Source organism: Micromonospora rhizosphaerae, assembly GCF_900091465.1.
In the GTDB taxonomy this organism is placed as follows: domain Bacteria; phylum Actinomycetota; class Actinomycetes; order Mycobacteriales; family Micromonosporaceae; genus Micromonospora; species Micromonospora rhizosphaerae.
This window is the reverse complement of sequence record NZ_FMHV01000002.1, coordinates 3151313-3206765: the sequence shown is the minus strand read 5'-3', so window position 1 is coordinate 3206765 and position 55453 is coordinate 3151313. Positions and strand designations below refer to the sequence as shown.

The window sequence follows — 55453 nt, the reverse complement described above, 5'->3', positions numbered from 1 at the left end:
CTGAGGCCCGCCGAGACCACCGCGAGGGTGCGCCGGGTCATCGGGCGCCCTCCGCCTCGGCCAGGCCCGCCGCCACGTCGCGGGCCGCGACCAGCGAGGCATGGGTGGGCGCCTCGGGTACGTGCGCGGGGCGCAGCGAGTCGAACTCCTTACGCAGCACCGGGACGACCTCCTCGCCGAGGATGTCGAGCTGCTCGAGCACGGTCTTCAGCGGCAGCCCGGCGTGATCGATGAGGAAGAGCTGCCGCTGGTAGTCGCCGACGTACTCGCGGAAGCCGAGGGTCCGGTCGATGACCTGCTGCGGGCTGCCGACGGTCAGCGGCGTCTGCGCGGTGAACTCCTCCAGCGACGGCCCGTGCCCGTAGACCGGGGCGTTGTCGAAGTACGGCCGGAACTCGCGGACCGCGTCCTGCGAGTTCTTCCGGATGAACACCTGCCCGCCGAGCCCGACGATCGCCTGCTCCGGCGAGCCGTGCCCGTAGTGGGCGAAGCGCTGCCGGTAGAGCCCGACCATCCGCTGGGTGTGCTCCTTCGGCCAGAAGATGTGGTTGGCGAAGAAGCCGTCGCCGTAGTACGCGGCCTGCTCGGCGATCTCCGGGCTGCGGATGGAGCCGTGCCACACGAACGGCGGCACGCCGTCCAGGGGGCGCGGGGTCGAGGTGAACGACTGCAGCGGGGTGCGGAACCGGCCCGTCCAGTCGACCACGTCCTCCCGCCACAGCCGGCGCAGCAGGTCGTAGTTCTCGATGGCGAGCGGGATGCCGTTCCGGATGTCCTGGCCGAACCACGGGTAGACCGGCCCGGTGTTGCCCCGGCCCATCATCAGGTCGACCCGGCCGTCGGCCAGGTGCTGGAGCATCGCGTAGTCCTCGGCGATCTTCACCGGGTCGTTTGTGGTGATCAGCGTGGTCGAGGTGGAGAGCAGCAGCCGCTCGGTGCGGGCGGCGATGTAGCCGAGCATGGTGGTCGGCGACGACGGCACGAACGGCGGGTTGTGGTGCTCACCGGTGGCGAAGACGTCGAGTCCGACCTCCTCGGCCTTGAGCGCGATGGCGACCATTGCCTTGATCCGCTCACGCTCGGACGGCAGCCGCCCGTTGGTCGGGTCGACCGTGACGTCGCCGACGGTGAAGACTCCGAACTGCATGACCAGCTCCTCGCGTGACCACCGGACCGGTGCGGCCCGGATCGCACCGCACAACATATTTGACGAATCAACTATTCCGCCGCCACGCCCTCCCAGCCACCACCACGGGACTCCCTTTGAAGCTGCCCCACCTGCGCGCCCGGGCCCTCACCGGCGGTCACCCCCCGCAGCGCAACGACCATCGGGAAACCCCGACCGCAGCCGGGCTCTGCGCGTCGACAACCGCCCCGTTCTAGCGGGCAGCTCCAAAGTCGCCCGCCGCACCTTCCCGGCGGCTACTGCTCGGGGCATGAGGGGCTGGGAACCGACCGGCGGGTACGCCTGGCTCGCGCCCGATCCGTCAGCCGCCGGCCACCGAGGGGAGCACCTGCACCTCGGCGCCGTAGCCGACCGGGGTGTCCAGCCCGCCGACGTGCCGGCAGTCCTCGCCGTCGACGTAGACGTTGACGTAGCGGCGCAGGTCGCCCCGCTCGTCCCGGATCCGGCGGGCCAGCCGCGGCCAGGACCCGGCCAGCTCGTCGAGGACGGTCCGAAGCGTGCCCGTGGCCGTGACGGTCAGCCGGCTCGCGCCGCCCGCCTCGCCGGGCAACGGGCCGGGCAGCAGCACGGTGACCACTCAGACCGCCGCGGCGCGGACGCAGAGCACGTCGGGCAGGTGGGCGGCGACCAGCGCCCAGGAGTCGCCCTCGTCCCGGCTGGCGTAGACCTCGCCGGAGCGGGTGCCGAAGTAGACCCCGGCCGGGTCGGCGTCGTCGGCGCACATCGCCGCGTGGGCGGCGGTCGATGCGGTCAGCGGCGGGAGCGGGGCACGTGCCGCCGGTAGGCGCTCACCGTCGGGTCGCCGGCGATCCAGAACCGCCACGGCACGTCGTGCGCGCCCGTAACCCCGACCCGGGGGCCGGCCTCGATCATCGCCTCCGGCACCGGCGCGACGGCCGGGCCCAGCCGCACCGGCCCCTCGCCGAGCAGGTCGAGGCCGTAGACCGAGCGATCGATGCCGAGCGCCGCGCAGAGCCGGGCAGGTCCGCGGGCCAGGTCCACGTCCCGGCGTACGGCGGGGCGGCGGGCCCGGGCGGCGTCGAGGCCGTCGACCACCCCGCCGGCCCGGAGCAGCACCGCCGAGGCCTCGCCGTCCGGGCCGGTGACCACGTTCATGCACCAGTGCATGCCGTAGGTGAAGTAGACGTAGGCGTGGCCGGCCGGGCCGAACATCACCGAGTTGCGCGGGGTGCGGCCCCGGTGGGCGTGCGACGCCGGATCGCCGGCGGTGCCGGCGTACGCCTCGACCTCGGTGATCCGGACGGTGATCCCGTTGGCGGAGAGCCGGCAGCCGAGCAGCCCACGCGCGGCTGGCACCACCGGGCCGGCGAGCAGGTCGGCCAGGCCGGCCAGGTCGACGCCGGTCATGGGATGAGCAGGGGGTACGCCATGGCCCGACCCTATCCGGCGCACGATCCCACCGCGAGGCAGTTTTCAACAAGGTGTTGACAAAAGAGTGTTGATGAGCGTCTGATGGAGCACATGGTCACGCTGGACAACGATCCGTTCACCGCTCCGGATGCTGCCCAGGCCCGGGCGCACCGCAACTACGCGGCTCTGGTGCGGATCGCCGAGCGGCATGCGGGCACCGACGCCCGCCGCTGGCGGTACGCACACCCGGACATCCCGGACGCGTACGAGGCGGCGACGCTGGTGATGGCCCTGGCCGGCGGCGCCGAGTTGGAGCCCGGCGAGGAGCCGGTCGATCAGTCGGACCTGATGGCCGCACTCACCCTGATCCCGCACGTCCGCGCCGAGGTGGACACGCTGGAGGCGGGGCTGTTGCAGGTGGCCCGCGGCCGCGGACTGACCTGGCAGGCGATCGCGTTCGGGCTCGGGCTGGGCAGCGCGCAGGCGGCCCGCCAGCGCTACGAGCGGCTCGCCGTGCGGACCGGCACCGCCGACTGACCGGCCGCTACCGGGCCCGGTCCAGCGGGCGTGGCCGCAGGGGCTGGTGGAGACTGTCCCGGAAGGAGCGACCGGCGGAGGGGTGTATGGATCGGGCCGAGCTGACCGCGTACTGCCTGGCGAAGCCGGGTGCCTGGCTGGACCAGCCGTGGGAGGGCGACGTGGTGGTCAAGGTGGGCAGCCGCATCTTCGCCTTCCTCGGGGCGGAGAACGGCGACCAGCGGGTCGGGGTGAAGTGTGGCCCGACCCGGGAGGTGGCCGACGAGTGGCTGCACCGGTATCCGGACGACGCCCGCCCTTCCCCCTACATCGGACGCTCGGGGTGGAACACCCTGCGGGCCGGCGGCGCGATCCCCGACGACGAACTGCTGGAGGCCGTCGACGCGTCGTACGACGCGGTGGTGGCGAAGCTGCCGAAGCGGGAGCGGCCGACGGCCTGACCTGGTCGGCGCGGCGTGCGCCGAGCCGACCCGGGAGGGCTCAGCGGGGAACGACCCGCTCGGCGGCCCAGTCCCGCCAGCCGGCCAGCTTGTCCGCCGCGGCCGCGAGCTGCTCGGCGACCGGGCCGGGGCCGGTCGAGCCGGGGGTGGTCCGCGCCGCGAGGGCGGAACGGACCGAGAGCACGTCGCGCACCGACGGGTCGAGATGCTCGCTGACCGCGGCCAGATCGGCGTCGGAGACCTCGTCCAGGGCGCAGTCCCGGGCCACGCAGAGCGCGACCAGCTTGCCGGTGATCTCGTGCGCGTCGCGGAACGGCACGCCCTTGCGGACCAGCCAGTCGGCAACCTCGGTGGCCAACGAGAAGCCGACCGGCGCGGCGGCGACCAGCCGGTCGACGCGTACCGTCATCGTGGAGATCATCCCCGCGAGGGCCGGCAGCAGCAGTTCCAGGGTGTCGACCGCGTCGAAGGCGGGCTCCTTGTCCTCCTGCATGTCCCGGTCGTACGTCATCGGCAGGCCCTTGAGCATGGTGAGCACGCTCATCAGCCCGCCGACCAGCCGGCCGGACTTGCCCCGGGCCAGCTCGGCGATGTCCGCGTTCTTCTTCTGCGGCATGATCGACGACCCGGTGGCAAAGGCGTCGTCCAGGTCCACCCAGCCGAACTCCTGCGAGGTCCAGAGCACCACCTCCTCGCCGAGCCGGGACAGGTGCACCCCGATCATCGCGGTGACGAAGAGGAACTCGGCGACGAAGTCCCGGTCGGCGACGGCGTCCATCGAGTTGGCGAAGGACGTGCGGAAGCCCAGTTCCTTGGAGACGGCCACCGGGTCCAGCGGCAGACCCGAGCCGGCCAGCGCGCCCGCGCCGAGCGGGCTGATGGCCGCGCGGTGGTCCCAGTCGCGCAGCCGTTCCAGGTCCCGCAGCAGCGGCTGCACGTGGGCGAGCAGCCAGTGCCCGAAGGTGACCGGCTGGGCGTGCTGCAGGTGCGTCATGCCGGGCGCGGCGGTGTCCACGTGCCGCTCGGCCTGCTCCACCAGGGCCTCGGCCAGCTCGACCAGCCGGCTGGCCACGCCCCGCGCGTGGTCACGCAGGTAGAGCCGCAGGTCGGTGGCGACCTGGTCGTTGCGGGACCGGCCGGCGCGCAGCTTGCCGCCGAGGCTGCCGAGCCGCTCCAGCAGGCCGCGTTCCAGCGCGGTGTGCACGTCCTCGTCGTCGACGGTCGGCCGGAACTGCCCGGATGCGCAGGCCGCCTCCAGGTCGTCTAGCGCGGCCAGGATCCGGCCCAGCTCCTCGGGGTCGAGCAGGCCGGCGCCGGCGAGGACCCGGGCGTGCGCCCGGGAGCCGGCGATGTCGTACGGGGCGAGGCGCCAGTCGAACTGCACGCTCACCGACAGCCGCGCGAGGGCCTCCGCGGGGCCGCCGGCGAAGCGCCCTCCCCACAGGCTCGTCCGGTTGGTGGCGGCGCTGTTCTCGGTCAGGCTCTTGTCGTCCACCCCGCCCATTGTGGTACGCACGATCAGACGCCACCCAGCCGGGCGTCCCGCGCGGCGGCCATCCTGCTGGGCAGGCCCCACAGCTGCACGAAGCCCTTGGCGAGGGACTGATCGAAGGTGTCGCCGGTGTCGTAGGTGGCCATGCCGAAGTCGTAGAGGCTGGCCTCGGAGCGACGCCCGGTGACCACCGCCCGGCCGCCGTGCAAGGTGAGCCGCACCTCGCCGGAGACCTGCCGCTGGGCGTCGTCGATGAACGCGTCGAGGGCCTTCTTCAGCGGCGAGAACCACAGGCCGTCGTAGACCAGCTCGCCCCAGCGCTGATCGACGCCCTTCTTGAACCGAGCCAGGTCCCGCTCGACGGTGACCGCCTCCAGCTCCTGGTGGGCGGTGATCAGCGCGATCGCGCCAGGGGCCTCGTAGACCTCGCGGCTCTTGATGCCGACGAGGCGGTCCTCGACCATGTCGAGCCGGCCGACGCCCTGGGCGCCGGCGCGCCGGTTGAGCTCCAGGATCGCCTGGTACGGGGTGACGGTCTCGCCGTCGATGGCGACCGGGATGCCGGCGTCGAAGGTGATCACGAGCTCGTCGGCGTCCCGCGGCTCGGCCGGGTCGGCGGTGTAGGAGTACAGGTCCTCGATCGGGCCGTTCCAGATGTCCTCCAGGAAGCCGGTCTCCACCGCGCGGCCCCACAGGTTCTGGTCGATGGAGTACGGCGACTTCGCCGACACGTCGATCGGCAGCCCCTTCTCCTCGGCGAAGGCGATCGCCTTGTCCCGGGTCCAGGCGAAGTCCCGGGCCGGGGCGATGATCTTCAGCTCGGGGGCGAGCGCGCCCAGGCCGACCTCGAAGCGGACCTGGTCGTTGCCCTTGCCGGTGCAGCCGTGCGACACGATGGTGCCGCCGTGCTTGCGGGCCGCCGCCACCAGGTGCTTGACGATCAGCGGCCGGGACAGCGCGGAGACCAGCGGGTAGCGGTCCATGTAGAGCGCGTTGGCGCGCATCGCCGGCAGGCAGTACTCGGCGGCGAACTCCTCGCGCGCGTCGACCACCTCCGCCTCGACGGCGCCACAGTCCAGCGCGCGCTGCCGGATGGCGTTCAGGTCCTCGCCGCCCTGCCCGACGTCGACCGCGACCGCGATCACCTCGGCGCCGGTCTGCTCGGCCAGGTAGGGAATGGCGACGGAGGTGTCCAGCCCTCCGGAGTACGCCAGGACGACCCGCTCGGTCATGGTGTGGTGCTCCCTTCAACGGTCTCTTCCCGGCGGGCCCACGCGGCGAGCTTGTCGCCCAGCGCGGCGCCGCCGACGGCCTCGCGGGCCACGACGAGGATGGTGTCGTCGCCGGCGATGGTGCCGACGATCTCGGGCAGGCCCGCTCGGTCCAACGCGCTGGCCAGGTAGTGCGCCGCGCCGGGCGGGGTGCGCAGCACGGCGATGTTGCCGCTGGAGTCGACCCCGTTGAGCAGCTCGCGCAGCAGCCGCACCAGCCGGGCCGGGGCGGCCTCGGCCTCGCGCAGCGGCCGGAGGCCGTCCTCGGGGATCAGGTAGACGGCCCGCCCGTCCCCACCGCGCGCGGTGACCGCACCCAGTTCCTTGAGGTCCCGGGAGAGGGTGGCCTGGGTGACCTGGATGCCGTCGCCGGCGAGCAGGTCGGCCAGCTCGGTCTGCGAGTGGATCGCCTTCTCGCGGATCAGCTCGACGATGCGGGCGTGCCGGGCAGCACGGGTCAGCGGGGCGGTCATGATATGGATGCCTCCAGGAGAAAAGTCAGCAGCGCCTTCTGGGCGTGCAGGCGATTCTCCGCCTGGTCGAAGACCGCGCTCCGTGGGCCGTCGAGCACCTCGTCGGTGATCTCCTCGCCGCGGTGGGCGGGCAGGCAGTGCAGCACGATCGCGTCCGGCGCGGCCGCCGCGAGCAGCTCCGCGTTGACCTGGTACGGCAGGAACGGGGTGATCCGGTCCAGCCCGTCGTCCTCCTGGCCCATCGAGGTCCAGGTGTCGGTGGCCAGCACGTCGGCGCCGCGTACCGCCTCGACGGGGTCGGTGAGCACGCGAACGGACCCGCCGGTGCCGGCGGCGATCTTCTCGGCCCGGCTCACGACCTCGCGGTCGGGCTGGAAGCCGACCGGGCCGGCGATCCGCACGTGCATCCCGGCGGTCGCCCCGGCGAGCAGGTACGAGTGCGCCATGTTGTTCGCCGCGTCGCCGACGTACGCCAGGGTGCGTCCGGCGGTGGCGCCGAACCGCTCGCGGACGGTCAGCAGGTCGGCGAGGAGCTGGCACGGGTGGTAGTCGTCGGTGAGCGCGTTGACCACCGGGACGGTGGCGTGCTCGGCGACCTCGGCGATCCGGTCGTCGCCGTGGGTGCGCAGCACGATCGCGGCGACGTACCGGGAGAGCACCCGAGCGGCGTCGGCCAGGGTCTCGCCCCGGCCGAAGTGGGTGACCTGGGTGTCCACCACCAGCGGGTGGCCGCCCAGCTCGGCGATGCCGGCGTCGAAGGAGATCCGGGTGCGCAGGCTCTGCTTGTCGAAGAGCACGGCCACCGACCGCGGCCCGGCCAGCGGCTGGTACGCGAACCGGTCCGCCTTCATCCGGGCGGCCAGGTCGAGCACGGCGGACTGCTCGGCGGGCGAGAGGTCGTCGTCCCGCAGGAAGTGCCGGATCATGCGGGAACCTCCGATCCGGTGGCGGCGACGTCCAGGGCCGCCGGGAGGGCGGCGAGGAAGGCGTCGGCCTGGGCGGCGGTGAGGATCAGCGGCGGGGCGAGCCGGACCACGCCGGGCTGCACCGGGTTGACCAGGAAGCCGGCGTCGCGCAGCGCGTTCGCCACCGCACCGGAGACTGGTTCGGTGAGCACGACGCCGAGCAGCAGGCCCGCGCCGCGGACCTCGGCGACCAGCGGATGGCCGAGCGCCTCGACCCCCCGCCGTAGCAGCTCACCGACTCGCTTGACGTGATCCAGCAGCCCCTCGTTGGCGATGGTGGCGACCACGGCGAGGGCGGCCGCGCAGCTGATCGGGTTGCCGCCGAAGGTGGTGCCGTGCGAGCCGGGGCGGAGCAGCTCGGCGGCCCGGCCGAAGGCCAGGCAGGCGCCGATGGGCAGCCCGCCGCCGAGGCCCTTGGCCAGGGTGACGATGTCCGGTTCGACGCCCTCGGCCTGGTGGGCGAACCAGTGCCCGGTCCGGCCGATGCCGGTCTGCACCTCGTCGAGCACCAGCAGGGCGCCGTGCCGGGCGGTGATCCGGCGGGCCTCGGCAAGGTAGCCGGCCGGCGGGACGACGATGCCGTTCTCGCCCTGGATCGGCTCCAGGATCACCATCGCGGTGGCGTCGGTGACGGCCGCCTCGAGGGCGGTCGTGTCGCCGTACTCGACGTGGGTGACGTCGCCGGGCAGCGGGCGGAACGGGTCGACCTTGGCCGGCTGCCCGGTGAGCGCGAGGGCACCCATGGTCCGGCCGTGGAAGCCGCCCCGGGCGGCGACCACGTGCGACCGGCCGGTGAGCCGGGAGAGCTTGAAGGCGGCCTCGTTGGCCTCGGCGCCGGAGTTGGCGAAGAAGATCCGGCCGGGCCGGCCGGCCAGGGCCAGCAGCAGTTCCGCCAGGGCCACCGGCGGCTCGGCGACGAAGAGGTTGGAGACGTGGCCGAGGGTGGCGACCTGCCTGGAGACGGCGGCCACCACGGCCGGGTGGGCGTGGCCCAGGGCGTTGACCGCGATGCCGCCGAGCAGATCGACGTACTCCCGACCGGCCTCGTCGACCACGACGGCGCCCGAGCCGGAGACCAGCGCCAGCGGCGGGGTGCCGTAGTTGTCCATCATGGACTGCCGCCAGCGCTTCAGCAGCTCGCTCATCCGGCGATCACCATCGTTCCGAATCCTTCCGAGGTGAAGACCTCGAGCAGCGTGGAGTGGGCGACCCGGCCGTCGACGACGTGTGCGGCGGGGACTCCCCCGCGCACCGCCCGCAGGCAGGCCTCCATCTTCGGGACCATCCCCGACTGGAGGGACGGCAGCAGCTTGGCCAGGTCGTCGGTGGTGACCTCGCTGACCAGGCTGCCGGTGTCCGGCCAATCGGCGTAGAGGCCGGGGACGTCGGTGAGCACGACCAGCTTCCGGGCCTCCAGTGCGACCGCCAGGGCCGCGGCGGCGGTGTCGGCGTTGAGGTTGTGCAGCACCCCGTCGGCGTCCGGCGCGACGGTGGAGATCACCGGGATCCGCCCGGCCGTGATCAGGTCCGCCACCGCAGACACGTGCACCGACTCGACGTCGCCGACCTGGCCGACGTCGACCGGCTCGCCGTCGACGTACGCGGGGCGCCGGACCGCGGTGAACAGCCCGGCGTCCTCGCCGGAGAGGCCGACGGCGAACGGACCGTGCACGTTGATCAGCCCGACCAGCTCCCGGCCGACCTGCCCGACCAGCACCATCCGGACGACGTCCATCGCCTCGGCAGTGGTGACCCGCAGGCCGCCCTTGAACTCGCTTTCGATGCCGAGCCGGCCGAGCATGGCGGAGATCTGCGGCCCGCCGCCGTGCACCACGACCGGCTTGAGGCCGGCGTAGCGCAGGAAGACCATGTCGGCGGCGAAGGCGCGCTGCAGCTCCGGGTCGACCATGGCGTTGCCGCCGTACTTGACCACGACGGTGGCCCCGGAGAAGCGGGCCAGCCAGGGCAGGGCCTCGATCAGCGTCTCGGCCTTGGCCTGGGCCCGGCTGAGGTCCGTGGTGAGGCTCATGACCGCGCCAGCTTTCCGTTCGCGACTGCGGGACTCCGCTCCGCTGCGTTCCTCGCGCTCACGACGAGTACGCCGAGTTCTCGTGCACGTACGCGTGCGACAGGTCGTTGGTCCAGATCGTTGCGGCGGAGTAGCCGGCGTGCAGGTCGATCCGGATGGTGACGTCCCGCCCGGAGAGGTCGACCTTCGAGCGGTCCTCGGCGGCGGCGCCGGAGCGGCACACCCAGACCTCGTTGACCGCGACGTCCACGCCGTCCGGCTCGAAGGCGGCGGTGGTGGTGCCGACCGCGGCCAGGATCCGCCCCCAGTTCGGGTCGTTGCCGAAGAGCGCGGTCTTGACCAGGTTGTTCCGAGCCACCGAGCGGCCGACCTCGACGGCGTCGTCCTCGCTGGCTGCGCCGACCACGTCGATGGCGATCTGCTTGGTGGCGCCCTCGGCGTCGGCGATGAGCTGCTGGGCCAGGTCGTGGCAGGCGGCGGTGACCGCGGCGGTCAGCTCCGCCTCGGTCGGCTGGATGCCCGAGGCGCCGCTGGCCAGCAGCAGCACGGTGTCGTTGGTGGACATGCAGCCGTCGGAGTCGATCCGGTCGAAGGTGACCCGGGTGGCGGCCAGCAGCGCGGCGTCCAGCGCCTCCGGCCCGGCCACCGCGTCGGTGGTCAGCACGCAGAGCATGGTGGCCATGGCCGGGGCGAGCATCCCCGCGCCCTTCGCCATGCCACCGACGGTCCAGCCGCTGCCGTTGACGGCGGTGGTCTTCGGCCGGGTGTCCGTGGTCATGATCGCCTCGGCGGCGGCGGCGCCGCCGTCCCGGGCGAGCCCCCGGACGGCCGTCCGGACCCCGGGAAGCAGCCGCTCCATCGGCAGCCGCTCCCCGATCAGCCCGGTGGAGCAGACAGCGACCTCCCCGGCGCCCAGCATCAGCCGCGGGCTGCTCGAGGTGAGCACGGCCGCGGTGTGCTCTGCGGTGGCGTGGGTGTCCTGGAAGCCGGCCGGGCCGGTGCAGGCGTTCGCGCCCCCGGAGTTGAGTACCACGGCACGGACCACGCCGCCCCGGACGACCTGCTGGGTCCAGAGCACCGGCGCGGCCTTGACCCGGTTGGCGGTGAACACCCCGGCGATCCCGGCGTCCGGACCGTCGTTGACGACGAGGGCGAGGTCGCTGGCGCCGCTGGCCTTGAGCCCGGCGGCGACGCCGGCCGCCCGGAAGCCCCGGGGCGCGGTGACGCTCATGGCGCTACTCCGAAGACGGAGAGGCCGGAGGTCTCGGGGAGGCCGAGCATGAGGTTGGCGCACTGCACGGCCTGGCCGGCGGCGCCCTTGCCGAGGTTGTCGATCGCGCTGAGCACGATCACCCGGCCGGAGTCGACGTCGACGGTGGCCTGGAGCTGGCAGGAGTTCGAGCCGGCCGTGGCGGCGGTGTGCGGCCAGGCGCCCTGCGGCAGCACGTGCACGAACGGGCTGTCCGCGTACGCCTCGGTGAGGACCGCGCGCGGGTCGGCGTCGCCGGTCGGTACCGCGGTGACGGTGGCGAGGATGCCGCGCGGCATCGGCGCGAGCACCGGGGTGAAGGCGAGGCTGGCCGCCCCGGTGGCCTGCTTGATCTCCGGCACGTGCTGGTGGGCGCCGACCTTGTAGGGCGACAGGTCGCCCATCACCTCGCTGCCGAGCAGGTGGGCCTTGGCGGCCCGGCCGGCGCCGGAGGTGCCGGAGGCGGCGACCACCACCACGTCGGTCGGGGCGACCGCACCGGCCGCGATCAGCGGGGCCAGCGCAAGAGTGGTGGCCACCGCGTAGCAGCCGGTGTTGGCGACCCGGCTCGCGGCGGCGATCGCGGCCCGCTGGCCGGGCAGCTCGGGCAGGCCGTAGGTCCAGGCGCCGGCGTGCGGGCCGCCGTAGTAGCGGGACCAGGCGGCGGTGTCGGCCAGCCGGTGGTCGGCGCCGAGGTCGACCACCTTGACCGTCTCGGGCAGGGCGGCGGCCAGGGCGGCCGACTCGCCGTGCGGCAGGGCCAGGAAAACCAGGTCCGCGTCGGCCAGGGTGGTCGGGTCGGTCGCGGCGAACGCGAGGTCGAGCCCGGCCAACTGCGGGTGTACGGCGGAGACCGGCTGGCCGGCCTGGCTGTGCGCGGTAGCGGCCACCAGGTCGAACTCCGGGTGCCCGGCGACCAGGCGAAGCAGTTCGCCCCCGGCGTACCCGCTGGCCCCGGCGACCGCGACCCGAATGCCCATACCTACCTCCGCATGACTATGCAACGAAGGCTAGCAAGTCCGAGACTGCGTTGCAAGTTCATGCCGTCTGCTGCATGAAAATAGAGACGCTGCCCGGCGCTCGCAGTTGCGGCCGGACAGGTTTAGAAAGGGCGCCGCCTGGAATCCTGCGGCGGTCCAGGGCACCTGACCCATGTCTCCGAGCCTGGGGGCCGCATGGCATCTCCGCCCGCCGCGAGCCGGACTGCGTCCGCCCCGGGATCCTTCCTCAAGGTGGTGGGGTCGAGCCTGGTCGGCACCACGATCGAGTGGTACGACTTCTTTCTCTACGGCTCGGCCGCCGCGCTGGTGTTCAACAAGCTCTTCTTCCCCGGGTTCGAGCCGCTGGTCGGCACGCTCCTCGCCTTCGCCACCTACGCCGTCGGATTCGTGGCACGGCCGCTCGGTGGGCTGGTGTTCGGCCACTTCGGCGACAAGGTCGGACGCAAGAAGATGCTCGTGCTCAGCCTGCTGATCATGGGAATAGCGACGTTTGCGGTCGGCCTCCTGCCGACCTACTCGGCGGTGGGCCTCCTGGCGCCGATACTGCTCGTCATCTTCCGCCTGTTGCAGGGGTTCGCCGTCGGCGGAGAGTGGGGAGGCGCCATTCTCATCGTCGCCGAGCACGGCGGCGCCAAGCGGCGTGGCTTCTGGTCGAGTTGGCCGCAGGCGGGAGTGCCGGCCGGCAACCTGCTTGCGGTGGGCGTCCTCTTCCTCTTCGCCGCCACCTTGAGCGACGCGGCGTTCGAGGCCTGGGGTTGGCGCGTACCGTTCCTGCTGAGCGCCGTGCTCGTCGTCGTCGGGCTCTACATCCGCGTGTCGGTCAGTGAGTCGCCGGTCTTCCAGCGGGCGCAGGCGGAGATGCAGCGGTCGCGGGTCAGGCGGAAGGCCCCCGTTCTCCAGGTGCTGACCCGCTACCGTCGCGAGGTTCTCGTCGCGATGGGCGCCCGCTTCGCCGAAAACGTCGCGTACTACCTCTTCACGGTTTTCGTGTTGACGTACGTGACCAGACAGGTGGGATTGCCGCGAAGTACCGCGCTGAACGCCGTACTCATCGCCTCGGCCGTCCAACTCGTCGCGATCCCGCTGCTGGGCGCGCTGTCCGACCGGATCGGCCGGCGACCGCTCTATCTCGCCGGGGCGGTCGGCGTCGGCCTCTGGGGGTTCGCGTTCTTCGCACTGATCGACACCGGGTCGTTCGCCGCGATCACCCTCGCCGTCACCGGCGGCCTTGTCCTGCACGCGATGATGTACGCGCCCCAGGCCGCCTACTTCGCCGAACTGTTCGGCACCAGCGTGCGCTACAGCGGCGCCTCGATCGGTTACCAGCTCGCGTCCGTCATCGCGGGCAGCCTGGCACCGATCATCGCGGTCGCCCTGCTCGCCCGCTACGGCTCGGGCACGCCGATCTCGATCTACCTGGCCGGCTCGGCGATCGTCACGATCGTCGCGGTGCTGCTGTCCCGCGAGACCAGACAGCGCGAGCTGTCCGCAGACATCGGCGTCGACCGCGTCGGGGCGCGCGGCGCGGGAGCCTGACGGGAGGGCCAGGAAAACCAGGTCCGCGTCGGCCAGTGCCGCCGGGTCGGTCGCCCCGAACGCCAAATCGAGCCCGGCCAACTGCGGGTGCACGGCGGAGACCTGAAGTCAACGGGGCTGCCGTGCGTCGTGACGTGCGGGGGCGACGGCGTCCATCCGCCCCCAGCGCCCGGGGATGTCCAGCAGTTCGACCCGCCCGAACCGCGCGGGCAACGCCGGCGCCACGACCAGGTCGTCCCCGTACGGCTCCAGGCCGAGCATGGCCCGCAGCAGCAGCAGGGGCGCCCCGGTGGACCACGCCTGCGGACTGTTCGCGGCGGGGTACGGGACGGGGTGTCGCGTCAACTCCCGGTGGTAACCGCCGAAGGCCTCCGGCAGTCGGCCCTGGAAGTACCGGGCCACGTCGATGATGCCCTCGGCGATCCGCCCGGCCTCCTCCGTCAAGCCGTAGCGACGAAGTCCCCAGGCAATGAGGGAGTTGTCGAAGGGCCAGACGGTGCCGACGTGGTACCCGAGCGGGTTGTACCGCCCCTCCCCCATGGCCAGCGTGCGCACGCCCCAGCCCGAGAAGAGTCGTGGGCCGAGCAGGTGCTCGGCAACCTTCTTCGCGCGGGACTCCGGCACGATGCCGCTCCACAGCAGGTGGCCGATGTTGGACGAGAGCGCGTCGACCTGGTTCCCGTCCGGGTCGAGGGCGAGCGCGTAGTATTCGCCGTCCGCCACCCAGAAGTCCCGGTTGAACCGTTCCTTGAGCTCTGCGGCCTCCCGTTCCAGCCGGTCGGCGTACGCCGGGTCGTTCCAGAACTGTCGGGCCAGCCGAGCGCCACGGATCTTCGCGTCGTACGCGTAGCCCTGCAGCTCACAGGTGGCCCGGGGCAGCCCAGGCAGCCGCCCGTCCCGGAAGGAGATCGAGTTCCGCGATTCCTTCCAGCACTGGTTCACCAGCCCGCTCCGCTCGTTACGGCGCTGGTACCAGACGTACCCGTTGCCCATGACGTCGCCGTACTCGTCGATCCAGTGCAGCGCCGCCCGTGCCTCCTCCTCGAACTCCCGTACCAGGGCGACGTTCCCGGTCCAGCGTTCGTACTCGTCCAGCAGGATCACGTAGAGCGGGGTGAGGTCTGCCGCGCCGTAGTACGGGGACTGCGGCATCTCCTCGAACGCGGTCCGTTCGCCGTAGCGAAACTCGCGCAGGATCTTCCCGGGTTCCTCGTCGCGGAAATCGTCCAGCACCGCGCCCTGGTCGATCCCGAGCATGCGCAACGTCGCGCCGGCGAGATCCGGTACGAACGGTAGCGACTGCAGGCTGGTGAAAATGCTGTCCCGGCCGATGAGGGCGATGGCCCAGGGCAGGCCCCCGGCCGGCATCGCCTCGTCGGGGAGCGTCAGCGGCGAAAACCGCAGCGCGGCGAGATCGACGAGGCTGCGTTGGTACGTCGTCGCCATCGCCTCCCAGTCGCACGTCAGCTTCGGCGCCGCCGCCAGCCACCGGTGGAGGTCGCGCTCGAGCTGCGGCCCGGTGCGCCTGCGGCGGCGGTCCAGGTGCTCCCGGACGTCCTCCCCGTCCGGGCGCAACACCAGCCCTTGGACGTGCAGCGTCGTGGTCCATCGTTCGTGCGGCCCGACTCGGATGTGATACGTGAACCCGCCCTCGTCAATCTGGGCCGGCTCGGTGGTCGAGATGAGCGTCTCGCGCCAGAACCTCTCCCGCACGTAGCCGAGGCGCAGGCGCCGGTCCTCGACACGCTGATAGATCCGGCCGACCGGCTCGCGTCGCTCTCGAACGGTGCCACGCGGGGAGAAGTCGCTGCCCGCATCCACGCGTACGGTGAATTCGGCGGGCTCCTGGTGGTGGTTGAGGATGGTCAGCCGCTCCTCGAAGCTGCCCGCCACCGACCGTTCCCGGATCACGGACACCTTGGCGTCCACGTAGTGGGTCGGCTCGCCGGGCACCAGGAAGAAACGGACGCTGAAGTACTGCGGATCGTCGATGGCCAGCGCGTGCAGCCGCTCCCCGTTGACACTCAGTCGCCAGCGGGAGAGGAACCGGGTATCGAACGAGAAGTACCCGACCGGCACCGACGGCGCGGCTTCGATGTCGCCGTTGTCCTCACTCAACACGAAGATGTTGCCGTCGAGGATTCGGATCAGGTCCGATGCCATCCATGCCCCCTACCAGACACACCACCACCTCCCCGAATCGGCGAACAAGAGGCAGCGTTACTCGCATCGTGGTCTAGTGGCATCACCCGCAAAGGGTGAACCTGTGATCGGAGCACCGTCAGCGCGGATTCGGAGGAGTCTGATGTCCGATCCTACGGCCGAGTTCTTCGCCCGACTCGGCCGTCGCGGCCACGAACCCCTGCTCGAGGAGGTAACCGGCACCATCCGCTTCGACCTGGCGCACGAGCACGGAATCGACCGGTGGTTCCTGGAGATCAGTCAGGGCGATCTACGCGTCTCGCGGGAGGAACGCGAGGTCGACTGCGTCATTCGCACCAGCCGGGACCTTTTCGACCGCCTCGCCAAGGGACAGGAGGACCAGTACGCGGCGTGGGTGCGGAATGAGATAAGAGCTGAGGGCGAGGCGCGCCTGGCCTACCTCCTCCAGCGGGTCCTGCCGGGACCGCCCGGCGCGCACCACCCGCGCGCATTCGCCCCCGAGCGGAGAGGGCCGGCATGAAGGAGAAGCTCGTCCGGCAACTGGACGGCAACACCTTCGTGCTCAGCGAGAGGAGCGGCGACATCGACGCTTCTCCCACCATCCCCACCGGGCTCTTCTCGTTCGACACCCGGTTCCTGTCGAAATGGATCCTGAGCGTCGACGGCCAGCGCCTCAGCCCCCTCACCGTCGACGACATCGAATACTTCGAAACCCGGTTCTTTCTCATCCCCGGCACTCCCACCCCCTTCGTCGAAACCAGCATTTCGGTCATCCGCGAACGGGCGATCGCCGGCAGCTTCCACGAACGCCTGACGGTGGTCAACCACGAAGCGGCGCCGATCGACGTGCAGGTCCGACTCGAGGTCGGCAGCGACTTCGCCGACCTGTTCGAGATCAAGGACGTGCGGCACAAGAAGGGCACGCGTTACACCCGGGTCGAGAACGGGTGCCTGCGTCTCGGCTACCAGCGGAAGACGTTCCGGCGGGAGACCCTCGTCTCCACCACCGTCCCGGCCCGGGTCGACGAGCTCGGGCTGACGTACGACGTCCGGATCGGGCCACAGGGCCATTGGATGACCGAACTGCACGTGCGGACACTGGGCGTGGACGGGCGTGATCTCCGGGAGACCCTCCAGGGCAGGCCCGGCCGGGTCCGGAAGGAGATGCGTGGCGATCTGGACCGGTGGCTCACCGACGCGCCCCGTCTCACCTGCGACTCGGCGACTCTGACCAGGACGTACCGGCGCAGCCTGATCGACCTCGCCGCGCTGCGGTTCGCGCCGCTGACCGGCGGCGGACGAAGCCTGCCCGCAGCCGGCCTGCCGTGGTTCATGGCTATCTTCGGTCGGGACAGCATCTTCACCAGCCTGCAGGCGCTGCCGTTCGCACCGGACCTCGCCGCGACGACGCTGCGCCTGCTGGCGCTCACCCAGGGCGTCGTGCTCGACGACTTCCGGGACCAGGAACCCGGCAAGATCATGCACGAGTTGCGGTACGGGGAGACGGCCGGGTTCAAGGAGCAGCCGCACTCGCCGTACTACGGCACCGCCGACGCGACGCCCCTGTTCGTGATCCTGCTCGACGAGTACGAGCGCTGGACCGGGGATGTCGCGGCGGTGCGCTATTTCGAGCGCGCCGCGCGGTCCGCCCTGCACTGGATCGACGAGTACGCCGACATCATGAGCAACGGCTACATCTGGTACCGGCGCCGCAATGAGCACACCGGTCTGGAGAACCAGTGCTGGAAGGACTCCTGGGATGCCATCTCCTACCGGGACGGGCGGCTGCCCGCCCGGCCCCGCGCGACGTGTGAGCTGCAGGGTTACGCGTACGACGCCAAGCTGCGTGGGGCGCGCCTGGCGCGTGAGTTCTGGAACGATCCCGCGTACGCCGACCGGCTGGAACGGGAGGCCGCCGAGCTCAAGGAGCGGTTCAACCGGGACTTCTGGGTGGCGGACGGCGAATACTACGCGCTCGCCCTCGACCCCGACGGCCGGCAGGTCGACGCGCTCTCCTCGAACATCGGCCACCTGTTGTGGAGCGGCATCGTGCCGGAGTCCCGCGCGAAGAAGATCGCCGAGCACCTGCTCGGCCCACGACTCTTCTCCGGCTGGGGCGTACGGACCCTCGCCACCGGGCAGGGGCGGTACAACCCGATCGGCTACCACGTCGGCACCGTCTGGCCCTTCGACAACTCGTTCATCGCCTGGGGGCTGCGCCGCTACGGCTTCGCCGAGGAGGCTGCCCGCATCGCCGAGGGGATCATCGACGCCGCCGAGTACTTCGACGGCCGGCTGCCGGAGGCCTTCGGGGGATATGAGCGCGAGCTGACCCGGTATCCCGTGCAGTATCCGACCGCATGCAGCCCGCAGGCGTGGTCCACCGGAACTCCCCTGCTGCTGCTGCGGACCATGCTCGGCATGGAGCCGCGCGGCGAGTACCTGGTGACCAGACCAGCGGTGCCGACGAAGATCGGCCGGATCGAACTGCTGCGCATCCCCGGGCGGTGGGGCCGGGCCGACGCATTCGGGCGCGGGCGCCTCGGCTGAGATCGGCCAACGCGATGCCCGGTGCCTCACCTCGAGCGGGTGTCAGGAAGGGCCCCTTCGGACGCAAAGGGCGATCAGAAGGGACCCTTCCGTACTGCTACTACGCCCCGCGGAGGGTGGCGCCGAAGCGGCGGGCCGCCTCGGCGACCGCCGCGTCGCGGGCGGCCACCGCCTCCTCGACGGTCAGCGTCCGGTCCGGGGCCCGGAACGTCAGCTTGTACGCCAGCGACTTGCGGCCCGTGCCGAGCTGCTCGGAGGTGTACACGTCGAAGAGCCGGACGCCCTCCAGCAGCTCACCGGCCCCCTCGGCGAGCGCGCGCTGCACCTCGGCGGCGGGGACCGAATCGTCCACCACCAGCGCCACGTCAATCAGCGCGGGCGGGAAGGTGGAGATCGCCGGCACGGTGACCATCGGCGCGGCGGGCAGCGCGTCCAGGTTCAGCTCCATGGCGCAGGTGCGGCGCGGCAGCTCCAGCGCGGCCACCACCGTCGGATGCAGCTCACCGGCGTGCCCGACCACGGTGCCGTCGACCAGCAGCTCCGCGCAGCGGCCGGGGTGCCAGGGGGCGTACTCGGCGGCCCGGACGGTGATCCGGTCGGCCGGGATGTCGGCGGCGGCGAGCACCGTGCGGCCGGCCTCGACCGCGTCCGCCCAGCCGGCCGCGCGACCCGGACCCCACCAGCCGGCCGGCTCGATGTCGCCGGCGAGCACCGCGGCGACGTGCCGCGGCTGGTCCGGCACCACCGCGTCGGCGGCGGCGAACTCGGCGTCGCTGGGCCGACGGTCCACGCCCATGGCCGGCGGGGTGCCGGCGCCCGGACGCGGGTGGAACACCGTCCCGATCTCGTAGAGCGCGAGGTCCCGCAGGCCCCGGCCCACGTTCCGCTTGAGGATGCCGAGCAGCGGGCCGAGCACCGTGGTGCGCAGCAGCGGCTCCTCCTCCGACAGCGGGTTGGCCACCCGGACCGCCTGCCGACGCGGGTCGTCGGCGGGCAGGCCGAGCAGGTCGGCCAGCTCGGCGGAGACGAACGGCTGGGCGAGCACCTCGACGTACCCGCGCTCGGCGAGCGACCAGGCCACCGCCCGGCGCCGCCGCTGCCGCCAGGTCAGGCCGCGGCCGGCGGGCGCGACCGGCAGCACCGACGGGACCCGGTCGTACCCGTCGAGGCGGACCACCTCCTCGACCAGGTCGGCCGGGTCGGTCAGGTCCGGCCGCCAGCTCGGCGGGGTCACGGTGAGCACGTCACCCGTGCCCGCGGCCACCCCGACCTCGCCCGGATCCTCACCCAGCCGGTCGGCGCCCCGGACGACCGTGCAGCCGACCTGCTCCAGCAGGGCGACCACCCGCTCCGGGGAGTACGCCACCCCGACCCGCCGGGACGGCAGGTCCGCCGGCATGGTCACCGGACGCATCGGCCGGACGTGGTTGATGTCGAGGACCTCCTCGCCGACCGTGCCGCCGCCATGCTCGGTGAGCAGCCGTACCGCCCGCTCCAGGGCGACCAGCGGCAGGTTCGGGTCGACGCCCCGCTCCCAGCGCTTCGCCGCCTCGCTGAACAGCTTGTGCCGGCGGGCGGTCCGGCCGACCATCGCCGGGTCCCAGTGCGCGGCCTCGAAGAGCACGTTCGTGGTGGAGGCGACGACCTCGCTGGTCTCGCCGCCCATGACCGCGGCAAGCGAGATCGGCCCGGTGTCGTCGCAGATGACCATGTCGTCGGTGGCGAGGGTGCGGGTGACCCCGTCCAGCGTGGTCAGCTTCTCCGCCGGCTCGGCCCGGCGGACCACCAGCGGGCCGCTGATCCGGTCGGCGTCGAAGGCGTGCATCGGCTGGCCGAGTTCGAGCATCAGGTAGTTGGTGATGTCGACCGGCAGCGAGATGCTGCGGATGCCGGCCACGGCGAGCCGGTGCGACATCCAGCCCGGGGTCGGCGCGGCCGGGTCGATGTCGCGGACCATCCGGGCGGCGAACCGGTCGCAGCCGACCGGGTCCCGCACCTCGACCGGGTACGCCGGCCGCTCGGTCGGGCCGGGCGCGGGCACCAGGGCCGGGTCGCGGTACGGCACGCCGAGGGCGTGCGACAGCTCGCGGGCGATGCCGCGCACGCTGAGCGCGTACCCGCGGTCCGGGGTGATCTCCATCTCGACCACGACGTCGTCGAGGCCGACCACCGGGCGGGCGTCGTCACCGGGCTTGGCCGGGGTGTCCTCGGGCAGCACGATGATGCCCGAGTGGTCGTCGCCCAGGCCCAGCTCCTGCGCCGAGCAGATCATGCCGTTGGAGGTGCGCCCGTACGTCTTGCGCGCGCCGATGGCGAAGCCGCCGGGCAGCACGCCGCCGGGGAGGATCACCACCACCCGGTCGCCGGGGGCGAAGTTGCGCGCCCCGCAGACGATCTCCTGCGGCTCGCCGGTGCCGTTCGCGTCGCCGACGTCGACCCGGCAGAACCGGATCGGCTTCTTGAAGCCGGTGAGTTCCTCGATCTCGCGAACCTCGCCGACCACCAGCTGACCGGTGACGGTCTCCCGCAGGTCCACGATCGACTCGACCTCGATGCCGAGGTCGACCAGCGCCTGCTCGAGGTCGCCGGTGGGCAGGTCGGCGGGGATGTCGACGTACTCCCGCAGCCAACTGACAGAAACTCGCATGACTCAGACCACCGTCTCCGTTGTCCGTACCCGCATCGCCTACGCCTCGGCACTGAACGCGCGGGTGAACCGCACGTCCCCCTCGACCATGTCCCGCATGTCGCCGACCCCGTGCCGGAACATCACCGTCCGGTCGATGCCCATGCCGAAGGCGAATCCGGAGTAGACCTCCGGGTCGATGCCGCAGGCCCGCAGCACCCGCGGGTTGACCATGCCGCAGCCGCCCCACTCGACCCACTGCGGTCCCCTGCGGTGCTCCGGGAACCAGACGTCGAACTCGGCCGACGGCTCGGTGAACGGGAAGTAGTGCGGCCGCCACCGGGTCTTCGCCTCCGGCCCGAACATCGCCCGGGCGAAGTGGTCCAGGGTGCCGCGCAGGTGCGCCATGGTGATGCCCTTGTCCACCACCAGCCCCTCCACCTGGTGGAAGACCGGGGCGTGGGTGGCGTCGAGTTCGTCGGTGCGGTAGACCCGGCCGGGCACGATGACGTAGATCGGCGGCTTGCGGGTCAGCATGGTGCGCGCCTGCACCGGCGAGGTGTGCGTGCGCAGCACGAGGCCGGACTCCTCGGCGCCCGGCGGCGGTGCGATGTGGAAGGTGTCCATCAGGCCGCGGGCCGGGTGGTCGGCGGGGATGTTCAGCGCGTCGAAGTTGGTCCACTCCAGCTCGACCTCGGGCCCCTCGGCCACCTCGTAGCCCATCCCGACGAAGAAGTCGCTGATCTGCTCCATCAGGATGCTGACCGGGTGCCGGGCGCCGCGCGGGTACCGGTCGTACGGCAGGGTCACGTCCACCCGCTCCTCGACCAGCATCCGCTCGGCCCGCTCGCGCTGCAGGGTCTCCTGCCGGGCGGCGTACGCGGTCTCGATGGCCCGGCGGGCCTCGTTGACCCGCTTGCCGGCGTCGGCCTTCGCGGCCGGCGGCAGCGCGCCGATCTCCCGGCGGGCCAGCGAGACCGGGGCCCGGTCACCGAGGTGCACGGGGCGCAGCGCGGTCAGCGCGTCCGGATCGGCGGCGGCGGCGAACGCCTTCTCGGCGGCGGCCACGGCCTCGGCCAGGGCGGCCGGGTCGAGCAGGGCGACCTGCTTCGGGTCGTACGGATCGTTGCGGTAGCTCATGACGTACGGGCACTCCCTCACGGCGGCGCCGACCCTCAGGGGCGGCTAGGCGAGTCTACGGACGCGCGGCTGTGCCGCAGCCCGCCGGTGGGAGATCGGGCAGGAGGAAGGTCAGGCCCGCCGCCCGCCGACACCGGCGGGCTGGCTAAACGAACGCCGTGGCGCGTTCATCATGCGGACGACTCCCCTGCTGTGTTGCCGGGCGACCATAAGATCGCTGTGTGGCCGCGCGACCCGTCGGTCAGCGTAGCGCTCTCGCTGAAGCGTACAGGCAGACGGCCGCGGCCGCAGCCAGGTTCAGGCTCTCGGCGCGCCCGTGCAGCGGCACCCGGACCCGCGCGTCGGCGGCGGCGGTCAACTCCTCGGGGAGGCCGTGCGCCTCGGAGCCGAAGAGCCAGGCGGTCGGGGTGGCCAGCGCCCCGGCGTCGGCCAGGTCGTCAAGGTCGGTGTCGCCGTAGCCGGTGGTGGCCAGCACGGTGAGCCCGGCGGCACGCAGCGCGGCGACCACGTCGAGCGGGTCGGGTGCGCGGACCACGTCCACGTGGAAGAGGCTGCCGGCCGACGCCCGGACGCACTTGCCGTTGTACGGGTCGACGGCGTCCCCGGCGAAGACCACCGCACCGGCGCCCGCCGCGTCGGCGGTGCGCAGCACGGTACCGGCGTTGCCCGGGTCGCGGACCTCGGCGACCACCGCGACCAGGCGCGGGCCGGCGGCCAGCGCGCGGTCCAGCGGTACGTCCAGGTGCCGGCAGACGGCGACCAGGCCCTGCGGGGCGACGGTCTCGGCCAGCGCGGCGAGCGCCTCGTCGGTCACCTCGGAGACCGGCACGTCGGCCCGGGCGGCCTGCGCCGCGAGGTCGGCGTACCGGTCCAGGGCGGCCGGCGTACCGAAGAGCTCGGTGACCGTCCCGGGGCGGGCCAGGGCCTCGCGGACCGCCTGCGGCCCCTCGGCCAGGAAGCGGCCGGTGGCCTCGCGGTCCCGGCGGCGGTGCAGCCGGCGGGCGGCAACGACCCTGGGGGTACGCGGAGTGAACGGACCCTGGACAGCATCGAGGCGCCTCCCGCGCGGTGGTGACTGCATGGGAGACGCCTCGATCTGCTGCTGGTGGATCAGGCGGCCTGGGCGCCGGCGCCACCGGTGCCCTCGGCCGCCACGGCGGCCCGGGCCCGCTCGACGATCGCGGCGAAGGCCGCGGCGTCGTTGACGGCCAGGTCGGCCAGGATCTTGCGGTCGACCTCGATGCCGGCCAGGCGCAGGCCCTGGATAAGCCGGTTGTAGGTCAGCCCGTTGGCCCGGGCGCCAGCGTTGATCCGCTGGATCCAGAGCTGCCGGAAGTCGCCCTTGCGGTCACGACGGTCCCGGTAGGAGTACTGCATCGAGTGCAGCACCTGCTCCTTGGCCTTGCGGTACAGCCGGGAGCGCTGACCGCGGTAGCCGCTCGCGGTCTCCAGCAGGGTACGACGCTTCTTCTGGGCGTTCACAGCCCGCTTGACGCGTGCCATCTCAACTCCTTCTTCGGTTCAGGTGGCGCGCGTCAGCGGCCGAGCAGCTTCTTGATTCGCTTGACGTCGGCCTTGGCAAGCTCGACGGTGCCGGTCAGCCGGCGGGTATGGGTGGAGGGCTTCTTCTCCAGCTTGTGGCGGAGGCCAGCCTGCTGGGCAACGATCTTGCCCTTGCCGGTCACCTTGACCCGCTTGCCCGTACCCGTGTGGCTCTTCATCTTCGGCATTGAAACGTCTTCTCCCCTGTTACTCGCCGGTGGTCCCGGCGGGCCCGGCCGCCTCGGCCGGCGGCGCCGCCTCGGGGGCGCCGGATTCCCGCTCGCCCCGCGGTAGTGCGCTGCCGCGGGCAGCCGTGGCGGCCGCCTTGGTGGCGCGGTGCGGCGCGAGCACCATGATCATGTTGCGGCCGTCCTGCTTCGGAGCGGCCTCCACGTACCCCAGGTCCGAGATCTCCGACTCGAGCCGGCGCAGGAGCCGGTAACCCAGCTCCGGGCGGCTCTGCTCGCGACCGCGGAACATGATCGTCACCTTGACCTTGTCGCCGGCCTTGAGGAACCGCACCACGTGACCCTTCTTGGTCTCGTAGTCGTGCGGGTCGATCTTCGGCCGGAGCTTCATCTCCTTGATGACGGTCTGCTGCTGGTTACGCCGCGCTTCGCGCGCCTTCAGTGCGCTCTCGTACTTGAACTTGCCGAAGTCCATGAGCTTGCACACCGGCGGGCGCGCCATCGGCGCAACCTCGACCAGGTCCAGGTCGACGTCCGCGGCCAGCTGAAGGGCGCGCTCCAGCGGGACGATGCCCACCTGCTCACCCTCAGGGCCGACCAGTCGGACCTCACGTGCCCGGATCTGCTCGTTCACGCGTGGTTCGACGCTGATGGGGCCTCCTCGAGTCGAGTCTCCTACGGTGCCGACTCCGCGGCTCCCGGTCGGGAGCCGACCCGGAAAGCAGAAGGCCCCGGCACATGCCAGGGCCCGCTCGACCGGTCGGCACGATCACATGATCGCGCATCCGGAACCGGGGTGTCCCCGGAACCGGTGACCGGACCCGGCCACCGTCTGGGCGACTCGGGTGGGAGCAGGCGCTCCGCTTCAGGACCGCCCGCACGTCGAAACGGGGGCAGTCTGGTCGACTGAGCAACAGTACACCCTCGCCCCTGCCATCCCCAACTCCGCCCATCCCTCCCGGCCTGCTCATTCGCGGAAAGAGTGGCTATCCGGCGCGGAGCAGGCACGCTTTCCGTGAATCTGCGCCCAGGCGGGCAGGTGGGGCGGGGCGTCAGGGGCTGGGGGTGGTGTCGGCGAGGGCGGCCAGGTGGGCCTGGTGCAGCCGGCGCAGGGCGCGGACGCCCTCGACCGCGCGCTCCTTGTCGGCCGCCTGCAGGGCGACCATCGGCAGCAGGTCGTCGTCGTGCAGCTCCAGGCTGGCCCAGGGGGCGCTCCGGTCGAAGCGGACCCCGCGGATGACCTCCCAGGGCAGCTCGTATGAGCCGATCACGTTGCGTACCCGGACACCCTTCGCGTCCGCCACCACCCGGGGACGGGTGAAGAGCAGAATGCCGAGCGCGCCGAGCACGCCCAGCCCGATCATGGCGAGCTGGTCGCCCCGCTGGAAGGTGCCGTAGCCGTCACCGGTCCGGCCGGTCAGCGAGGTGGCCACCAGGCTGAAGACCACCAGCAGGGCGGCGGCCGACGCCCAGCAGACCACCCGGATCCGCCGCGGCCGCACGGTCACCAGAGAATCGCTCACCCGACCAGTCTGCCATCCGGCTCCCGGTGGTGTTCCGGCGCCACACGGACCGGCGCCGGCCGCCGCCCTCCGCCGGCCACCACCACCGCCACCACGGTGAGCGCCGCGCCGGCCAGCACCGGCAGCCGCGCCCCGGCGCCGCCGGGCAGCGCGACGTCCAGCACCAGGGCACCGCCGAGCTGACCGGCGACCAGCGCCAGACCGGTGCGCAGCACCCCGACCACGTGCACCCCGACGAGCAGGGAGAGCACGATGCCGACGCCGAGCAGGCCGCCGGTGTAGAGCCACCACTGCCCGGGCCAGGTGGGCCGCGCGGCGAACGCCCCGACCAGGGCCGCCACCGCCAGGATCACCGGGGTGCTGACGGCGAAGTTGACCGCGAGCCCCGCGGCGGTGCTGCCGGCGGCGGAGACCCGGCCGTTCAGCGCGGACTGCAGCGCGACCGCCAGGCCACCGGCGACGGCGAGCAGGACCAGCCCGACCGCCAGGTCACCGACCGGCCGGCCGAGCTGGGCGAGGGTCACCGCGCCGACGCCGAGCACCGCCCCGGCGACCCGGGAGACGGTGACCGGCAGCCGCCCGATCGGGGCCAGGCCGGCCCGGTCGACCGCCAGCCCGCCGACGCTGCCCCCGGCGACCTGGGCGATGGTGAACACCGCGACCCCGAGCACCGGCACGACGTACGTGCCGATCACCACGATCGCCGCCCCACCGAGCCCGCCCAGGTACGACCACCAGGGCAGCCGGGACCGGCGCAGCGCGGCCAGCCCGGCACGCATCGAGGGCAGCGCGAGCAGTCCCAGCGCCACCAGCAGGCTCCCGCCGAGGTTGTTGACCACCGCGCCGAGCGCCGGATTGCCGGCCCGCTCGCCCAGCTCCGCGTTGACCAGCCCCTGCGCCGCCGAGGCCGCCCCGCCGAGGACGACCACGGCCAGCGCGACCGAGGGCGGTAGCGGCCTCACAGCCGGCAGGCGTGGATGTTGGTGACCAGGATCGCTCGAGCGCCCAGCTCGTAGAGCTCGTCCATGATCCGGTGCACGTCCTCGCGGAGCACCATCGCCTGCACCGCGACCCAGCCCTCGCGGTGCAGCGGGGACACGGTCGGTGACTCGATGCCCGGGGTGAGCGAGCTGGCCCGGTCGAGCAGCCCGGCCGGCACGTCGTAGGCGAGCATCACGTAGCGCCGGGCGACCAGCACCCCGTGCAGCCGGCGCAGCAGCTGGTCGGCCTGGCCGCAGCCCGGCGCGCCGGCGCGCCGGACCAGCACGGCCGAGGAGACCAGCAGCGGCTCACCGATGATCTCCAGACCGGCCTGGCGCAGGGTGGCCCCGGTGGAGACCACGTCGGCCACCACGTCCGCCACCCCGAGCCGGACGGCGTTCTCCACCGCGCCGTCGAGGCGGATGACCTCGGCGCTCAGCCCGTGCTCATCCAGGTAACGGTTGACCACCCCGGGGTACGCGGTGGCGATCCGCTGCCCGCCGAGCTCCTTCGGTGAGGCGATGGTGTCCGGGCGGGCGGCGAAGCGGAAGGTGGCGCCGCCGAAGGAGAGGTCCACCACCTCCTCGGCCGCGGCGCCGGAGTCGACCAGCAGGTCCCGGCCGGTGATGCCGAGATCCAGATCGCCGGAGCCGACGTAGGTGGCGATGTCCCGGGGGCGTAGGTAGAAGAATTCGACGTCGTTGGCCTCGTCCCGGCAGACCAGGTCCTTGGGGTCGCGGCGCTGCCGGTAACCGGCCTCGCGCAGCATCTCGGTGGCCGGCTCGGCCAGGGTGCCCTTGTTGGGAACGGCGACACGCAGCATGACGGAGTGCTCCTTCGATCGGGATTGATCAGCGGGTGGGGGCACTCACAGATGTCGATAGATGTCCTTGAGTTCGAGGCCGGTGGCGAGCATCAGCACCTGGGCCTGGTAGAGCAGCTGGGAGATCTCCTCGGCGGCCCGCTCGGGGCCCTCGTGCTCGGCGGCCATCCACGACTCGGCCGCCTCCTCGACGACCTTCTTGCCGATGAAGTGCACCCCCCGCTCGAGCGCGGCGACCGTGCCCGAGCCCGGGGTGCCGGCGGCGGCCTTGGCCTGCAGCTCGGCAAACAGCTCCTCGAACGTCTTCACGGGATGCGATTCTTCCAGCCGCCCGGGGTGACCACGCGCCCCGGGTCCGGACCGGTCGCCTCTCCCCAAGCCCGCGCCGGTTGCTGATTGGACTGCGACGGGGCGCGGTCAGCGGTTCGGCAGCGCCTGCGCGAGTTGCGTCGCCAATGAGGCGAGGGTGTCATAGCCGCTGCTGCTGATCTTGTTCTTCCTGCGGATATTGACAAGCCTCTCGCCGAACTCGCGTAGTTTCTCCCGGGCCCTGGCGGCGTCACCGCCGGAGAGCGCTTGCTCGACATCCCGCAGCCGCCTGCCCAATTCGTTACCGGCATCACGAGACAGCTGCCCCTGCTGCACGAGTCCGCGGACCGCCGCCTGCATCCCCGCGACGAGGTTCGCTGCGCGTTGGCCGGGCCGGGGGGACGGCTTGGCCGACGGCGACACGGTCGGCGAGGCGGACGGGTCGCCGACCACCGGCGCTTCCGTGGCCTCGGCAGCGGCAGTCTCGCCCGGCGTGGCGAGCACCGCCGGCCCGGCCCCTCCCCCGCCACCGTCGAACGCCATCATCACCGCGACAACCACGACCACGACCACGGCACCCGTGACGGTCACCCACATCAACCGACGCCCGTCATCAGGGGCGCGGTGCCGGCTCCGGCCGGCCCGCACCTGCGGCAGCGGCGCCGTCGGCCAGGCCCGCTCGGCACTGGGCGGATCGGGGATGACAGACACGGCGGACATCATGCCAGAGCCCGCCGGGCCCGACATCCTGTAGCGCCCGCAGGGGGGCGCCAACGGAGCGGGCGCCGTGCTGGTGGGCCTGGTCGACTACCGGGTACCGAGTGGTGGATCGCGGGCGGGTCAGCCGGCGAAGCCGACCCGGTGGCCGTTGGTGGCGTCGAGGCCGCGGATGGCGAGCGCCGCATCCAGCGCCGCCATGGTTGCCGCCCAGCCCTTGTCCTCCGCCGATCCGGGCAGCCCGGCCCGGTCGCGGGCCTGCTCGATGGTCTCCACGGTCAGTACCCCGTGGGCGACCGGCTTGCCCTCGTCGAGCGCGACCCGGGTCAGCCCGTCGGTCACCGACCGGCAGACGTAGTCGAAGTGCGCGGTCGCGCCCCGGACCACCACGCCGAGGGCGACCACCACGTCGTACCGGCGGGCCATCGCCTGCGCCACCACGGGCAGCTCCACCGAGCCGGCCACCCGTGCCACCACGGCCCGGGCCCCGCACGCCTCGGCGGCGGCCACCGCGCGGTCGACCATGTGGTCGGTCAGGTCTCCGTGCCAGCGCGCGGCGACCACGCCGACCGTCAGCCCGGCCGCGTCCACCGTCGTGACGCCCGGTTCGCCGAAACCCGCCATGTCTACGCTCCGATCTCGTCGCTGGCCACCGGACGGCCCATCGGCGCCTCGGTCACCTCGTCCAACTCGTCCAGCAGGTGGCCCATCCGGTCCCGCTTCGTCCGCAGGTACCGTACGTTCTCCGGGTTCGACCGGATCGGCAGCCCCTCGCGGCCGGTCACCGTCAGGCCGTACCCCTCCAGGCCGGCCCGCTTGGCCGGGTTGTTGGTCAGCAGCCGCATCGAGCGGACGCCGATGTCGTAGAGGATCTGCGCCCCGGTGCCGTAGTCCCGGGCGTCGGCGGGCAGCCCCAGGTCGAGGTTCGCGTCCACGGTGTCCCGGCCCAGGTCCTGCAGCTGGTACGCCTGGAGCTTGTGCAGCAGGCCGATGCCCCGCCCCTCGTGCCCGCGCACGTAGAGCACCACCCCGCGCCCCTCCTGTGCCACCCGGGCCAGCGCGGCCTGCAGCTGCGGGCCGCAGTCGCAGCGCAGCGAGCCGAAGACGTCCCCGGTTAGGCACTCGGAGTGCACCCGGACCAGCACGTCCCGGCCGTCGCCGAGGTCGCCCATCACCAGCGCGATGTGCTCGGCCGTGTCGTAGTCGCTGCGGTAGCCGAGCGCCCGGAACACCCCGTACGGGGTGGGCATCCGCGCGTCGGCGACCTGCTCCACCTGCTTCTCGGTCCGCCGCCGGTAGGCGATCAGGTCGGCGATGGTGATCAGGGTGAGCCCGTGCTCGGCGCAGAACTTCCCCAGGTCCGGCAGGCGCATCATGGTGCCGTCGTCGTTGACCAGCTCGCAGAGCACGCCGGCCGGCCGCAGCCCGGCCAGCCGGGTCAGGTCGACCGCCGCCTCGGTGTGCCCGGGCCGGCGCAGCACCCCACCCTCGCGGGCGCGCAGCGGCACCACGTGCCCGGGCCGGGCCAGATCGGTCGGGTCGGTGGACGGATCGGCGAGCAGCCGGATGGTGTGCGACCGGTCGGCCGCCGAGATGCCGGTGGTGACCCCCTCCCGGGCGTCCACGGTCACCGTGTACGCGGTGCCCCGCCGGTCCTGGTTCGTGTGGTGCATCGGCGGCAGGTCCAGCCGGTCGCACTCGGACTCGGTCAGCGGCACGCAGATGTAGCCCGAGGTGTAGCGGACCATGAACGCGACCAGCTCCGGGGTGGCCAGCTCGGCCGCGAAGATCAGGTCGCCCTCGTTCTCCCGGTCCTCGTCGTCGACCACGACGACGGGCCGGCCGGCGGCGATGTCGGCCACCGCCTGCTCGATGCTGCCGAAGGTGGTGGTCATGCGACGGCCTCCGAGTAGGTCGGCGGGACCGGCGTGCGGTCCGGCGGGGTGGCCCGTGAGGTGCGCCACCAGGCGGCCAGGCCCCAGACGCAGAAGGCGCCGTAGACCAGGTACATGGCGGCCGACGGGTAGAAGCCGCCGCGCAGCAGCAGCGGGACACCCACCGCGTCGACGGCGATCCAGATCAGCCAGAACTCCACCCAGCCGCGGGCCATGCCGTAGGTGGCGAGCAGGCTGCCGACCAGGATCCAGGCGTCCGGCAGCGGCCCCCACGAGCCGAGCGCGGCGAGCACCGGGTACGCGGCGGCGGTGCCGACCGCCGCCGCGAACAGCAGCGCGAGGCGTTCCTTGCCGGTCGCCCAGCGGGGCGTCACCGCGGGCTGTTCACCGGCCCCCGAGCGGCGGTTGCGCGACCAGCGCCACCAGCCGTAGAGGCTGACCGCGAAGAAGAAGACCTGCCGGCCGGCCTGGCCGTAGAGGTCGTGCGCCTGCGGGGTGGCGAAGAGGCCACCGAGGAAGACGGTGAAGAGCAGCGCGTTGCCGATCATGCCGACCGGCCAGGCCCAGACCAGCCGGCGCAGCCCGAGCAGCGCCGAGGCCAGGCCGAAGACGTTGCCGACGATCTCCCGGACGAGCACCGGCGAGCCGGCGACCTGGACCTGGGCGTCGAGCAGCCAACCGAGGGGGCCCATCAGAACTCACCCCCCGGCAGGCCGGCGCCGCCCGCCAGCCCGGCACCGCCGGTGACCCGGTCGCCGAGCAGCCGCTCGACGTACTTGGCCAGCACGTCCACCTCGAGGTTGACCGGTTCGCCGACACCCTTGGCACCGAGCGTGGTGAGCTTCAGGGTGGTCGGGATCAGCCCGACGGAGAACCAGTCGTCGCCGACGTCGGCGACGGTCAGCGAGACCCCGTCGATGGTGATCGAGCCCTTTTCCACCACGTAGCGGGACAGCGCGGCGGGCAGCCGGAACCGGACCGTCTCCCACTGCGCGGCCGGCTCCCGGCGCAGCACCTCGCCGACCCCGTCGACGTGCCCCTGCACCAGGTGCCCCCCGAGGCGGCTGCCGAGCGCGGCGGCCCGCTCCAGGTTGACCGGGTCGCCCGGGCGCAGCGCGCCGAGCGCGGAGCGGCGCAGCGTCTCCCCCATCACGTCGGCGGTGAAGACGCCGCCGTCGACGTCGACCACGGTCAGACAGACCCCGTTGACCGCGATCGAGTCGCCGTGCCGGGCGTCCGAGGTGACCAGCGGGCCGCGGATGGCCAGCAGCGCGGAGTCTCCCGCGGTCTCGGTGGTCCGGACGATCTCGCCCAGCTCCTCGACGATGCCGGTGAACATGTCAGGCCTCCCTCTTCCGGGGCAGCGCGGTAATCCGCAGGTCGGGGCCGACCTGCGTAACGTCGGTGATCTCCAGATCGATGGCGTCGGCGATGGTGGTCACGCCGGCGTCGAGCAGCGCGGTCGGGCCGGCGCCGAGCAGCTTCGGCGCGACGTACCCGACGACCTTGTCGACCAGCCCGGCGGCGAGGAACGCGCCGGCCAGCTGGGGGCCGCCCTCCAGCAGGGCCGCCCGCACGCCCCGGTGGTGCAGCTCCGCGAGCAGCGCCGGCAGGTCGACCCGGCCGTCCGGGCCGGCCCCGACCTCCTTGGCGGTGGCGATCCAGGTCCGAGCGGCGCCGTCGCGGACCCGGGCCACCGCCGGGGTACGCCCCGAGCTGTCCACCACCACCCGCAGCGGCTGCCGGATGGCCAGCGTGCCGTCGCGCAGGTTACGGGCGGTCAGCCGGGGGTCGTCGGCGAGCACGGTGCCCACCCCGACGATCACCGCGTCGACCGTGCCGCGCAGCGCGTGCACGTCGATCCGGGCCGCCTCGGAGGTGATCCACATGCTGGTGCCGTCGGCCGCGGCGGAGCGCCCGTCGAGCGTGGCCGCGTACTTCCAGATCACGTACGGCCAGCCGCGGCGCATCGAGGTCAGCCAGGCGATGTTGCCGGCCTCGGCCTCGTCGGCGCGTACCCCGAACTCGACCTGGACGCCGGCGTCGCGCAGGGTGGCGGCGCCGCCGGAGGCGACCGGGTTGGGATCGGGGACCGCGACCACCACCCGGGCGACCCCGGCCTGGATCAGCGCGAGGCTGCAGGGGCCGGTGCGGCCCGTGTGATCGCAGGGTTCCAGGGTGACCACGGCGGTGCCGCCGCGGGCCCGCTCGCCGGCCTGGGCGAGCGCGACGATCTCGGCGTGCGGCCCGCCGGCGTACGCGTGGAAGCCCTCACCGACGACCTCGCCGTCCGCATCCAGCAGCACGCAGCCGACCACCGGGTTGGGGCTGGTGGTGCCGAGCCCCCGGGCGGCCAGCGCGATCGCGCGACGCATCGCCTCGTCGATGGAGACGCTCGCCATCGCCTGCCCCTGCCCTCTCACTCGCCGGTCCGGGCGCGGGCGGGGCTGGGAGGCATCGGCACATATGCCGCAGGCAGGCGGCGGCGGAGATCCGGGGACGGCGGAGCCGACCCCGGGAAGCCCACACGGCGGCTGAGGCGTCAGCGGCCGGCAGGGCCTCCCCGTCCCGCGCGCTGTCTCCCATCCGGACTGTCTGGGAGTGGGTTGGCCCGCTCCCAACCGTCGGCCCCGGATTCTCACCAGGTCCACCGGGCGGCAGGGCCGACCGGGTCGCGGGCTTACCACGGTCGGGCCGTGGATCACCGCCGGTTCGGAATTACACCGAGTCCCGCCAGCGCGTGGTGGGTACACCGGAAGTCTTACACGCGGACCGGCCCGCGGCGCCACGGAGGCGACCTAGCTCACAGATGTCCGGTTCCCTCAGGTGACCCCGCGCCGCCGGTCGACCGCCACGTACGACCCCGGCTGGCTCTTGGCGACCGACTTCATCTCCGAGGCCACCGCGATCGCTTCGAGGGGGTTGGTGAAGCGCTTGCCCGAGTCGGAGAGGGAGACGCCGATGGAGAGGGTGACCAGGGCGGCCCGCCGGATGTTGCCCCGGCGGTCCTTCAGCTCGACGAAGCCCCGTTCCCGATCGGTGGGGTCGTAGAGGGCGTCCGCGGCCTTCTCGAAGTCGACCACGGCCCGGCTGGTCAGCGGCCGGACCTGGCTGGGCGTGCAGACGATGACGAAGTCGTCGCCGCCGACGTGGCCGAGGAAGGCCGGCGGCAGCCCGATGGAGACCACCGCCCGGTGCAGGCTGCGGGCCAGCGCCGAGATGAACTCGTCGCCGCGGACGAAGCCGTACCGGTCGTTGACGCTCTTGAACCGGTCGATGTCGACGTAGCCGACGGCGTAGTCCACCCCGCTGCGGACCCGGTCGCTGATCTCCCGCCGGATCCGGCTGTTGCCGGGCAGCCCGGTCAGCGGGGAGACCTCCCGGAACTCCTTGTTCCGCCGCAGGGTCGAGCTGACCCGGGCCACCAGTTCGGCGGTGTCGAAGGGCTTGACCAGGTAGTCGTCGGCGCCGGCGCTGAGGCCGTGCACCTTGTCCACGGTCATCCCCTTGGCGGTCAGCATGATCACCGGCAGGGCGGAGGTCATCGGATCGGCGCGCAGCCGGCGGGTCAGCTCGAGGCCGTCGATGCGCGGCATCATCAGGTCGACCACGGCCAGGTCCGGTCGTTGCCGCTCGATCACCTCGAGCGCCTCCTGGCCGTCGCTGGCGTGGATCACCTCGAAGCCGTGCAGCCGCAGGTTGAACTCGACGAAACGCGCGATGTCCTCGTCGTCGTCGACGACCAGGATGACGTCGGGTCGCTCGCCGGACGGGTCCACCTCAGGCCCCGGGGAACGCGCGTTCCGCCAGCGCACGCAGGCGGCGTACCGCCTCGGCCGGATCGTCGGCGCCGTAGACGGCGGTGCCGGCGACGAAGGCGTCCGCGCCGGCCGCGGCCGCCTGCTCGATGGTGTCGGCGGCGATCCCGCCGTCCACCTCGATGCGCAGTTCGAGGTGGCCGCTGTCGACGTGCCGGCGGGCGGTGCGCACCTTCTCCAGCAGTTGCGGGATGAACCGCTGCCCGCCGAAGCCGGCCTTGATCGTCATGATCAGCAGGGTGTCGAAGCTGGGCAGCAGCTCCAGGTACGGCTCGATCGGGGTGTCCCGGTCGATCGCCAGCCCCGCCTTGGCCCCGGCCGAGCGGAGTTCCTTGGCCAGCGCGACCGGGTCGTCGCACGCCTCGGCGTGGAAGGTGACGTTGTACGCCCCGGCGTCGGCGTACCCGGGCGCCCACCGGCGCGGGTCCTCGATCATCAGGTGCACGTCGAAGGGAAGCTCGGTCGCGGCGCGCAGGCTCTGCACCACCGGCAGCCCGATGGTCAGGTTCGGCACGAAGTGGTTGTCCATGACGTCCACGTGCAACCAGTCGGCGGCGTGCTCGACGGCGCGGACCTCTTCGGCGAGGCGGGCGAAATCGGCGGCCAGGATGCTGGGCGCGACGATCGGCGGCGGTACGGTCACGGGGCCAGTGTACGAACGTGGCCACCCGCCGCCCGCAGCGCGGCACCGAGACGGACTCCTGGTGATCCGGCCGTGACCGGCGGTGCAGCAGGAACCCTTCCCCCGCCCACATCCCGGACGAAAAGACATCTGCGACTGGCCGATCGACCGAAAGACGGCAACACTCCATCGGGGACGGTCACTTATGCTGCACGCCCGGTGGCGGGAACGCCGCACGGGCGCGGCGACCGGCTGTCAGCTCCCGGAAAGGGCGGACGATGCGACGGTGGCTCTCGGCGCTGGCGCTGGCCGGCACGGCGACGGTGGTGTTGGGCGGCTGCGTCCAGCCGCAGCGGGCGGACGGCGACCTGATCGACGACTGGCCCGCCCTGCCGGCACCCCGGCTGTTCATGCCCGCTCCGGACGCCTGCCTGCCCCGGCTCACCGCCGTCGTACCGGCCGGCACGTACGAGACGGTGGACTGCGCCCGCAGCCACCTCGCCGAGGCCGTGCACGTCGGCACCTTCGGGCCGGCCGCGGGCGGCACCCGCCCCGAACCGGGCTCCGCCGCGCTGCGCACCGCGCGGGCGGAGTGCGATCAACGGGCCCGGGAGGTGATCGGCGGAGACTGGCACTCCGCGCGGCTCAACCTCAACATCGCGCTCCCCCCGGTCACCGCCTGGGTCGCCGGCGCCCGCTGGTACCGGTGCGACCTCAGCGAGACCGACAGCGTCGACAGCACCCGGGCGATCAACCGGGTCGGCAGCCTGCGGGGCTCGATGGTCGGCGACAACTCGCTCGTGCACCGCTGCTTCGACCCGAAGCTGATCGGCAACAACCTGAACTACATGGCGCCGGTGCTCTGCACCGAGCCGCACCGGGCCGAGTTCGTCGGTGTCTACGTGGAACGCGACCTGAGCTGGGTGCAGTTCACCAAGGCCAGCCAGCAGGTGCACCGGCGGTGCATGGCCCTGATCGCGGCCTTCGCCAACGTGCCGAACAACAGCGACCTGCCGTACCGGGCCGGCTCGATCTTCTATCCGCCGTCGCGGCGGGAGTGGGAGGAGGGCGACCGGGGGGTGCGCTGTTTCCTGTGGAGCGACGACCGGCGGCTGACCCGCTCGATGCGCGGCGTCGGCCCACAGGGGCTCCCCGCAATCTGACCTCCGGTGCCGTATGCTGCTGCGCCGTGGCGTACCCGGCGCTCGGAGCCGGTCGGCGCGACCACGGACTGCGGGGAGGTCGGCGGATGCGGCGATGGTGGACGGCGGTCGCCGTGGGCGTGACGGCGGCGCTGGCGCTCGCCGGCTGCGCGCCGGCGGGGGTGGACCGGGACCTGGGCGACGACTGGCCGGCCTTCGGGGCGGCGAAGGGCTTCGTGCCGGATAACGGCGTCTGCCACCCCACCGCCCAGGACGTCGGCTACCTCAGCGGTTACAACCCGGTCGAGTGCACCCAGTCGCACCGGGCGGAGACCCTGCACGTCGGGACGCTGACCGGCAAGGACGCCGCCCGCAGCGCTCCCCCGCGCGCCGGTTCGAACGAAATGCGGACGGCTCGCGCGGAGTGCGACCGGCAGGTCAGCAAGGCGGTGGGAGCCGAATGGCGCTCGGGTCGACTGGTCGTTGCCGTCGTCTTCCCCTCGCCGCTGGCCTGGAAGGGCGGTGCCCGCTGGTTCCGCTGCGACGTCTCCGAGGTGGCCAGCCTGGACGACATCAGCCTCATCGCCCGCACCGCCACGCTGAAGAACGCGCTGGCCGAAGGCTCCCCCCTGGCCCTCGGCTGCTTCAACCCCAAGCTCTCCAAGGACGACATCGAGGAGATGCGGCCGGTCTCCTGCACCGCGAAGCACCACGCCGAGTTCGTCGGGGTCTACCAGGCGCCGGACATCAGCTACGCCGAGTTCAAGCGCACCGCGCTGCGCGTGCACAAGGCCTGCCGGGGGCTGATCGCGAAGTACGTCAAGGTGCCGAACAACGGCGACATGCTGTACCGCTCCGGCACGATCATCTACCACCCCTCGGAGGAGGAGTGGAAGGACGGCAACCGGGGCGTGCAGTGCTTCCTCTGGCTGGACGACCGCACGCTGACCCGCTCGCTGAAGGGGGCGGGCAGCAAGGGCCTGCCGATCCGGTGAGCCGGGCCGGCCCGGGCCGGCCCGTCCCCGGTCCCGGCTGGCTGACCTGACCGCGCTCAGCCCCGGCGCAGCACCGCCAGGAACATCGCGTCCGTGCCGTGCCGGTGCGGCCAGAGCTGCACCGTCGGCCCGTCGCCGAGCCCTGGCATGCCGGCCGGCAGCAGCGGCCGGGCGTCGACGAAGTCGACCGGGAAACCGCACCGGCGGGACGCCTCGGTCACCGTCACGTGCGTCTCCACGGTGTGCGGGGAGCAGGTGACGTAGGCGACCAGGCCGCCGGGGCGGACCGCCCGCAGCGCCGCGGTGAGCAGCTCCCGCTGCAGCCGGGTCAGCGGCGGCAGGTCGGAGGGCTGACGACGCCAGCGCGACTCCGGCCGGCGGCGCAGCGAGCCGAGACCGGTGCAGGGGGCGTCGACCAGCACCCGGTCGAAGTGCTCCTCCGGCAGCTTCGGATCGGAGCCGACCGTCCGCCCGTCGGTGTTCAGCACGTTGACCGGCAGGTTGCGGGTGGCCTGGGCGACCAGCCGGGCCCGGTGCTCGGCCACCTCGACGGCGGTCACCCGGGCGCCCCGCTGCGCGGCGAGCGCGCCGAGCAGGCCCGTCTTGCCGCCGGGACCGGCGCAGAGGTCGAGCCAGCGACCGTCCGGGCCGTCCAGCGGCGCGACCGCCAGGGCGTTCGCCACCAGTTGGGAGCCCTCGTCCTGGACGTGCGCCCGGCCCTCGGTCACCGCCCGCAGCTCGCCCGGCGCGCCGCCGGGCAGGTAGACGGCGTACGGGGAGAAGGCGCCGGGGGCGCCACCCACCTCGTCGGCCAACTCCACCGGGTCGGCCAGGCCCGGGCGGGCGCAGAGGTGCACCGGTGGGCGTTCGTTGTCCTCGATGAGCAGCCGGGTCGTCTCGCCCAGATCGCCGCCGAGCGCCTCGGCGAAGGCTCGCACGATCCACTGCGGATGGCTGTACGCCAGCGCCAGGTGCCCGACCGGGTCGACGTCCATCGACGGGGCGAGCTTCGCCACCCAGGCGTCGGCGTCCCGGGTGGCCACCTCGCGGAGCACCGCGTTGGCGAACCCGGTGGCGCCCGGGCCGACCGAGCGCACCAGGTCGACGGTCGAGGAGACCGCCGCGTGCGCCGGCACCCGGGTGTGCAGCAGCTGGTACACGCCGAGGCGCAGCGCGTCGCGGACCGGCGGGTCGATCCGCTGCACGTCCCGCCCGGCCGCGTCGGTGATGATCGCGTCCAGGGTGCCGGTGTGGCGCAGCGTGCCGTAGGTCAGCTCGGTGGCGAAGGCGGCGTCCCGGCCGATCAGCCCCTCCTCGCGCAGCATGATCGGCAGCACCAGGTTGGCGTACGCGTCGTCCCGGTGCACCGCCGCGATCGCCCGGTAGGCCACCTGCCGCGGCAGGTCCACCGCCGGGCGGCCCGGGCGACGGGCGCCGCCCCGCTGCCCGCCACGGGCGGGGCGCTCACCGCGCTGGCCGGCTCGGGGGCGCTCGCCGCGGGGGAACCGCTCACCGCGCTCACCCCCGACGCCCCGGCCGCCCGCGCCGGACCGGTCGGCCCGGGGGCGCTCGCCGCCTCCAGAGCGGCCTCCGTCGGCGCCGGACGACCGCGCGCCCTCGCCGCGCCCGGCATCGGAGCGCTCGCCCCGGGGCGGACCGGCGGGCCGCTCGGCGGGGCCCGTCACGAGAACTGCTCCCCGGCGGCGACCCGGGCGCCGCGCGCCCAGTCGCTCGCCGACATGGCCTTCTTGCCGGCCGCCCGGACCTCGCCGAGCTGGACCGGGACCGTGGCCGTGCCGGCCAGCACCCGGGACCTCTCCACCAGCAGCTCACCCGGCTTCAGCTCGGGACCGTTGGCCACGGGGCCGACCGGGCCGAGCTTGACCCGGTCGCCGCGGAAGGTTGTCCAGGGGCCGGGGGCCGGGGTACAGGCGCGGATCCGCCGGTCCACCGCGAAGGCCGGATCGGTCCAGCGCACCCGGGCGTCCTCGACGGTCAGCTTCGGGGCCAGTGACACCCCGTCGGCGGGCTGCGGCTCGGCCCGCGCGGTGCCGGCCTCGATCGCGTCGAGGACGGCCACCAGCAGGCCGGCGCCGGCGTGGGCGAGCCGCTCCAGCAGGTCCCCGGAGGTGTCGGACGGGCGGATCTCGTCGGTCACCGTGCCGAACACCGGGCCGGTGTCCAGCCCCGCTTCGAGCTGGAACACGCTGGCCCCGGTCAGCTCGTCGCCGTGCAGCACGGCGTGCTGCACCGGAGCGGCCCCGCGCCACGCGGGCAGCAGCGAGAAGTGCAGGTTGATCCAGCCGTACGGGGGGATCTCAAGGGCTTCCGGCGGCACCAGCGCGCCGTACGCGACGACCGGCACGCAGTCCGGGGCCAGCTCCCGGAGCCGGTCCAGGAACTCGGGCTCGCGGGGCCGGGCCGGGGTGAGCACCTCGACGCCGTGCGCGTCCGCCCAGGCGCCCACGGGCGAGCGGACCAGGCCACGACCGCGACCGGCGGGCGCGTCGGGACGGGTGACCACGGCGAGCAGCTCGTGGCGGGACGCGGCGATGGCGTCCAGGGCGGGGACGGCGACGGCCGGGGTGCCGGCGAAGATCAGGCGCACGGGCTCACCCGCCCAGGCCGAACGGGCTGCCGGAGGCGTGCGGGCTGAGCTTGACCGTCGGCGGGGCGGCCGGGTCGTACCACTCCGCCTGGCGGATCGCCTTCATCGCCGCCTTGCGGCCGGCCGGGTCGAGCCGGTCGACGAAGAGCACCCCGTCGAGGTGGTCGGTCTCGTGCTGGACGCAGCGGGCCATCAGCCCGGTCCCGACGATCTGCACCGGATCCCCGTAGCCGTTGAAGCCCTTGGCGATGACATTCTGCCGGCGCTTGGTGTCGAAGTAGAGCCCGGGGATGGAGAGGCACCCCTCCGGGCCGTCCTGCTCCTCGGAGTCCGGGAACTCGAGCACCGGGTTGACCAGGTGGCCGAGGACGTCGTCGACGTCGAAGGTGAACACCCGCAGGCCCACCCCGAGCTGCGGCGCGGCCAGACCGGCACCGCTCTGCTCGCGCATCGTGTCGGTCAGGTCGGCGACCAGCTTGCGCAACTCGGCGTCGAAGTCGACCACCGGATCGGCCGGCGTGCGCAGCACCGGATCGCCGAACAGACGGATGGGCTGGACGGTCACGCGGGGTGGCTCCTTAGCTGGGGCGAGTGGTGCCGTACCAGTCTACGGAGTCACCGGAGTCGCCCCGGCCGGCGTACCGCGATCGGCGGTTTCGCCGGCCACCGCGACCGGCGGGGTGGCTCCCTCACCCACGGTGAGCGGCAGGGTGGCGTAGCCGCGCAGGGTCAGCCGGACCCGGCGCTCCGGCTCGCCCGCCAGGGCCAGCCCGGGCAGCCGGCGCAGCAGCAGCGGGACGGCGACGTGGGCCTCCAGGCGGGCCAGCCCGGCGCCGAGGCAGTAGTGCGGCCCGGCGCCGAAGGAGAGCGGATGGATCTGCGGACGCCAGGGGTCGAACCGCTCCGGCTCCGGGTACCGCCGGGGGTCCCGGTTCGCGGCGCCCAGCAGCAGGATCAGCCAGCTGCCGGCGGGCAGGTCGACCCCGCCGTAGGCGGCCGGGGCGGTGCTCATCCGGGTGGTGAGCTGGACCGGCGAGTCGTAGCGCAGCAGCTCGTCGACGTACCCGGGGGCGAACTCGGGATGCCCGCGCAGCGCGTCGGCCTCGCGCGGATGGTCGAGCAGCACGACGAGGCCGTTGCCGAGCAGGTTGGTGGTCGTCTCGAAGCCGGCCACCAGCAAGATCACCAGGTTGGCCAGCAACTCGTCGCCGGAGAGCCGCTCGCCGTCGGCGTCGTGCACCTGCACCAGCGCCGTGGTCAGGTCGTCCGCCGGCACGCGCCGGCGGGCCTCGACCAGCTCGGCGAAGTAGTCGCGCAGCTCGTCGGCGCCCCGGTCGGCGACGGCCAGCTCCGCCGGGGTGATCTCCGGCTCCAGCACCCCGGTGAGGTCGGTCGCCCAGCGCCGGAACAGCGGCCGGTCCGCCGCCGGTACGCCGAGCAGCGCGCAGATCACCCCGACCGGCAGCGGGTACGCGAACTCGGCCATGAAGTCGACGGGCGCACCGTCGCGACCCCGCTCCAGCATCCCGTCGATGAGTTCGTCGGCCTGGGCGGCCACCACGTCCCGCATGGCGGCGATCCGGCGCGGGGTGAAGGCGCCGGCCGCGAGCCGCCGCATCCGGCTGTGGTCGGGCGGATTGGTGCGCAGCATCGAGCGGGAGATCGAGGCGACGGCGGGGCTCTCCCGCCAGCCGGGCAGGAACTGGTCGCGCAGTTCGTCGTCCAGCACCCCGAACCGGGGGTCGCGGAGGATCTCGTCGGCCTCGGCATAGCCGGTGACCAGGTAGAGCATCGGCCCGGCCTGGACCACCGGCCCGTGGGCGCGCAGCCGCTCGTAGGTGGGATAGGGGTTCACCCGTCCCGGTGGCGACAGGAGCAGCGCGAGGGCGTCGGCAGGGTCCATGCTCGGCCTCCCAAGACATCGGAAGCCTTCATCATGCCCCGGCCGCCCCGATCCGGCGGTCCCCGCCAGCCCGGGGTCGCCGCGGATGACGGCTCAGCCGCCGGCGCCCGGCTCCCCGGCCAGCACCGCGCCGCCATGCAGCAGGGCGTGCTCCGGCAGCGGCAGCTGGATGCCGTGGGCCGCCTCCCAGTCGTGGATCGTGCTGGGGCGGACCTGGGCGGCGAAGTAGTCGACCGCGCTCATCCCGCCGACCACCGGCTCCTCCACCTCGGCGACCAGCCGGGCCGGCACCAGCGGGAAGCCGCTCTGGATGGCGGCGCTGAGCCGGCGGTGCCCGTCGACGACGAAGAAGTACTCCCCCGTGTAGCCGATCCTCAGCGGTTCGAGCGCCTCGTCGCCGGCGGTGGCGACCTCGCCCACGAAGTCGGAGTCCCACAGGCCACGCAGCGTGGCGATGTCCTCGGTCGGGTAGACCCGGGCCGGGTCGAGCAGCAGCAGCGGCGGGGCGTCGCACACCACGTCGGCGCCGAGCCGCCCCTCGTACACGTCGACGATGTGCTCGATCACCTGCTCCGGGGTGGCCCGGGTGGTGTCGCAGATCAGGTCGTAGTTGCGCAGCCGCGCCTTGTCGACGCCGTACCGGACGATGAAGCGGCCCCGCTCGCTCTCGCTGCGCTCGTGCAGCTTGGCCTTCGCCTCCTCCAGCGAGGTGTAGCTCTCGGCCGGGCCGGACGGACGGGCCAGCACCCGCCGGGCCGCCTCGGTCGGCTCGGTGATCATGTGCACCTTGAGCGCGTCGGTGAAGAAGTGCCAGGCCAGCCGGGAGTCCATGACCAGGTTCTCGCCGGAGGCGGCGATGTTTCGCTGGAGCTGGTCGACGTAGCCGTCGACGGCCTGGTCCAGCTCGGCGTGCAGGTTGAGCTGGAGCGCGGTCATCTGCCGCTCCTGCGCCATCTGGCGGTAGAGGTCGCCGACGCTGACCCGACGCAGGCCCAGCCGCTTGGCGATCTCGACCGAGACGGTGCTCTTGCCACTGCCGAGGTCACCGTTGAAGACGATCGATTTCCGAACGGTCACGACTGGTCCACCCCTGATCACCGGCTGATTGACAGCATCGATACGGCGTCGGATCGACGCCCTCCCGTCATCGTCGCGCCATCCGCGCACTCGGGCATGACGGGCGATGCTATCACGCACCCACCTGCGATTTGCCGGACGCGCGGTGCGACGGCGGGGTCGAGGCGTGACCACCTCGTAGCCCTCCTCGGGCTGCCCGGCACGCCGCCGGTCAGAACAGGCTCAGCGGGTCGACCTGGAGGCGGACCGGGTCGGCGGCCTTGCGGGCGCTGCGCTGCCCGGCGGCCGCGTGCAGCGCCTCGGCGAGCGCGGCCGCCCGGGCGCGCGGCACCCGGACCAGCATCCGCTCCCGTCCCTCGTCCGCCGGGACCGGCCCGAGCACCTCGGCGCCGTCCGGCAGCCGGGCCCCGGCGAGCAGGTCGGCCACCGCCTCGGCCGGGCCGGTGACGCTGGCCATCCGGACCGCCGGCGGGAAGCCCAACTCCCGCCGCTCGGCCAGTTCCCGGGCGGCGAACCAGGCCGCGTCCCAGCGCAGCAGCGCCTGCACCGGGGCGAGGGCGCCGTCGGCGACCACCACCACCCGGCCACCGGCCGAGCCGGGGCGGGCCAGCGCGGCTGCGGTCAGCCACCGGCGCAGCGCCTCCTCGCCGGCCCGCAGGTCGGCCCGGGTGAGCAGCGCCCACGAGTCGAGCAGCAGCACCGCGCCGTACCCCCCCTCCGCGACCGGCTCGGCGCCGGGCGTGGCTATCACCAGGCCGGCCCCGCCGGGCACCGTGGCGAGCACCTCCTCCCGACCCGAGGTGCGCACCGGCACGCCGGGGAAGGCGCGGCCCAGCTCCTCCGCGGTCCGCCGGGCGCCGGTCACCGCGGCCCGCAGCCGCCGCCCGCCGCATTCCGGGCAGGCGTACGCGGCGGCGACCCGGCCGCACCAGCGGCAGGCGGGCACGCCTTCTGCGGAGGGCAGCGCGAGCGGGCCGGCGCAGTGCGGGCAGCGGGCCGGGGTCCGGCACTCGGCGCAGGCCACCGAGGGCAGGTAACCGCGGCGGGGCACCTGCACCAGCACCGGGGCGTCGGCCCGCAGGGCGTCCCGGGCGGTGGTCCAGGCCAGGCTGGGCAGCCGGGCCGTGGCCGCGCCGGGGTCGCGGGCCAGTTGCGGGTCGTCACCGGTCGGCGCGATCGCCGGGGTACGCGCCCGCACGGTCGCCCGGTCGGCGACCACCTCCCGGGCCCAGCCGGTCTCCACCAGCAGCTGCGCCTCGGCGGTGCGGGTGTACCCGCCGACCAGGGCGCCGGCCGCGCCGAGCTGGGCCCGGGTGAGCAGCACCTCCCGGGCGTGTGGGTACGGCGCCCGGGGCTCGGCGTGCAGGTCGTCCCCGTCGTCCCAGATCGCCAGCAGGCCGAGCCGCTCGACCGGGGCGAACATGGCGGCCCGGGTGCCGATCACCACGGGCACCTCCCCGCGCCGGGCGGCGAGGAAGGCGCGGTAGCGCCGGGCCGGGCCGAGCGCGGCGGAGAGGCAGACGTGCCGCCCCGGGCCCAGCGTTCCGGTCAGTGCGGCGTCCAGCCGGTCCAGGTCCCGGGCGTCGGCCACCACCACGACCGCGCCCCGGCCGCCGGCGACGGTGGCGGCGACGGCGTCGGCGTACCGGGCGGCCCAGTCCTCCCCGGGGAGCGCCGACCAGACCGCGCGGGGCGTCCGGCCGTCGCCGAGCGCCCGCAGGAAGGCCGGCCCGGCCGGGTAGTCCCGCCAGCCGCGCGGGTCGACGTCGGCGCCCCGCTCCCCGGCCGTGGGCGGCTCGTCGGAGTCGCCGCGCGGGTCGACGCCGCCGCCCGGCTCCCCGGGCATGGGCGGCTCGTCGGAATCGCCGCGTGGCTCCTTCTCGACCCGGGCGTGCCGGGGCGGGACGGCGAGGCGGAGCACGTCGGCGAGGCTGCCGGCGTACCGGTCGGCGACCGCCCGGGCCAGCCGGGCGATCTCCGGCGCGAGCACCGGCTCGGGCGAGACCACCCGCTCCAGGTACGCCAGCTTGCCGGTGTGCCCCGAGTCGTCGGCCCGCTCCAGCAGCCAGCCGTCGACCAGCTGGCCGGCGAAGCGCACCTTCACCCGGACCCCGGGGACGGCCGCGGCGTCCAGCTCGGCGGGGACCAGGTAGTCGAAGGGGCGGTCCAGGTGGGTCAGGGGCACGTCCACGCAGACGCGAGCGACCGGCGACCCCGGTGCCGGTCGCCGGTCGCTGCGCCTGGTGCCGGTCAGGCTCCCGCGGCCGACTTGAGGTCGGCGGCCCGGTCGGTGCTCTCCCAGGTCAGATCCGGCAGCTCGCGGCCGAAGTGGCCGTACGCGGCGGTCTGCTGGTAGATCGGGCGGAGCAGGTTGAGGTCCCGGATGATCGCGGCCGGGCGCAGGTCGAAGACCTCGGCGACGGCCTTCTCGATCGAGCTGACCGGCACGGTCTCGGTGCCGAAGGTCTCGATGAAGAGGCTGACCGGGTGGGCCTTGCCGATCGCGTACGCGACCTGCGCCTCGCAGCGCTCGGCCAGGCCGGCGGCGACCACGTTCTTGGCCACCCAGCGCATCGCGTACGCGGCCGAGCGGTCCACCTTGGACGGGTCCTTGCCGGAGAACGCGCCGCCACCGTGCCGGGCGTACCCGCCGTAGGTGTCGACGATGATCTTCCGGCCGGTGAGGCCGGCGTCGCCCATCGGCCCACCGATCTCGAACCGCCCGGTCGGGTTGACCAGCAGCCGGTAGCCCTCGATATCCAGGCCGAGGCTCTCCAACTCGGGGGCGATGACGTGCTCTCGGACGTCCGGCGTGAGCAGCGACTCCAGCGAGATGTCGGCGGCGTGCTGACTGGAGACCACCACGGTGTCGAGCCGCACCGGGCGCAGCCCGTCGTACTCGATGGTCACCTGGGTCTTGCCGTCGGGCCGCAGGTAGGGAACCGTGCCATCCTTGCGGACCGCGGCGAGCCGGCGGGCCAGCCGGTGCGCGAGCGCGATCGGCAGCGGCATCAGCTCCGGCGTCTCCGAGCAGGCGAAGCCGAACATCATGCCCTGGTCGCCGGCGCCCTGCGCGTCCAGCGCGCTCTCCGACGAGCCGGTACGCAGCTCGAAGGCGTTGTCCACGCCCTGGGCGATGTCCGCCGACTGCGAGCCGATGGAGACGCTGACCCCGCAGGAGGCGCCGTCGAAGCCCTTCTTCGACGAGTCGTACCCGATGTCGAGGATGGTCCTGCGGACGATGGTCGGGATGTCGGCGTACGCCTTGGTCGTGACCTCGCCAGCGATGTGCACCTGGCCCGTGGTGATCAGGGTTTCCACCGCGACACGGCTGCGCGGGTCCTCGGCCAGCAGGGCGTCGAGAATGCCGTCGCTGATCTGGTCGGCGATCTTGTCCGGATGGCCTTCCGTGACCGATTCGGACGTGAAGAGACGTGTCACGGCACTCCTAAGCACTTGAAAACTCTTTGAAAGGTGGCTCCGCGGCAGTTTAGTCACCGTACTTCAGGGTGACTCAGGGAACGCGAAGGTGACCAGTGTTCAGGACCGGGCGGCCAGCCGGGCCACCACGAGGTCCCACACGCCGTCGGCGAGGTCTTCCTTGGGCTGCTCGGGCATCCGGCTGACCGAGCCGTCCGCGCCGATGACGGTCGCCGCGTTGGTCTCGGCGCCGAAAACCTTGTCCGTGTCGACCTCGTTGATCACGATGAGATCCGCCCGCTTACGGGCGAGCTTGGCCCGGCCGTTGGCCTCGGCGTCGCCGGTCTCGGCGGCGAACACCACCAGCACCTGTTCCGGTCGGCGGCGTCGGCCCAGCTCGGCGGCGATGTCCGGGTTGGTGACCAGTTCGATCGTCGGTGCGCTGCCGTCGTCCGCCTTCTTGATTTTGCCAGGCGCGTAGGTCGCGGGACGGAAATCGGCGGGAGCGGCGGCCATCACCACGGCGTCCGCGTCGGCGGCCGCCTCCAGGGTGGCCTTGCGCATCTCCTCGGTGGTGCCGACCCGGATCAGGTCGACGCCGGCCGGGTCGGCGAGCGAGACGTTGGCCGAGATCAGGGTGACCCGGGCGCCCCGGGCGACGGCCGCGCGGGCGAAGGCGTACCCCTGCTTGCCGGACGAACGGTTGCCGAGGAACCGGACCGGGTCGAGCGGCTCGCGGGTGCCGCCGGCGGTGACCACGACGTGCCGGCCGGCCAGGTCGGCCGGGGCGGTGACGCCCCGGGCGAGGGCACGGCGGGCCACCGCGAAGATCTCCGCCGGCTCGGGCAGCCGGCCCTTGCCGGTGTCGGCGCCGGTGAGCCGGCCGACGGCCGGCTCGATCACCCGGACGCCCCGGGCCCGCAGGGTCGCCACGTTGGCGACCGTGGCCGGGTGCTCCCACATCTCCGTGTGCATCGCCGGGGCGAGCACCACCGGGCAGCGGGCGGTCAGCAGGGTGTTGGTGAGCAGGTCGTCGGCGAGCCCGTGGGCGGCCTTGGCGAGCAGGTCGGCCGTGGCCGGCACGACCACCACCAGGTCGGCGTGCTGGCCGAGGCGGACGTGCGGCACCTCGTGCACGTCGGACCAGACGTCGTCGGCGACCGGCTGGCCGGAGAGCGCGGCCCAGGTCGGCGCCCCGACGAAGCGGAGCGCCGACGCGGTCGGCACGACGCGCACCCGGTGGCCCGACTCGGTGAAGAGCCGGAGCAGCTCACACGCCTTGTAGGCGGCAATGCCACCGCCGACCCCGAGGACGATCTCGGCGGACATCGACGCGGGCGGGATTACGGCTGGTCGGTCGGCTCGGCGGTGAGCAGGCCCGCGTTGATCTCACGCATGGCGATCGAGAGCGGCTTCTCCTGCGGGGTGGTCTCCACCAGCGGGCCGACGTACTCGAGCAGGCCCTCACCGAGCTGGCTGTAGTAGGCGTTGACCTGACGCGCACGCTTGGCGGCGAAGATCACCAGCGCGTACTTCGAGTCCGTCTTCTCGAGGAGCTCGTCGATCGGCGGGTTGGTGATGCCTTCGGGGTTGGTGGCGATGGATCCCACGAAATAACCTCTGCGTCTTGGGCACCGCCCGGGGGCGGTGGTCTCTCAACCGCTCGCGGGCGGTCGGGCCGGAGCCAGGAAGGACGAACCGAGCAAGCCTACCAGTTCGTCGGCCGCCCGCTCGGTGCGGTCGTGGGTCACGGCGTGTGCGAAGGCGGCCGCGGTGGCCGGGTCCGGTCGGTACCCCGGCGGGGCGAGGAGCACCAGCTGCGCGTCCGGCACGACGGCCCGGACGGCGAGCGCGCCGGGCAGGTCGAGCGGGAGCAGCACCGGCTGGCCGGCCGCCAGCCGGGACCGGATCCCCTCGCGCGGGATGCCGCGCCGGTACGGCCCGGTCCGGCTCCACTCCAGCAGCTCGCCGGCCTCGACCAGCCGGTCGAACTCGGCCGGGGCGAGGAAGATCCGGTCGACGCCGTGCACCTCACCTGGCCGGGGCGGCCGGGTGGTGGCCGGCACGGGCACCCAGGCGGATGCGAAACGCGCCCGGACCAACTCGACGACACTCTCCCTACCGGCACCGGAAGGTCCGGCCAGGACAGTGAGCCGAGCCGCCGGGCGCGCCTCGTCATCCGTGGTCACCGCTTGTTTCTACACGGTGCGGCGTTCAGTTGGCGGCAAACTCTCCAAGCAGAGCCTTGCGCTGCTGCTCGCCCAGGCCGCGCAGGCGACGGCTGTCGGCGATCTTGAGCTTCTCCATGATCTGGGTGGCCCGGATCTTGCCGATGCCGGGCATCGCCTGCAGGACGGCCGAAACCTTCAGCTTGCCCACGACGTCGTCGGACTCGGCCCGCTCGAGGACGGTGGCGAGGGTGGTCTTGCCCTGCTTGAGCTGCTCCTTCAGCTCAGCACGGGCCTTGCGGATCTCCGCGGCCTTCTCCAGCGCGGCAGCGCGCTGCTCGGGGGTCAGTGACGGGAGCGGCACCAGTTCTCCTCAGGTCCCTATCGCGACGGGCGGGGCGCACCGCCGCATCTGTGAAACGTGGTGTCGCTGGCAACCAAAGGGGTCAGTGGTTCCCAGCGCGGGGAAAACTAGCGGTCAACGGAGCTTTCGGCAACGTGGGCGCGCAAAGATCAACGGAAAGTGACGGAACTGTCAACTGTCATGCGGCGGCCAGCACCGCGCGGCAGTCGGCCAGGGCCCGCTCCGTGACGGACCGCAGCGCGGCCACGTCGGGCCCCGCGTTCAGCACCTCACGGGAGTACGAGGGCAGCACCGACGGCAGGCTGGAGCCGAAGACGGTCCGCAGATCCGCGGCGGTGGCGCCCTGCGCGCCGAGCCCCGGGGCGAGCAGCGGGCCGTTCACGGCGGACAGGTCGTGGCCGGTGTCACCGATCGTCGCGCCGACCACCAGCCCGAAGCTGCCGAGCGGCTCCGCACCCCTGTTGAGCTGGGAAATCTCGTCGATCACGGTCTGCGCGACGGTCCGCCCGTCGGCGGCGACGGCACGCTGCACGGCCGCTCCCTCCGGGTTGGAGGTGAGCGCGAGGACGAAGACGCCACCGCCGTGCGCGGCGGCCAGCTCGAACATCGGCGCGAGCGATCCGACCCCGAGATAGGGGCTGGCCGTCACCGCGTCGACATACAGCGGGCTGGATGGATCGAGGTACGCGGAGGCGTACGCGCTGACCGTCGAGCCGATGTCGCCGCGCTTGACGTCGAGCAGAACAAGGGCTCCGGCGGACCGTAACTGTCGGATAGTTGACTCAAGAATTTCAACACCGCGGGATCCGAACCGCTCGAAGAAGGCCGACTGAGGCTTGACCACCGCAACCCGGTCACCGAGGGCTTCCGTCGCGATCCGGGCGAATCGGTCGAGCCCCCGGACGTCGTCGGACAGCCCCCACCGGCCCAGCAGCCCGGGATGGGGATCGATGCCCACGCAGAGCGGTCCCCGCTCCGCCACGGCCCGGTGCAGCCGGACGCCGAAGCTCTCCATCGTCTCTTCCTCTCCCTCGTGGCCGGCTCAGCCGGCCTTGACCGCCGCCTCGATCCCGGTGACGATCCGCGCCACGTCGGCCTCGTCGGTGACGTACGGCGGCATGGTGTAGATCAGGTCGCGGAACGGGCGCAGCCATACGCCCTGCTCCACGGCGGCGGCGGTGGCCCGGCGAAGGTCCACCTCGTGGTCGAGCTGCACCACGCCGATCGCGCCGAGCACCCGCACGTCCGCCACGCCGGGCGCGCCCCGCAGCGGCTCCAGGCCGGCCCGCAGGCCCGCGCCCACCCTGGACACGTCGGCGGCCCAGTCGCCGGCCCGCAGCAGGCCGAGGGAGGCGTTGGCGACCGCGCAGGCCAGCGGGTTGCCCATGAAGGTGGGGCCGTGCGCCAGCACCCCGTCCGCCGAGATGCCGCGGGCGATCTCCGCCGTGCAGAGCGCCGCGGCCAGGGTCAGGTAGCCGCTGGTCAGCGCCTTGCCGACGCAGAGCACGTCGGGGGCGACCCCGGCGTGCTCCGCGGCGAACATCGTGCCGGTCCGGCCGAAGCCGGTGGCGATCTCGTCGAAGACCAGCAGGACCCCGTGCTCCCGGGTCACCTCGCGCAGCACGCGAAGGTAGTGCGGGTGGTGGAAACGCATCCCGCCGGCGCCCTGGACCACCGGCTCGACGATCACCGCCGCCAGCTCGTGGGCGTGCCGCTCGACCGCGTCGACCAGGGCCGCCTCGTACGCCGGGTCGGGCGGCGTGTCGAAGCCGCCGGGCGGCACGGGCGCGAAGACCTGCCGGGGCAGCACGTCGCCCCAGAGGTGGTGCATGCCGCCCTCCGGGTCGCAGACGCTCATCGGGTGGAAGGTGTCGCCGTGGTAGCCGCCCCGCCAGGTGCCGAGCCGGCGGCGCTCCGGGCGGCCGGTGGCCCGCTGGTACTGCAGGCACATCTTCACCGCGACCTCGACGCTGACCGAGCCGGAGTCGGCCAGGAAGACGTGCTCCAGGCCGTCGGGGGCCAGCTCCACCAGCGTGCCGGCCAGCCGTACCGCGGGCTCGTGGGTGAGCCCGCCGAACATCACGTGGCTCATCCGGCCGAGCTGGTCGGTGACGGCCGCGTCCAGCACCGGGTGCCGGTAGCCGTGGATCGCCGCCCACCACGAGGACATCCCGTCCACCAGCTCGCGCCCGTCGGCCAGCCGCAGCCGTACGCCCTCGGCGCTCTCCACCACGTACGGCGGGCTGGCCGGGGGCAGCGCCGCGTACGGGTGCCAGACATGGCTCCGGTCGACGGCCAGGATTTCCTCGGGGGTCACGGGCCCTCCTTCGTGTCCTCGCGCGATGTGCTGCTCACCCGGCCCGCCAGGGCGAGTCCGGGCTGGGGCCGCCGGGCACCGGGCGGCTGGACGACCTGCCCCGCCCCCTTTGCTCTGCTGCGGCGACCGCAACACCCCGGGTCCGGATGTCGGACGACGGCCGTTGCGTCGGGGGCAGCAGAGCAAAGCGGGTCGCGAAGGCTCCCGCCGCGCTGGGGGTCACCGCCGGCCCGCCGGCGTCCGAGCGCCGGCCGCGGCCCCGGCGATCGACCGGACCAGGGCGGGACCCCGGTAGATGAACCCCGTGTAGAGCTGGACCAGGCTCGCCCCGGCGTCGAACATCCGGGCGGCGTCGTCGGGGTCGAGGATGCCGCCGACGCCGACCACCGGCAGCCGGCCGGCGGTCTCCCGGTGCACGAAGGCGACCACCTCGCGGGCGCGACCCGCGAGCGGGCGACCGGAGAGGCCGCCGGCCTCGGCGCCGCGCTCCCGGTCGGCCGCGGCGAGGCCGTCACGGGCCAGGGTGGTGTTGGTGGCGATCACGCCGGCCGCGCCCCGGGCCAGGCAGACCTCCAGCAGCTCGGCGATGGCCGCCTCGGTCAGGTCCGGGGCGATCTTCACCAGCACCGGCTTCTCCCCCACCAGCGCCGCGAGCAGCGCGTCCAGGTGGGCCTTGTCCTGCAGCGACCGCAGGCCGGGGGTGTTCGGCGAGGAGACGTTGACCGCGAAGTAGTCACCGTGCGCGCGCAGCGCCCGGTAGGAGGCCAGGTAGTCCTCGACCGCCGCGTCCAACGGGGTCACCTTGGACTTGCCGAGCGAGATGCCCAGCGGCACGCCGATCGGGCGGGGCAGCGCCGCCAGCCGGGCCGCGAGTGCCTCGGCGCCGGCGTTGTTGAAGCCCATCCGGTTCACCACGGCTTCGCTGTCCCGCAGCCGGAACAGCCGGGGCCGGGGGTTGCCCGGCTGGGCGTGCGCGGTCACCGTGCCGACCTCGACGAAGCCAAAGCCCAGCGCCGGCCAGGCCGGCAGCGCGAGCCCGTCCTTGTCCATCCCGGCCGCCAGTCCGACCGGATTCGGAAACTCCACCCCGAACACGGTCCGCGGCGTCCGCACGGCGTACCGCGCCCGCAGCGCGGCGAGGGCCGCCGGCCGCCGGGACAGCGCGGCGAGGCGCCGCAGCGTCCACTCGTGCGCCGCCTCCGCGTCCCCGCCCCCGACCCGGAACAGCTGCGGCCGTACCACCCGCTCGAAGAGCACGCCCGACCCCCCGCCCCGGGCGGTCACTCGCCGGCCCGCAGGGCGGCGTGGAGTTCCTGGAGGGGGCGGACCTGCATGTCGCCCCGGATGTGCGCCTCGATGCCCATGACCGCGGCGGCCGCGCCCGGTACCGTGGTGATGCAGGGGATGTCCGCCGTCACCGCGGCGCTGCGGATCTCGTAGCCGTCCGAGCGGGCGCTCGCGCCGGAGCCCTGCGGGGTGTTGACCACCAGGGCCACGTCGCCGCCGAGGATCAGCGACACCGCGTCCTCGCCCTCGCCGGCCTCGTAGTGCTTGCGGATCTGCTCGCAGGCGATCCCGTGCCGGCGCAGCACCTCGGCGGTGCCGGTGGTGGCGACGATCTCGAAGCCCAGGTCGGCGAGGCGCTTGATCGGGAAGATCATGCCGCGCTTGTCCCGGTTGGCCACCGAGACGAAGATCTTCCCGGCGGTCGGCAGCGAGCCGTACGCGGCGGACTGCGACTTGGCGAAGGCGTGCCCGAAGTTGGTGTCGATGCCCATCACCTCGCCGGTGGACTTCATCTCCGGGCCGAGCAGCACGTCGATCCCCTTGCCGGCCGGCGTGCGGAACCGCTTGAACGGCAGCACCGCCTCCTTCACCGCGATCGGCGCCTCGACCGGCATCGAGCCACCGTCACCGGTCGACGGGAGCAGGCCCTCGGCACGCAGCTCGGCGATGGCGGCGCCGAGCGCGATCCGGGCGGCCGCCTTCGCCAGCGGCACCGCCGTCGCCTTGGAGACGAACGGCACGGTACGCGAGGCGCGCGGGTTCGCCTCCAGCACGTAGAGCATGTCGTCCTTGAGGGCGTACTGGACGTTGAGCAGGCCGCGGACGCCCACCCCGCGGGCGATCGCCTCGGTGTACCGGCGCACCTGGGCCAGGTGGGAGCTGGCCAGGGTGATCGGCGGCAGCGCACAGGCGGAGTCGCCGGAGTGGATGCCGGCCTCCTCGATGTGCTCCATCACGCCGCCGAGGTAGACCTCGCCGTCGGCGTCGCAGAGCGCGTCCACATCGATCTCGATGGCGTCGTCGAGGAAGCGGTCCACCAGCACCGGGTGATCCGGGGAGATGTCGGTGGCGCGGCCGATGTAGTCGCGCAGCGTGGCGTCGTCGTAGACGATCTCCATGCCCCGCCCGCCGAGCACGTACGACGGCCGAACCAGCACCGGGTAGCCGATCTCGTCGGCGATCGCCTTCGCCTCGTCGTACGAGGTGGCCATGCCGTGCGCCGGCGCGCGCAGCCCGGCCCGGGCCAGCACCGCGCCGAAAGCGCCGCGCTCCTCCGCCAGGTGGATCGACTCCGGCGAGGTGCCGACCACCGGCACGCCGGCGTCCTTGAGCCGCTGCGCCAGGCCGAGCGGGGTCTGCCCGCCGAGCTGCACGATCACGCCGACCACGCCCGGCCCGCCCGCCGCCTTGCCGGAGGAGTTCTCGGCGTGCCAGACCTCCAGGACGTCCTCGAAGGTCAGCGGCTCGAAGTAGAGCCGGTCGGCGGTGTCGTAGTCGGTGGAGACGGTCTCCGGGTTGCAGTTGACCATCACCGTCTCGTAGCCCACCTCGCGCAAGGCCATGACGGCGTGCACACAGGAGTAGTCGAACTCGATCCCCTGGCCGATCCGGTTCGGCCCGGACCCGAGGATGATCACCTTGGGCCGGTCCGAGGGCGCGACCTCGGTCTCCGAGTCGTAGGTCGAGTAGTGGTACGGCGTGGTCGCCTCGAACTCGGCCGCGCAGGTGTCCACGGTCTTGTAGACCGGGCGCACGCCGAGCCGGTGCCGCAGCGTGCGTACACCATCCTCGGCGGCCAGCTCCGGGCGCAGCGCGGCCAGCTGCCGGTCCGACAGGCCGGCCCGCTTGGCCCGGCGCAGCAGGTCGGCGTCGAGCACCGGGGCGTCCACGATCTCCGCGCGCAGCTCGACCAGCGCGGCGATCTGGTCCAGGAACCACGGGTCCATCCCGCCGGACGCCGCGGCGACCTCGGCGATGGAGGCCCCCAGCCGCAGCGCCCGCTCCACCGTGTAGAGCCGGCCGTCGTGCGGCGTCTTCAGCGCGGCGAGGGTGTTCTCCCTGGTCGCGCCGGCCGGGTCCGCGCCCGTCGCGGCAGCGACGACCGAATCAGGAACAGTCCAGAATCCTCCGTGGCTGGTCTCCATCGAGCGCATCGCCTTGTTGAGCGCCTCGGTGAAGTTGCGCCCGAGGCTCATCGCCTCGCCGACCGACTTCATCGTGGTGGTCAGCTCCGGGTCGGCGCCGGGGAACTTCTCGAACGCGAACCGGGGGATCTTCACCACCACGTAGTCCAGGGTCGGCTCGAAGGCCGCCGGAGTCTTCAGGGTGATGTCGTTCGGGATCTCGTCCAGGGTGTAGCCGATGGCCAGCTTCGCGGCGATCTTGGCGATCGGGAAGCCGGTCGCCTTCGAGGCCAGCGCGGAGGAACGGGAGACCCGCGGGTTCATCTCGATCACCACGATCCGGCCGTCCGCCGGGTTGACCGCGAACTGGATGTTGCAGCCGCCGGTGTCCACCCCGACCTCGCGGAGCACCGCGATGCCGAGGTCGCGCAGGCGCTGGTACTCCCGGTCGGTGAGCGTCATGGCCGGGGCCACGGTGACGCTGTCGCCGGTGTGCACGCCCATCGGGTCGACGTTCTCGATCGAGCAGACCACCACCACGTTGTCGTGGCGGTCGCGCATCAACTCGAGCTCGTACTCCTTCCAGCCGAGCACGCTCTCCTCGATGAGCACCTCGTGCACCGGGCTGGCGGCCAGGCCGGCGCCGGCGATCCGCTCGAGGTCCTCCGGCGTGTGCGCCATCCCGGAGCCGAGACCGCCCATGGTGAACGACGGCCGGATCACCACCGGCAGGCCCAGCTCGCCGACGGTGGCCTCGACCTCGGCCATCGAGTGGCAGACCCGGGACCGGGGCACCAGGCTGGTCGGGTCGTCCAGGCCGATCCGTACGCCGGCCCTGGCCACGATGTCCTTGAACAGCTGCCGGTCCTCGCCGCGGCGGATCGCCTCGATGTTGGCGCCGATCAGCTCGACGCCGTACTTCTCCAGCACGCCCGCCTCATGCAGGGCGACGGCGGTGTTAAGCGCGGTCTGCCCGCCCAGGGTGGGCAGCAGCGCGTCGGGGCGCTCGCGGGCGATGACCAGTTCGACGAACTCCGGGGTGATCGGCTCGACGTAGGTGGCGTCGGCGAACTCGGGGTCCGTCATGATCGTCGCCGGGTTGGAGTTGACCAGGCTGACCCGGATCCCCTCGCTGCGCAGCACCCGGCAGGCCTGGGTGCCGGAGTAGTCGAACTCGCAGGCCTGCCCGATCACGATCGGCCCGGAACCGATCACCAGGATGTGCTTGAGATCGGTCCGCTTAGGCATTCTGTCCGCCCTCACTGCGCTTCCGGTCGAGGCCGCCAGCGCCCTCGATCAGCTCCGCGAATCGGTCGAAGAGGTAGTCCGCGTCGTGCGGGCCGGCCGCCGCCTCCGGGTGGTACTGGACGGTGAAGGCGGGCACGTCCTTCGCCCGCAGCCCCTCGACCACGTTGTCATTGAGGCAGACGTGCGACACCTGGACGCCGCCGAACTCCGTGTCGATCACCTGGTCGGGGACCACCGCCCCCGCCTGGGCGCCCGGCACCTGCACGGCGAAGCCGTGGTTGTGGCTGGTCACCTCGACCTTGCCGGTGGCCCGGTCGAGCACCGGCTGGTTGATGCCCCGGTGGCCGTAGCCGA

55 protein-coding genes, 1 pseudogene and 1 riboswitch (2 of these 57 cut by a window edge) are annotated in these 55453 nt (G+C 73.1%); of the genes and pseudogenes, 7 read left to right on the top strand and 49 right to left on the bottom strand.

The window, feature by feature from the left end; translation table 11 throughout:
- The 5 genes from GA0070624_RS15405 to GA0070624_RS15385 form a co-directional block, all read right to left on the bottom strand.
- Positions 1-41: the 5' portion of an FMN reductase gene (locus GA0070624_RS15405; protein ID WP_091341714.1), read on the bottom strand. The gene continues 586 nt to the left of window position 1, outside the view; 41 of the gene's 627 nt are visible here — the first part of the coding sequence; the start codon lies at positions 39-41; its stop codon lies off the left edge, out of view.
- Complete coding sequence (locus GA0070624_RS15400; RefSeq protein ID WP_091348897.1) at positions 38-1147, bottom strand: LLM class flavin-dependent oxidoreductase; 1110 nt, start codon at positions 1145-1147, stop codon at positions 38-40. The genes GA0070624_RS15405 and GA0070624_RS15400 overlap by 4 nt, the downstream gene beginning before the upstream one ends.
- A 340-nt stretch (positions 1148-1487) precedes the next feature.
- Entirely contained in the window at positions 1488-1763 is a 276-nt protein-coding gene (locus GA0070624_RS15395) for a MoaD/ThiS family protein (protein ID WP_091341711.1), read from the bottom strand.
- A complete protein-coding gene (locus tag GA0070624_RS33975; RefSeq protein WP_245718798.1) occupies positions 1764-1910 on the bottom strand; it encodes a hypothetical protein in 147 nt (48 codons plus the stop codon). It lies immediately after the preceding gene.
- Between the two features lie 26 nt (positions 1911-1936).
- Positions 1937-2554 (bottom strand): DNA-3-methyladenine glycosylase, encoded by a 618-nt coding sequence (locus GA0070624_RS15385; protein WP_091341707.1) that lies wholly within the window; start codon positions 2552-2554, stop codon positions 1937-1939.
- A gap of 105 nt (positions 2555-2659) precedes the next feature.
- Here GA0070624_RS15385 and GA0070624_RS15380 point away from each other — a divergent pair, with 105 nt between their 5' ends.
- Entirely contained in the window at positions 2660-3094 is a 435-nt protein-coding gene (locus GA0070624_RS15380) for a DNA-binding protein (protein WP_245718797.1), read from the top strand.
- An 86-nt stretch (positions 3095-3180) separates the two neighbouring features.
- Positions 3181-3534 carry an MmcQ/YjbR family DNA-binding protein gene (locus GA0070624_RS15375; RefSeq protein ID WP_091341705.1) on the top strand — a complete coding sequence of 118 codons (354 nt, stop codon included), beginning with the start codon at positions 3181-3183 and terminating at the stop codon, positions 3532-3534.
- A gap of 40 nt (positions 3535-3574) precedes the next feature.
- On the opposite strand, the gene argH is transcribed toward GA0070624_RS15375, so the two are convergent.
- The 8 genes from argH to argC are packed head-to-tail and all read right to left on the bottom strand — an operon-like array spanning position 3575 to position 11993.
- Positions 3575-5038 (bottom strand): argininosuccinate lyase, encoded by a 1464-nt coding sequence (gene argH / locus GA0070624_RS15370; protein WP_091341703.1) that lies wholly within the window; start codon positions 5036-5038, stop codon positions 3575-3577.
- Positions 5039-5052: 14 nt separating this feature from the next.
- Positions 5053-6258: an argininosuccinate synthase gene (locus tag GA0070624_RS15365; RefSeq protein ID WP_091341701.1), complete on the bottom strand. Its 1206-nt coding sequence runs from the start codon at positions 6256-6258 to the stop codon at positions 5053-5055.
- Positions 6255-6770, bottom strand: a complete 516-nt coding sequence (locus tag GA0070624_RS15360; protein ID WP_091341700.1) for an arginine repressor — start codon at positions 6768-6770, stop codon at positions 6255-6257. Before GA0070624_RS15360 ends, GA0070624_RS15365 begins: the two co-directional genes overlap by 4 nt.
- Complete coding sequence (gene argF, locus GA0070624_RS15355; RefSeq protein WP_091341698.1) at positions 6767-7696, bottom strand: ornithine carbamoyltransferase; 930 nt, start codon at positions 7694-7696, stop codon at positions 6767-6769. Before argF ends, GA0070624_RS15360 begins: the two co-directional genes overlap by 4 nt.
- A complete protein-coding gene (locus GA0070624_RS15350; RefSeq protein WP_091341696.1) occupies positions 7693-8880 on the bottom strand; it encodes an acetylornithine transaminase in 1188 nt (395 codons plus the stop codon). Before GA0070624_RS15350 ends, argF begins: the two co-directional genes overlap by 4 nt.
- Positions 8877-9764, bottom strand: coding sequence for an acetylglutamate kinase (argB, locus tag GA0070624_RS15345; protein WP_091341694.1), 888 nt, complete (start codon positions 9762-9764; stop codon positions 8877-8879). The genes GA0070624_RS15350 and argB overlap by 4 nt, the downstream gene beginning before the upstream one ends.
- Positions 9765-9822: 58 nt before the next feature.
- Positions 9823-10995: a bifunctional glutamate N-acetyltransferase/amino-acid acetyltransferase ArgJ gene (gene argJ, locus GA0070624_RS15340; protein ID WP_091341692.1), complete on the bottom strand. Its 1173-nt coding sequence runs from the start codon at positions 10993-10995 to the stop codon at positions 9823-9825.
- A complete protein-coding gene (gene argC / locus GA0070624_RS15335; RefSeq protein WP_091341690.1) occupies positions 10992-11993 on the bottom strand; it encodes an N-acetyl-gamma-glutamyl-phosphate reductase in 1002 nt (333 codons plus the stop codon). The genes argJ and argC overlap by 4 nt, the downstream gene beginning before the upstream one ends.
- A gap of 195 nt (positions 11994-12188) precedes the next feature.
- Between argC and GA0070624_RS15330 the strand changes: the two genes are divergently transcribed.
- Entirely contained in the window at positions 12189-13550 is a 1362-nt protein-coding gene (locus GA0070624_RS15330; RefSeq protein ID WP_091341688.1) for an MFS transporter, read from the top strand.
- Here the strand turns inward: GA0070624_RS15330 and GA0070624_RS36830 are convergent.
- Positions 13533-13655: pseudogene (locus tag GA0070624_RS36830) on the bottom strand (N-acetyl-gamma-glutamyl-phosphate reductase); the annotation flags it as partial. The gene GA0070624_RS15330 and the pseudogene GA0070624_RS36830 overlap by 18 nt on opposite strands.
- 3 nt (positions 13656-13658) lie before the next feature.
- Positions 13659-15713 (bottom strand): amylo-alpha-1,6-glucosidase, encoded by a 2055-nt coding sequence (locus GA0070624_RS15325; protein ID WP_091341685.1) that lies wholly within the window; start codon positions 15711-15713, stop codon positions 13659-13661.
- 142 nt (positions 15714-15855) lie between these two features.
- Between GA0070624_RS15325 and GA0070624_RS34735 the strand changes: the two genes are divergently transcribed.
- Together GA0070624_RS34735 and GA0070624_RS15315 are read left to right on the top strand one after the other, a co-directional pair.
- Positions 15856-16233, top strand: coding sequence for an SCP2 sterol-binding domain-containing protein (locus GA0070624_RS34735; RefSeq protein ID WP_176731703.1), 378 nt, complete (start codon positions 15856-15858; stop codon positions 16231-16233).
- Positions 16230-18263 carry an amylo-alpha-1,6-glucosidase gene (locus GA0070624_RS15315; protein WP_091341683.1) on the top strand — a complete coding sequence of 678 codons (2034 nt, stop codon included), beginning with the start codon at positions 16230-16232 and terminating at the stop codon, positions 18261-18263. Before GA0070624_RS34735 ends, GA0070624_RS15315 begins: the two co-directional genes overlap by 4 nt.
- A 100-nt stretch (positions 18264-18363) precedes the next feature.
- Here GA0070624_RS15315 and pheT read toward each other — a convergent pair whose 3' ends face one another.
- From pheT to rpe, 18 genes are all read right to left on the bottom strand, one after another.
- Complete coding sequence (pheT, locus tag GA0070624_RS15310; protein ID WP_091341681.1) at positions 18364-20910, bottom strand: phenylalanine--tRNA ligase subunit beta; 2547 nt, start codon at positions 20908-20910, stop codon at positions 18364-18366.
- A gap of 39 nt (positions 20911-20949) precedes the next feature.
- Positions 20950-22029, bottom strand: coding sequence for a phenylalanine--tRNA ligase subunit alpha (pheS, locus tag GA0070624_RS15305; RefSeq protein WP_091341680.1), 1080 nt, complete (start codon positions 22027-22029; stop codon positions 20950-20952).
- Positions 22030-22270: 241 nt separating this feature from the next.
- Positions 22271-23110 carry a TrmH family RNA methyltransferase gene (locus GA0070624_RS15300; RefSeq protein ID WP_091341678.1) on the bottom strand — a complete coding sequence of 280 codons (840 nt, stop codon included), beginning with the start codon at positions 23108-23110 and terminating at the stop codon, positions 22271-22273.
- A gap of 29 nt (positions 23111-23139) precedes the next feature.
- Positions 23140-23532 (bottom strand): 50S ribosomal protein L20, encoded by a 393-nt coding sequence (gene rplT / locus GA0070624_RS15295; protein ID WP_091341676.1) that lies wholly within the window; start codon positions 23530-23532, stop codon positions 23140-23142.
- 32 nt (positions 23533-23564) lie between these two features.
- Complete coding sequence (gene rpmI / locus GA0070624_RS15290; RefSeq protein WP_091341674.1) at positions 23565-23759, bottom strand: 50S ribosomal protein L35; 195 nt, start codon at positions 23757-23759, stop codon at positions 23565-23567.
- 19 nt (positions 23760-23778) lie between these two features.
- Positions 23779-24393 carry a translation initiation factor IF-3 gene (gene infC, locus GA0070624_RS15285; RefSeq protein WP_091341672.1) on the bottom strand — a complete coding sequence of 205 codons (615 nt, stop codon included), beginning with the start codon at positions 24391-24393 and terminating at the stop codon, positions 23779-23781.
- A gap of 418 nt (positions 24394-24811) precedes the next feature.
- Positions 24812-25282, bottom strand: coding sequence for a PH domain-containing protein (locus GA0070624_RS15280; RefSeq protein WP_176731702.1), 471 nt, complete (start codon positions 25280-25282; stop codon positions 24812-24814).
- Positions 25279-26244: a DMT family transporter gene (locus GA0070624_RS15275; protein ID WP_091341670.1), complete on the bottom strand. Its 966-nt coding sequence runs from the start codon at positions 26242-26244 to the stop codon at positions 25279-25281. The genes GA0070624_RS15280 and GA0070624_RS15275 overlap by 4 nt, the downstream gene beginning before the upstream one ends.
- Complete coding sequence (gene hisG, locus GA0070624_RS15270; protein ID WP_091341669.1) at positions 26241-27086, bottom strand: ATP phosphoribosyltransferase; 846 nt, start codon at positions 27084-27086, stop codon at positions 26241-26243. The genes GA0070624_RS15275 and hisG overlap by 4 nt, the downstream gene beginning before the upstream one ends.
- Positions 27087-27131: 45 nt before the next feature.
- Positions 27132-27395 (bottom strand): phosphoribosyl-ATP diphosphatase, encoded by a 264-nt coding sequence (locus GA0070624_RS15265; RefSeq protein ID WP_091341666.1) that lies wholly within the window; start codon positions 27393-27395, stop codon positions 27132-27134.
- A 108-nt stretch (positions 27396-27503) separates the two neighbouring features.
- Positions 27504-28106 (bottom strand): FIMAH domain-containing protein, encoded by a 603-nt coding sequence (locus tag GA0070624_RS15260; protein ID WP_141715019.1) that lies wholly within the window; start codon positions 28104-28106, stop codon positions 27504-27506.
- A gap of 129 nt (positions 28107-28235) precedes the next feature.
- The gene (gene ribH, locus GA0070624_RS15255) at positions 28236-28736 is read right to left on the bottom strand and encodes a 6,7-dimethyl-8-ribityllumazine synthase (RefSeq protein ID WP_091341662.1); all 501 of its coding nucleotides are present in this window, start codon (positions 28734-28736) and stop codon (positions 28236-28238) included.
- Between the two features lie 2 nt (positions 28737-28738).
- Positions 28739-30007: a bifunctional 3,4-dihydroxy-2-butanone-4-phosphate synthase/GTP cyclohydrolase II gene (locus GA0070624_RS15250; protein WP_091341660.1), complete on the bottom strand. Its 1269-nt coding sequence runs from the start codon at positions 30005-30007 to the stop codon at positions 28739-28741.
- A complete protein-coding gene (gene pnuC / locus GA0070624_RS15245) occupies positions 30004-30699 on the bottom strand; it encodes a nicotinamide riboside transporter PnuC (protein ID WP_091341658.1) in 696 nt (231 codons plus the stop codon). Before pnuC ends, GA0070624_RS15250 begins: the two co-directional genes overlap by 4 nt.
- A complete protein-coding gene (locus GA0070624_RS15240; protein ID WP_091341656.1) occupies positions 30699-31346 on the bottom strand; it encodes a riboflavin synthase in 648 nt (215 codons plus the stop codon). The genes pnuC and GA0070624_RS15240 overlap by 1 nt, the downstream gene beginning before the upstream one ends.
- A gap of 1 nt (position 31347) precedes the next feature.
- Positions 31348-32409 (bottom strand): bifunctional diaminohydroxyphosphoribosylaminopyrimidine deaminase/5-amino-6-(5-phosphoribosylamino)uracil reductase RibD, encoded by a 1062-nt coding sequence (ribD, locus tag GA0070624_RS15235; protein ID WP_091341654.1) that lies wholly within the window; start codon positions 32407-32409, stop codon positions 31348-31350.
- Positions 32410-32577: 168 nt separating this feature from the next.
- Positions 32578-32749, bottom strand: a riboswitch (FMN riboswitch).
- Positions 32750-32829: 80 nt separating this feature from the next.
- Positions 32830-33822 (bottom strand): response regulator, encoded by a 993-nt coding sequence (locus tag GA0070624_RS15230; RefSeq protein ID WP_176731701.1) that lies wholly within the window; start codon positions 33820-33822, stop codon positions 32830-32832.
- Positions 33788-34468, bottom strand: coding sequence for a ribulose-phosphate 3-epimerase (gene rpe / locus GA0070624_RS15225; protein WP_091341650.1), 681 nt, complete (start codon positions 34466-34468; stop codon positions 33788-33790). The genes GA0070624_RS15230 and rpe overlap by 35 nt, the downstream gene beginning before the upstream one ends.
- A gap of 257 nt (positions 34469-34725) precedes the next feature.
- Between rpe and GA0070624_RS15220 the strand changes: the two genes are divergently transcribed.
- Complete coding sequence (locus tag GA0070624_RS15220) at positions 34726-35610, top strand: septum formation family protein (protein ID WP_091341648.1); 885 nt, start codon at positions 34726-34728, stop codon at positions 35608-35610.
- Between the two features lie 86 nt (positions 35611-35696).
- Positions 35697-36584 (top strand): septum formation family protein, encoded by an 888-nt coding sequence (locus GA0070624_RS15215; protein WP_091341646.1) that lies wholly within the window; start codon positions 35697-35699, stop codon positions 36582-36584.
- A gap of 56 nt (positions 36585-36640) precedes the next feature.
- On the opposite strand, the gene GA0070624_RS15210 is transcribed toward GA0070624_RS15215, so the two are convergent.
- The 16 genes from GA0070624_RS15210 to carA all read right to left on the bottom strand — a co-directional run.
- Positions 36641-38269, bottom strand: a complete 1629-nt coding sequence (locus GA0070624_RS15210; protein WP_091341644.1) for an RsmB/NOP family class I SAM-dependent RNA methyltransferase — start codon at positions 38267-38269, stop codon at positions 36641-36643.
- A complete protein-coding gene (gene fmt, locus GA0070624_RS15205; protein ID WP_091341642.1) occupies positions 38266-39192 on the bottom strand; it encodes a methionyl-tRNA formyltransferase in 927 nt (308 codons plus the stop codon). The genes GA0070624_RS15210 and fmt overlap by 4 nt, the downstream gene beginning before the upstream one ends.
- 4 nt (positions 39193-39196) lie before the next feature.
- Complete coding sequence (gene def / locus GA0070624_RS15200; protein ID WP_091341639.1) at positions 39197-39757, bottom strand: peptide deformylase; 561 nt, start codon at positions 39755-39757, stop codon at positions 39197-39199.
- 42 nt (positions 39758-39799) lie between these two features.
- Positions 39800-41095, bottom strand: a complete 1296-nt coding sequence (locus tag GA0070624_RS15195; protein ID WP_091341636.1) for a cytochrome P450 — start codon at positions 41093-41095, stop codon at positions 39800-39802.
- Between the two features lie 93 nt (positions 41096-41188).
- On the bottom strand, positions 41189-42172 hold the full coding sequence (locus GA0070624_RS15190; RefSeq protein WP_091341634.1) for an AAA family ATPase: 984 nt from the start codon (positions 42170-42172) through the stop codon (positions 41189-41191).
- A gap of 211 nt (positions 42173-42383) precedes the next feature.
- A complete protein-coding gene (locus GA0070624_RS15185) occupies positions 42384-44363 on the bottom strand; it encodes a primosomal protein N' (protein ID WP_245718796.1) in 1980 nt (659 codons plus the stop codon).
- Between the two features lie 59 nt (positions 44364-44422).
- Positions 44423-45613 carry a methionine adenosyltransferase gene (gene metK, locus GA0070624_RS15180; RefSeq protein WP_091341629.1) on the bottom strand — a complete coding sequence of 397 codons (1191 nt, stop codon included), beginning with the start codon at positions 45611-45613 and terminating at the stop codon, positions 44423-44425.
- 99 nt (positions 45614-45712) lie between these two features.
- A complete protein-coding gene (gene coaBC / locus GA0070624_RS15175; RefSeq protein ID WP_091341626.1) occupies positions 45713-46921 on the bottom strand; it encodes a bifunctional phosphopantothenoylcysteine decarboxylase/phosphopantothenate--cysteine ligase CoaBC in 1209 nt (402 codons plus the stop codon).
- 14 nt (positions 46922-46935) lie between these two features.
- On the bottom strand, positions 46936-47202 hold the full coding sequence (gene rpoZ / locus GA0070624_RS15170) for a DNA-directed RNA polymerase subunit omega (protein WP_091341624.1): 267 nt from the start codon (positions 47200-47202) through the stop codon (positions 46936-46938).
- Between the two features lie 45 nt (positions 47203-47247).
- Positions 47248-47781 (bottom strand): nucleoside/nucleotide kinase family protein, encoded by a 534-nt coding sequence (locus tag GA0070624_RS15165; RefSeq protein WP_091341621.1) that lies wholly within the window; start codon positions 47779-47781, stop codon positions 47248-47250.
- Between the two features lie 25 nt (positions 47782-47806).
- On the bottom strand, positions 47807-48124 hold the full coding sequence (gene mihF / locus GA0070624_RS15160) for an integration host factor, actinobacterial type (protein WP_013285515.1): 318 nt from the start codon (positions 48122-48124) through the stop codon (positions 47807-47809).
- Positions 48125-48302: 178 nt separating this feature from the next.
- Positions 48303-49139: an orotidine-5'-phosphate decarboxylase gene (gene pyrF, locus GA0070624_RS15155; RefSeq protein WP_091341619.1), complete on the bottom strand. Its 837-nt coding sequence runs from the start codon at positions 49137-49139 to the stop codon at positions 48303-48305.
- A gap of 27 nt (positions 49140-49166) precedes the next feature.
- Positions 49167-50441, bottom strand: coding sequence for an adenosylmethionine--8-amino-7-oxononanoate transaminase (locus GA0070624_RS15150; RefSeq protein WP_091341616.1), 1275 nt, complete (start codon positions 50439-50441; stop codon positions 49167-49169).
- 219 nt (positions 50442-50660) lie between these two features.
- Complete coding sequence (locus tag GA0070624_RS15145) at positions 50661-51698, bottom strand: quinone-dependent dihydroorotate dehydrogenase (RefSeq protein ID WP_091348884.1); 1038 nt, start codon at positions 51696-51698, stop codon at positions 50661-50663.
- 23 nt (positions 51699-51721) lie between these two features.
- The gene (carB, locus tag GA0070624_RS15140) at positions 51722-55099 is read right to left on the bottom strand and encodes a carbamoyl-phosphate synthase large subunit (protein WP_091341613.1); all 3378 of its coding nucleotides are present in this window, start codon (positions 55097-55099) and stop codon (positions 51722-51724) included.
- Positions 55092-55453 carry the 3' portion of a glutamine-hydrolyzing carbamoyl-phosphate synthase small subunit gene (carA, locus tag GA0070624_RS15135; RefSeq protein ID WP_091341610.1) on the bottom strand. 820 nt of this gene lie beyond the right edge of the window, so only the last 362 of its 1182 coding nucleotides appear in the window; its start codon lies off the right edge, out of view; it ends in the stop codon at positions 55092-55094. The genes carB and carA overlap by 8 nt, the downstream gene beginning before the upstream one ends.

What these genes read in the sequence shown, in the direction of transcription:
- GA0070624_RS15400 (WP_091348897.1), bottom strand. Translation starts at nt 1,147, where the DNA reads ATGCAGTTCGGAGTCTTCACCGTCGGCGACGTCACGGTCGACCCGACC.
- GA0070624_RS33975 (WP_245718798.1), bottom strand. Translation starts at nt 1,910, where the DNA reads ATGTGCGCCGACGACGCCGACCCGGCCGGGGTCTACTTCGGCACCCGC.
- GA0070624_RS15385 (WP_091341707.1), bottom strand. Translation starts at nt 2,554, where the DNA reads ATGACCGGCGTCGACCTGGCCGGCCTGGCCGACCTGCTCGCCGGCCCG.
- GA0070624_RS15380 (WP_245718797.1), top strand. Translation starts at nt 2,660, where the DNA reads ATGGAGCACATGGTCACGCTGGACAACGATCCGTTCACCGCTCCGGAT.
- GA0070624_RS15375 (WP_091341705.1), top strand. Translation starts at nt 3,181, where the DNA reads ATGGATCGGGCCGAGCTGACCGCGTACTGCCTGGCGAAGCCGGGTGCC.
- argH (WP_091341703.1), bottom strand. Translation starts at nt 5,038, where the DNA reads ATGGGCGGGGTGGACGACAAGAGCCTGACCGAGAACAGCGCCGCCACC.
- GA0070624_RS15365 (WP_091341701.1), bottom strand. Translation starts at nt 6,258, where the DNA reads ATGACCGAGCGGGTCGTCCTGGCGTACTCCGGAGGGCTGGACACCTCC.
- GA0070624_RS15360 (WP_091341700.1), bottom strand. Translation starts at nt 6,770, where the DNA reads ATGACCGCCCCGCTGACCCGTGCTGCCCGGCACGCCCGCATCGTCGAG.
- argF (WP_091341698.1), bottom strand. Translation starts at nt 7,696, where the DNA reads ATGATCCGGCACTTCCTGCGGGACGACGACCTCTCGCCCGCCGAGCAG.
- GA0070624_RS15350 (WP_091341696.1), bottom strand. Translation starts at nt 8,880, where the DNA reads ATGAGCGAGCTGCTGAAGCGCTGGCGGCAGTCCATGATGGACAACTAC.
- argB (WP_091341694.1), bottom strand. Translation starts at nt 9,764, where the DNA reads ATGAGCCTCACCACGGACCTCAGCCGGGCCCAGGCCAAGGCCGAGACG.
- argJ (WP_091341692.1), bottom strand. Translation starts at nt 10,995, where the DNA reads ATGAGCGTCACCGCGCCCCGGGGCTTCCGGGCGGCCGGCGTCGCCGCC.
- argC (WP_091341690.1), bottom strand. Translation starts at nt 11,993, where the DNA reads ATGGGCATTCGGGTCGCGGTCGCCGGGGCCAGCGGGTACGCCGGGGGC.
- GA0070624_RS15330 (WP_091341688.1), top strand. Translation starts at nt 12,189, where the DNA reads ATGGCATCTCCGCCCGCCGCGAGCCGGACTGCGTCCGCCCCGGGATCC.
- GA0070624_RS15325 (WP_091341685.1), bottom strand. Translation starts at nt 15,713, where the DNA reads ATGGCATCGGACCTGATCCGAATCCTCGACGGCAACATCTTCGTGTTG.
- GA0070624_RS34735 (WP_176731703.1), top strand. Translation starts at nt 15,856, where the DNA reads ATGTCCGATCCTACGGCCGAGTTCTTCGCCCGACTCGGCCGTCGCGGC.
- GA0070624_RS15315 (WP_091341683.1), top strand. Translation starts at nt 16,230, where the DNA reads ATGAAGGAGAAGCTCGTCCGGCAACTGGACGGCAACACCTTCGTGCTC.
- pheT (WP_091341681.1), bottom strand. Translation starts at nt 20,910, where the DNA reads ATGCGAGTTTCTGTCAGTTGGCTGCGGGAGTACGTCGACATCCCCGCC.
- pheS (WP_091341680.1), bottom strand. Translation starts at nt 22,029, where the DNA reads ATGAGCTACCGCAACGATCCGTACGACCCGAAGCAGGTCGCCCTGCTC.
- GA0070624_RS15300 (WP_091341678.1), bottom strand. Translation starts at nt 23,110, where the DNA reads ATGCAGTCACCACCGCGCGGGAGGCGCCTCGATGCTGTCCAGGGTCCG.
- rplT (WP_091341676.1), bottom strand. Translation starts at nt 23,532, where the DNA reads ATGGCACGCGTCAAGCGGGCTGTGAACGCCCAGAAGAAGCGTCGTACC.
- rpmI (WP_091341674.1), bottom strand. Translation starts at nt 23,759, where the DNA reads ATGCCGAAGATGAAGAGCCACACGGGTACGGGCAAGCGGGTCAAGGTG.
- hisG (WP_091341669.1), bottom strand. Translation starts at nt 27,086, where the DNA reads ATGCTGCGTGTCGCCGTTCCCAACAAGGGCACCCTGGCCGAGCCGGCC.
- ribH (WP_091341662.1), bottom strand. Translation starts at nt 28,736, where the DNA reads ATGGCGGGTTTCGGCGAACCGGGCGTCACGACGGTGGACGCGGCCGGG.
- GA0070624_RS15250 (WP_091341660.1), bottom strand. Translation starts at nt 30,007, where the DNA reads ATGACCACCACCTTCGGCAGCATCGAGCAGGCGGTGGCCGACATCGCC.
- pnuC (WP_091341658.1), bottom strand. Translation starts at nt 30,699, where the DNA reads ATGGGCCCCCTCGGTTGGCTGCTCGACGCCCAGGTCCAGGTCGCCGGC.
- GA0070624_RS15240 (WP_091341656.1), bottom strand. Translation starts at nt 31,346, where the DNA reads ATGTTCACCGGCATCGTCGAGGAGCTGGGCGAGATCGTCCGGACCACC.
- ribD (WP_091341654.1), bottom strand. Translation starts at nt 32,409, where the DNA reads ATGGCGAGCGTCTCCATCGACGAGGCGATGCGTCGCGCGATCGCGCTG.
- GA0070624_RS15220 (WP_091341648.1), top strand. Translation starts at nt 34,726, where the DNA reads ATGCGACGGTGGCTCTCGGCGCTGGCGCTGGCCGGCACGGCGACGGTG.
- GA0070624_RS15215 (WP_091341646.1), top strand. Translation starts at nt 35,697, where the DNA reads ATGCGGCGATGGTGGACGGCGGTCGCCGTGGGCGTGACGGCGGCGCTG.
- GA0070624_RS15195 (WP_091341636.1), bottom strand. Translation starts at nt 41,095, where the DNA reads ATGGACCCTGCCGACGCCCTCGCGCTGCTCCTGTCGCCACCGGGACGG.
- coaBC (WP_091341626.1), bottom strand. Translation starts at nt 46,921, where the DNA reads ATGTCCGCCGAGATCGTCCTCGGGGTCGGCGGTGGCATTGCCGCCTAC.
- pyrF (WP_091341619.1), bottom strand. Translation starts at nt 49,139, where the DNA reads ATGGAGAGCTTCGGCGTCCGGCTGCACCGGGCCGTGGCGGAGCGGGGA.
- carB (WP_091341613.1), bottom strand. Translation starts at nt 55,099, where the DNA reads ATGCCTAAGCGGACCGATCTCAAGCACATCCTGGTGATCGGTTCCGGG.